The following is a 44,208-nucleotide window of genomic DNA, read 5'->3' as shown; positions in this document are numbered from 1 at the left end:
AGTTAGGTAGTGATGCGCCTACGTTACGTTTCGATATAGGCAGTAAGCCTGCGGCTCCACGCCCGGTTCAGGCGACTCCTGCAATGGCTCCCCCAAGAGTTCAGATGAATACCAGACCGGCTAGGACTGCATTTAATGTGAATATGCCCGAACCGGCTATCATGACGAATCACCGCAGTAATATTAATCCAGCTTATCAGTTTGACAATTTTGTCGAGGGTAAATCGAACCAATTAGGCAAAGCTGCGGCGCAGCAAGTCGCCGAAAATCCTGGTGGTGCTTACAACCCATTATTCCTCTATGGTGGTACCGGTTTAGGTAAGACTCACCTGTTACACGCAGTGGGCAATGCTATCATCAAGAATAATCCCAATGCCAAAGTGGTCTACATGCATTCTGAGCGTTTCGTTCAGGATATGGTGAAAGCCCTGCAGAATAATGCCATCGAAGAGTTCAAACGTTATTACCGTAGTGTCGATGCACTGTTTATCGATGATATTCAATTCTTTGCCAATAAAGACAGATCACAGGAAGAATTCTTCCATACCTTCAATGCGTTATTGGAAGGTAATCATCAGGTGATCTTGACCTCAGATAAATATCCGAAAGAGATCGATGGCGTAGAAGATCGTCTCAAATCTCGTTTCGGTTGGGGCTTGACCGTGGCGATCGAGCCTCCTGAGCTAGAGACTCGTGTGGCGATCCTGATGCGTAAGGCACTGGAGAGTGGCGTCAATCTACCCGATGAAGTCGCTTTCTTCATCGCTAAGCGATTACGTTCCAACGTTCGTGAGCTCGAAGGTGCATTGAATCGAGTCATAGCGAATGCTAATTTTACCGGTCGCCCAATCACTATCGATTTCGTCCGTGAAGCCTTGCGAGATTTGCTGGCGCTGCAGGAAAAATTAGTCACCATAGATAACATTCAGAAGACTGTTGCCGAATATTATAAGATCAAGATGGCCGATATGCTGTCCAAGCGTCGTTCTCGTAGTGTTGCCAGACCTCGTCAGGTGGCTATGGCGCTATCGAAAGAATTAACCAACCAGAGCTTACCTGAGATAGGGGATGCTTTTGGGGGGCGTGACCATACAACTGTTTTGCATGCATGTCGTAGAATTGCACAGTTGCGCGAAGAAAATCATGATATTAAAGAAGATTATGCTAACTTGATCCGTACCTTATCTTCATAAATCTGGGGAATTGAAACTGATGAAATTTTCAATTGATAGGGATGCCCTATTAAAGCCGCTGCAATTAGTTAATGGAGCGGTGGAGAGACGACATAACTTGCCTATTCTGGCAAACCTCTTAGTTGAAGTAAGTGGTCACACACTTAAGATGACAGGTACCGATCTTGAAGTCGAATTAGTCGGTCAGGTTCAGTTAGAAGGTGATGTTGAAGAGGGGCGTACTACCATTCCGGCGAAGAAATTTCTCGATATCGTTAAATCACTCCCAGATCAGGTCGAGATAAAAATTGAGCAACAGGAAAATCGTCTGTTACTCAGATCCGGCCGCAGTCGCTTTACCTTAGCGACACTGCCGGCGGAAGAGTATCCCAATGTAGAGGCTTTCGAGTCTGATATCGAATTTACCATTAAGCAGGGCATACTCAAGTCGCTCATCGATGCGACTCAGTTCTCCATGGCTAACCAGGACGTGCGTTATTACCTTAATGGTCTGCTACTGGAAACCGATGGCAATGTGCTGCGTGCCATCGCTACCGACGGACATCGCTTGGCCTTGAGCCATCGTAAAATTGAGGCTAATCTGCCAAAGAAGCAAGTGATCGTGCCCCGTAAAGGTGTTGTCGAGCTGCAACGTCTGTACGAAGGTGAAGACTTAGATGTGACTATCGCTATCGGTGACAATGCCATACGGGCGACGACATCGAGTGCCGTGTTGACCAGTAAGTTAATCGACGGGCGCTTCCCAGATTACCGTCGAGTCTTGCCAAAGGGTGGCGATAAAATCGTTATTGCCAGTCGCAACCAACTTAAGCAGGCTCTGTTGCGCGCCTCTATCCTGTCGAATGAGAAGTTTCGTGGTGTGCGGGTACAGCTAGAGAATAACCTGCTTAAGATCACCGCGAACAACCCTGAGCAGGAAGAAGCCGAGGAGATCATAGATGTAGAATATGATAACACTCCATTGGAGATAGGCTTCAACGTCAGTTATCTGTTGGATGTGCTCAATAACTTACCCTCAGACGAGGTACGCATCACGCTTATCGATGGTAACTCCAGTGCCTTGATTGAGAATCATATCGAAGAAAATTCTATGTATGTGGTTATGCCGATGAGGCTCTAGTCTTATAAACCCCAATTAATCTTGAAGAGGCTGCTAACGCAGCCTTTTTTGTGGATGACATCCGCGCTTTGATGTGGTCTGTGGATATGCTAATCTTCTTGGCTATTTGAATTTTTCAGCTGATGATTTGCGATGTTTTTATCCGTTAAATTAAGTGCATTTTGTTAGCTTGCCCGAATAAGTGATTAATGAGCCATAAATGAGTCTGACGCGTCTTCATATTGAAACTTTTCGCAATATCGCCTCTGCTCAACTGCTTCCGGGTGAAGGGATCAATCTCATCTATGGCCTTAATGGCAGTGGCAAAACCAGTATTTTAGAGGCTATCTATTTCCTTGGTATGGGCCGCTCCTTTCGCAGTCATCTTTCTCAGCGGGTGATTCAACACTCGGATGATAAGTTAACCTTATTTGCTAACTTAACCGTGCAGGGTAAAGAGAGCAAGATAGGCCTGCGACGATTTCGCAGCGGTGAGACCGAGGTCAAGATTGATGGTGATAAGGTCAAACGTTTATCGACCCTGGCCGAGTTTTTGCCGATACAAGTGATCACTCCCGAGAGCTTTGCCTTGCTGTTTGAAGGGCCTAAGTCGAGGCGTCAGTTTATCGATTGGGGAGCCTTCCATTGTGATGAACGTTTTCATTCGGCTTGGATCAATGTTAAACGAATTTTAAAGCAACGAAATCAGTTGCTTAAAAATGAAGCTAGCTACGCTCAGATTCAATATTGGGATAGAGAGTTAGTGCGTTATTCTGAAGTCGTGACCGATATTAGAACTCAATATGTAAACTCGTTAAATGAGCTACTTAAGGGTATAATCGAAGAGTTTTTACCTCAGGTTGATGTGAAGATTTCTTTTACCCGAGGTTGGGATAGTAAAACAGATTATGCGCAGCTCTTAGAGACGCAATATCCCAGAGACGTATCCAGCGGTAATACCGCTAGCGGTCCCCATAAGGCCGATTTGAGATTACGTGTCGGCACCTTGCCGGTTCAGGATGCTTTATCGCGGGGACAGCTGAAATTGTTAGTCTGTGCACTGCGTATTGCACAGGGGAAGTTACTCAAGCAGCAAATAGATAAGAATAGTATTTATCTGGTGGATGATCTTCCATCGGAATTGGATGCAAAGCACAGGCAATTGTTGCTGCAGCAGTTAACCGATACCGGCGCACAAGTTTTTGTCACCGCTATTGAGCCTGCAGCGATACTAGATTCGTTAAACACGCCACCGAGTAAGGTGTTCCATGTGGAACAGGGGCGTGTAACGGTAATTGAACAACCGATGAGAGAATAATATGTCAGAGAATGTTTACGATTCTTCGAGCATTAAGGTGCTAAAAGGCCTTGATGCAGTACGGAAGAGACCAGGGATGTATATCGGCGATACCGACGACGGTTCTGGTCTACATCACATGGTATTCGAAGTGGTCGATAACTCTATCGATGAAGCTTTAGCCGGCCATTGTAGCGAGATTGTCATCATTATCCATACCGATGGTTCGGTCTCGGTGAAAGATGATGGTCGTGGTATACCCGTTGATATTCACCCGGAAGAGGGTATATCGGCCGCAGAAGTGATCATGACTGTACTCCATGCGGGCGGTAAATTCGACGATAACTCCTATAAAGTCTCCGGTGGTCTCCATGGAGTGGGAGTCTCGGTAGTAAACGCTCTGTCTCAGAAGCTACAGCTGATTATTCGCCGTAATGGTAAGCTCTACGAGCAGTTCTATACCATGGGCGTTCCCGATGCGCCGATCAAAGAGATTGGTGATGCGACCAGTACGGGTACCGAATTAAGATTTTGGCCAAGTCATAAAACCTTCACTAATAATATCGAGTTTCATTTCGATATTCTGGTTAAACGTGTGCGTGAGTTATCATTCCTCAACTCGGGAGTCGGCATTCGCTTGATCGATGAGCGTGATAACCGTGATGAGTTTTTCGAGTATCAAGGTGGCATCAGCGCCTTCGTCGATTACCTCAACATCAACAAGACGCCGGTCAACAAAGACGTGTTCCACTTTATTCATGAGCGCGACGACGGTATCACAGTCGAAGTTGCCATGCAGTGGAACGATGGTTATCAGGAGAACATCTTCTGTTTCACTAACAACATTCCTCAGCGTGATGGTGGTACTCACCTTGCTGGTTTCCGTGGTGCATTGACCCGTAACCTAAACGCTTACATGGAGCGTGAAGGTTATAACAAGAAGGGTAAAACCAGTGCTACCGGCGATGATGCCCGCGAAGGCCTGACTGCGGTTATCTCGGTTAAGGTGCCAGATCCTAAATTCAGTTCTCAGACCAAAGATAAGTTAGTTTCGAGTGAAGTTAAATCGGCGGTTGAGCAGACCATGGGTGAGAAGTTGGGTGACTACCTGATGGAACATCCTACCGAAGCTAGGTTGATCGTTGGTAAGATTATCGACGCGTCTCGTGCGCGTGAAGCGGCGCGTAAAGCCCGTGAGATGACGCGTCGTAAAGGTGCATTAGATTTAGGTGGCCTGCCGGGTAAACTGGCTGATTGTCAGGAAAAAGACCCAGCGCTTTCTGAAATATACATAGTGGAAGGTGACTCTGCTGGCGGTAGCGCCAAGCAGGGGCGTAACCGTAAGAACCAAGCGATTCTGCCACTAAAGGGTAAGATTCTCAATGTTGAGAAGGCTAGATTCGATAAGATGCTCTCTTCGCAGGAAGTCGCGACCCTGATCACCGCACTGGGTTGTGGTATCGGTCCTGATGAATACGATCCAGATAAGACCCGTTACCATAACATCGTCATCATGACCGATGCGGACGTCGATGGATCTCACATTCGAACTCTACTGCTGACCTTCTTCTTCCGTCAGATGCCTGAGCTTATCGAACGTGGCTATATTTACATTGCCCAGCCACCTCTCTATAAGGTGAAGAAAGGCAGACAGGAACAGTATCTGAAAGATGAGCTGGCCTTGACTGAGTTTCTGACCAACTTAGCCCTAGATGGTGGTGAGCTGCATTCTTCTGCCGATGCACCAGCTATCTCAGGTGTACCGTTAGAGAAATTGGTTTATCAGTATCGCGAAATTGAAACCATCTTTGCGCGTTTAGAGCAGCGTTATCCGACTCTGTTGACCGAACGTATGCTTTATCATCCAGCTCTGGATGCAGATATGTTAGCCGATGAGGCTAAGGTTAAGCAGTGGTGTGACGCATTTGTCGCAGATCTAACCGAGAAAGAGTCAGGCGGTGTTATCTATAAAGCCGAGCCGTTTATGGACCCTGAGCGCAAAGTATATCTGCCAAATGTGCACATACGTAAGCACGGTATCGATACTAGCTACTTGTTTACCTACGAGTTCCTCAATTCCAGCGACTATGAGCGTATGACTAAGCTTGCAGAGGCGCTCGAAGGGCTCATAGTTGAAGGCGGTTTCATTAAGCGTGGTGAGCGAATGAAGGAGATTTCTACCTTCGTCGAGGCGCTTAACTGGCTGATGAATGATTCCAGACGTGGTCTCTATATCCAACGTTATAAGGGATTGGGTGAGATGAACCCTGAGCAGCTTTGGGAAACCACCATGGATCCTGAGTCGCGCCGTATGCTAGTAGTGACCATCGAAGATGCTATCGGCGCCGATCAGCTGTTTACCTGTTTGATGGGTGATCAAGTTGAGCCGCGTCGTAAATTTATCGAAGATAATGCGCTGAACGTAGCGAACTTGGATGTCTAAATAGATCTGCTGCGCATCTCTATTGATGCCACTAGGTGGCGGAAAGCGTTAAGTGCTAACATTTAGTGTTCAAAGCAAATAGCTAATGAGAGAAGCCCTGGAGAAATCCGGGGCTTTTTTGTACATGGCAGGAGATGTTCCTACATCTCTGTGCATTCCTATCATCCGTGATAGTCAGAGTGCTTATCCCCGAAGACCATGGATGGTCTAGGAGGGGGTTAATGTCTGGAATGTTTTAAAGAAGCTAACAAGGCCATAGTACTAGCAAGGTTAGGACAGATAACAAGGCATTGAGCCGAAAGATATACGTCATTCCGGCATGCTTGTGGCCGGAATCCAGCTTGAATTTGAGTCGTTATCCCGAACTCGTTTCAGGATCTAGCTTACAACTTAAAACTTACAGCTTCTTTCCTGCCGTGAGCCTTGCACTTATCAGCTTGGCCAAGCTGAGTGCATGCTCATTATCCCCGTGTATACAGATGCTATCGGCCCTGAGTCGCAGCAAGGCTCCATCGAGTGTTGTTAGCGGCTTATTCGCGAGTAACTGCTCAACTTGCTCCATGGCTTGAGCATCCTCCTCTATCACGGCGCCTTGCATCTGCCGGGGTGCCAGACTAGCATTTGCTAAATATCGCCGATCGGCAAAGGCTTCTTCGATAATCGTTAATCCATGTGATTTTGCCTGGTTCACTAGAGGGCTCCCGGCTAAGATCATCAACTTAAGTGTTGGATCTATCCGTTTAATCACATCTATTAAGATACCTCCTAAATGCTCGTTGAACGCAGCCTGATTATAAAGGGCACCATGAGGTTTCACGTGGAACATTTTAGCGCCTAGGGAGTCACAGACGGCTTTTAATGAGTTAATTTGCTGATAGAGTGAGGTTAATAACTCTTGGTCTGAAATCACCATGGGCTGGCGACCAAAATTTTCACCATCGGGGTAGCTGGGGTGAGCGCCAATATGAACCCCTGAGGTTAGCGCGAGCTTCACCGTGGTCTGCATACTCGATTGATCACCAGTATGACCTCCGCAGGCGATATTGGCCGAAGTGATCACTTGCAGTAAGGCTGCATCATTGGCGCCACCTTCACCTAAGTCGGCATTGAGATCTATCGGGTAGCCTTTGGGATTTGATAACATGATTGACCTCAGTTTCACATACTAAGTTATAAGCTGTAAGTGATCAGTTGTAAGCAAGAGCTATTAGCATCAATTGCTCTTTGGAGACGATAAAAATATTGTTGCCATTCATGGTTTGCGTCTTCCACTTGGTTTGGACTCACGTGAATAAATTGTAGCTTTTGTCCAGGCCTTGTCTGCGCTAGTTTCCACAGATCGGCTTCAATCACAGTGGCAATCTTAGGATAACCACCAGTCGTCTGTCCGTCTGCTAGCAAGACTATGGGCTGACCCGATGGCGGAACCTGAATGGTGCCTGGCATAACTGCATGCGAGTTTAAGCTTTGCTCTTGGGCTAATTTTAACGTCTCACCGGATAAACGTGCTCCCATGCGGTTACTGTCGTTAGAGACTTGCCACTGGCTACTCCAGAATACTCTACGTGACTCTTGGGTAAACAGGGCCATCTCGGGTCCGGGCAGGGCGCGTACCTCATTAGAATAATTTCTCTGCACCGCGCCAATTGGCTTAGAAAGCGAGCGTTTATCTCCTAAGGGGATTCGATCCCCGACCTTGAGAACTCTACCTTGGTGACCGCCTAGTTCGGCGGTCATGAGTGTCGATCTAGAGCCTAAACAGATAGGCACATCTATGCCGCCATCTACGGCGAGATAGGCACGCATGCCGGATTTTGGCCCTCTCAGGCAGAGGGTTTCTCCGGCATTAATCTTGCTACGCCAGCCATGCCAGAACTCCCTGGAGCCTATGTTGATCTCATAGTGAGCTCCTGTCAGGCTAAACCAGGCATCACGGTGAAACTTGAGCTCTAATGTTCCTGCCGTGAGTTCGAGGCTTGCGGCATTATCCGGATTAGCGACTAAACGATTGGCAAGTATCAAGGCTTGTCGATCTAAGGCGCCCGAGACTGGTACGCCTATGTGGCGATAGCCTGTGCGTCCTAGATCTTGAACTGTGGTGTGCAAGCCTGGTGTGAGTACCTCTATCATCTTGAGGATTCCTTATGACTGGCTTTAGCTGGCTTTAAAATAGGCTGCTTGGGACTAGATAGGTCTGAAATTACTTGAACTGAAATAGACGGCTCTGAAATCGAGAGTACCGAGACAAACTGTACCCTGTCTCCGGGGGCCAGCAGGGCACCATGCTCAGATGTTGCATCGAATAGCGCCAGAGAACTGCGGCCAATAAGCTGCCAGCCTCCCGGTGACCGAGTCGGGTATATGCCCGTCTGCTCGCCACCGATACCGACAGATCCCGCTGGAATCGATAATCTGGGAGTCGCCAATCTTGGGGTAAAGAGTCGCTCATCCAGCCCATCCAGATAGGGAAAACCGGGCTGAAAACCCAGAAATAGCACATTGTATTGAGTCGAGGTATGTATCGCTATCACCTCTTGCGCAGTGAGCTTGTGGTACTCGGCAACAGCATTAAGATCTGGCCCATATTCCCCACCATATTGGACCGGGATCTGGATGAGCTTACCAGGCTTGTCTTGAGGCCGTTTATTGCTCCAAAGCGTGTTGATTTGCTTGATCCAGAAAGGGATTTTTTTACTGTCTTTGAAAAAAAACGTGAGATTATTATTACCTGGAACAATATCGTCAAAATCACCACTGGCCCTGCATATATCCGCTATGTGCCATATTTGTCTCTGTATCTCCAGCTTGCTGCTCGAGCCTGATAGACCGGCACAATCCAGTACCAGGGCTTTTTCACCGAGGAGGAATAACTTAGGTTGCAGCTCGTCGCTCATGGTGTGTTCTTTATCAATTGTAGTAAAAAATTAGGATAATACTTATCACCTCGTTTGTAACCCGCTAAACTGCACCGATTATTTTCCTCAGCGCTATGATTCAGTTTCTATCCTGGCGCTGCTTTATTATCTCGGTCATACAAATTGGTTAGAAAACTTTTTAATAAGCTGTTTAATATCAGAGATAAAACCTCTATTTCCCAGCCGAAAAGCTTTAGGCAAGACAGCAGTATGCAAGATAAATTAGTCAACGCATCGCCTAAACCACTAGCCCAAGCAGTGACAGAGGAAGTGCTCATCTCTGACTCGGTTGATCTTGCTGCGCTGTTTTATAGTCTACTTTTTCCGACAAGATCCAATGACACCGGCGGAGTCGCTAATAATTTAGAGAGAGCGGTGATAGGTGATGTAGAACATGCGCTGATGTCACCTCAAGATATAGCCGACAAGGTACTTAAGCTCCCCACGAGAATGGCAGAGCTAAATAAGCGCTTGAGCGACGACAGTGTCGAGATTAAGCAACTGATACAGCTTATTCAGCAGGATCCTGTGTTGAGTGTCGACTTGTTGAAACTGTGTAATTCACCGGCTTTCAGACGAGGTGATAATGAAGTGGCGAGCCTACAACAGGCCTTCGTCCAATTGGGAAGAGAGCAGCTCAAACGCTATGTGACTACTTGTTTGGTTCGAGAGATGATAGCCATTAAGCCTATCTATTATCGACGCTTCGGTGTGCAAATCTGGCGACACAGTTTACAGGTGGCCTTTCTGTCCACTCGGATCTCCACTGAACTATCGGTAGAAGAGCAAGAAACGGCATTCATGTTAGGTTTGATCCATGATGTAGGCAAAATCGCCATCTTTAAGATGCTGTTGGATGCATTTCAGTTAGCCGACCCCGGTGAAATGCCTAACTCTTGGCTATTCAGGCAGGTGATGACCACTAAATCCCTCACTCTGAGTGCGTTATTGGCTAGATGCTGGCTGTTACCCTCTAGTTTAGAGTCATCGCTCATACAATTAGCTAATACCAGTACTAAGCCCACCGAGGTTCTTGCTAGTGTGATATGGAGGGCTAATCTTATCAGCGAATGCTCGATGTTATATCAGGCTAAGAAGCTAGATGAAGCTTGTCTGGCACGCTTATTAATCGATGCAGATCTAAGCCGGGATGAGTTTGAGGTTTTACACGAGCAGCTGAAAGAGATTTAAAAGCAGGCAATAAATGCTGCTTATACTTATCCCCTCTTACACCATCCATGGTGTCCGGGGATAAGTATTTCCCTATACAAATCTCCTCTTACACCATCCATGGTGTCCGGGGATAAGTATTTCCCTATACAAAAGCCCCAGATTTCTCTGAGGCTTCTTTAGTTCCTAGGTTCTAGGAACTTAAACCTTCTTATTGCAGCAAAGATATATCCGCTACATGGAGGAACTGCTCGCGTAGGCTTGAAAGCAGGGCTAAACGGTTGTTTTTCAATGCTTCGTCATCGACCATGACCATGACTTCTTCGAAGAAAACATCCACGCTTTCACGTAGGTCAGCCAGAAGTGCCAGTGCTTCCTGATAGTTTGCCGAGGCAAATAGAGGGGCCAGTTTAGGTTGAAGCTCATTGAGCTTCTGTGCCAGTGCCTTCTCTGCGGTTTCAGTCAATAAACTCGCATCGATACTTGCCGGAATATCACCTTTAACCTTAGCCAGAATATTAGACACGCGTTTGTTAGCGGCGGCCAATGCCAAAGCCTGCTCCAGAGTCCTGAAGTGAGCCACGGCCTTGATGCGGCTATCGAAGTCGGCTGGTGAAGTTGGATGACGAGCCAGTACGGCTAAAATCACGTCGACGCTAACGCCTTGATCTTGATACCAGGCACGGAAACGGCCCATGAAGAACTCGAGTACCTGCTCGGCAGTTGTGTCATTGCTTAAGTTACTGCCATGTAGTGCCTGTGCTTTAGCGATAAGGTCAACCAGATCCAGCGGCAGATTATTCTCGACACAGATACGTAAGATACCGATAGCAGCGCGGCGCAGTGCGAATGGATCGGCGGCCCCCTTAGGTGCCAGACCGATACCGAAGATACCTACCAGAGTATCCAGCTTCTCAGCCAGAGCCACACAGACAGAGATGGCTGCTGTAGGAACAGTATCGCCGGAAAACTTAGGCTTGTATTGCTCTTGCAGAGCCAGAGCAACGGCTTCAGTCTCACCATTGAGGCGTGCGTAATGCATGCCCATGGTGCCTTGAAGGTCGGTGAATTCCATGACCATGTTGGTCATCAGATCTGACTTAGACAGCAGGCCTGCACGAGATGCTTCCTCGGCATTTGCATCTATGCTGCTAGCGATGAAGCCAGCCATTGCAGAGATGCGTTCGACACGTTGCTTAATCGTTCCCAGTTGCTTCTGGAACACCACGCTTTCCAGACTCGGTAGGCGGTCTTCCAATGTCTGTTTCTTATCGTTTTCGAAGAAGAACTCGGCATCGGCAAGGCGTGGACGTACCACTTTCTCGTTACCCGAAATGATCACCTGAGGATCTTTAGACACTATGTTAGTGACGAAGATGAAGTTAGCGAGTAGTTGACCCGTTTGGTCGAATACCGGGAAGTACTTCTGATCGCCTTTCATGGTGTAAACCAAGGCTTCGGACGGTACATTGAGAAATTTCTCTTCGAAACTAGCGGTTAATACCACTGGCCATTCCACCAGAGAGCAGACCTCTTCCAGCAGTTCGTCTTCCAGATCGGCAATGCCGCCAAGCTTAGCCGCAGCAGCTTCTGCATCTGTCTTGATGATTGCCTTGCGGGCCTCGTAGTCGGCGAGTACCTTGCCTTTTTCTTTCAGAGCTGACAGGTAGTTATCGGCGTGATCTAATTCGAAGCTGGCTTGACCCATGAAGCGATGACCACGAATGACGCGATCTGATTTTATGCCCAGTAGCTCACCGGCAACGATTTCACTGCCAAGTAGCATAGTCACCGTATGAACGGGGCGGATAAATTGCGTCTTGTTGCTGCCCCAGCGCATTGGCTTAGGGAACGGTAACTTATCTAGTGCACGTTGGGCCATCGCCGAGATCAGGCTCTTAGTCTCTACGCCGACAATTTTTGCCTGATGCAGTAACCATTCGCCTTTATCCGTTTTCAGACGGCCGGCTTCTTCGACTGTGATGCCATTGCCACGGGCCCAGCCCATGGCGGCTTTAGTCGGATTGCCATCGGCATCGAAGGCCTGAGCCACTGCCGGGCCTCGTTTTTCGACCACCTTGTCAGCCTGAGCTAAAACAAGTTGGTTGACGCAGATTGCTAAGCGGCGTGGCGTTGCATGCCATACCGCAGACTCGAAGCTAAGCTCAGATTTCTTTAGCTCAGCGGTAAAGTTGCTCAGGAAAGACTCTGCCAGTTTGCGCAGGGATTTCGGTGGCAGCTCTTCTGTGCCTACTTCAATCAGTAAGTTTTCAACATTCATTTGTTATTCCTCTACTTACACATTGGGAAGCCGAGAGCTTCACGCGCTTGATAGTAAGACTCTGCAACACCTTTAGCCATAGTGCGAACACGTAAGATATAACGTTGGCGTTCAGTAACCGAGATAGCATGGCGCGCATCAAGCAGGTTAAAAGCATGAGAGGCTTTCATGACTTGCTCGTAGGCTGGCAGTGGCAGCGGCTTTTTAAGTGTTAGTAGATGCTGGCAAGCTTGCTCACAATCATCAAAATTTCTGAATAACACTTCAACATTAGCGTGTTCAAAGTTATAAGCTGACTGTTCAACTTCGTTCTGGTGGAAAATATCACCATACAGAACTTTGCCCAGGGGGCCATCAGTCCAGACCAGATCATAGACGCTGTCAACTTCCTGGATATACATGGCCAGACGTTCCAGACCGTAAGTGATCTCACCGGTTACCGGACTACATTCGATACCGCCAACCTGTTGAAAATAAGTGAATTGAGACACTTCCATGCCGTTCAACCAGACTTCCCAACCCAGACCCCAGGCACCTAATGTAGGTGATTCCCAGTTGTCTTCTACGAAGCGTACATCATGAACGCCCATGTCTACACCTACAGCTTCCAATGAGCCCAGATATAATTCTTGAATGTTATCCGGAGACGGCTTTAACACTACCTGAAACTGATAATATTGCTGTAGACGGTTAGGGTTATCACCATAACGGCCATCAGTTGGGCGGCGACATGGCTGCACATAGGCACAGTTCATCGGCTCTGGGCCTAATGAACGTAGGAAAGTTTGTGGGTGGAATGTACCGGCGCCAACCTCCATATCGAGAGGTTGAACGATGGCGCAACCTTGCTGCGCCCAGTACTCCTGCAGGGTCATAATGAAACCCTGGAATGTCTTTACGTCATGTTTCGTCGTCATGTCTACTGTCTACGCCGTCAGGATGATACCAACACCTTGTCTAGTTGCTTATTTAGCCGCTAGAGCTAGCTTGGAAATAAAAAATGGTTTCGATTATACCTTGTAGAAATAGGCATATGTAGGTTATTTTTTATCTCCTAAAGGAAATAAACATAAAAATTATATTTAGGGAATGGGCCTATGGACAAGAAGCGCTGCGGCTGGGTTGGGGATGATCAAGTTTACCTGGACTATCATGATTACGTCTGGGGCCGACCCGTGTATGGCAGCCAGGAGCTTTTCGCCAAGCTCTGCCTCGATGGTCAGCAGGCGGGACTTTCCTGGATCACCATTCTCAAGAAACAAAAAAACTATGAAGCGGCATTTGCCAACTTCGATCCTGCTGTGATTGCTAAATTTGATGCTGCCAAGGTCGAGGAGTTACTTCAAGATAAAGGCATAGTCAGAAATCGTCTCAAGGTTAACTCCATCATCAAGAATGCTCGTGCTTACATGGCCAACTTTTCTGACACCAAGGGCGAACAGGGCAATGATTTTTCTGAATTTCTCTGGAGCTTCGTTGGTGGCAGCCCGATAGTGAACCATTTTGAAGCTATGGAAGAGATCCCCGTGAAGACTAGCGAGTCTGAAGCCATGTCTAACGCATTGAAAAAAATGGGTTTTAACTTCGTCGGGCCGACAATCTGTTATGCGTTTATGCAGGCGGTAGGCATGTTCAATGATCATGCAACATATTGTTTTTGTTATGATAAATGTAATAAAGAAGGATCGAGTTCCTAAGGGGTTAGGTTTTAGGAGAAGGAAGAGCAAGGGAAAAGCCAAGACGACGGCGCATCTGTGGACGTTCGTTTCACTCTCTGGAAATAAAAGTTCCTAGGGGCTAGGTTTTTGGAGAAGGAAGAGCAGGGGAAAAGCCAAGACGATGGCTGCGCCTGTTCGATGTTCGTTGCACTCTCTGGTAAAAGAAAACTTCCTAGGAACTAGAGCCTAGGTTCTAGAAACTAAAAAAAGAGTGTTCCACGTGGAACACTCTTTTTATTTTCAGACTTTATTTATGTTGTTCTCTTACATCGCGAAGCGATATTAAATTATTTTTTAGCTTTTTCACTTAAAAAATAATTTTCCTGAAATTAAAATCTGGCAGCAAAGTTAGCCAGATTTTAAAGTTCAAAACAGAGATTAGAGTTCAAAAAAGAAAGGTTTTCTCTGCTTGCCTCTATTTTTAGATCCACCGTTTAGCTGGTTCATGGTTTCGGCGTTGTAGAGTTTGCCGTTGACCATGGTATAAGTAACGCGATCTGTGACTCGAATATCCTCTAGTGGATCACCATCGATGACGATCAAATCGGCGAGCTTACCTTGCTTGATTGAACCAAGCTGATGATCCATGCCGAAGTGTTTGGCCGGATTTATTGTTGCCGTCTTGAGCACTTCGAGATTACTCATGCCACCTTGGGCAAACATCCACATTTCCCAATGAGCCGCTAAACCTTCCCGTTGACCATGGGCACCTATATTGGGTTTAACACCCAAATCATTCATCTCATTGGCGACTCGAGCAACATTGAAATGGTTGTAATGTTCATCCGGTGCAGTAGTGCGTCGCATGGATCTGGCATTTAAGATATCGCTGGGTACATACATGGACAGTCTTGGATGAGCCCATACATCTGTCTTATCGTACCAATAGTTTTCACCCGATATACCGCCATAGGCGACGACCAGAGTCGGGGTGTAACCGACTTCAGTCTGACTCCAGAGTTGCTTTATGTCGTTGTAGATAGAGGCCGCTGGTAATGAATGTTCGATACCAGTATGGCCATCGACAATCATGGTCAGGTTATGTTGTAGCAAACTGCCACCTTCAGGCACCACCATCATCTCGAGTTCACGAGCGGCAGCTATGATTTGTTGGCGCTGATTACGACGTGGTTGGTTATAACTCTTCACACTGAATGCGCCAACTTTCTTCAGACGTAGCAGGTGAAATTTAGCATCCTCCAGTGAATCGATATGAGATGTGTAGCCGGGACCATTGGCTCCATAGAGAATGGTTCCTGTCGAGAAGATACGTGGGCCGACAATATTACCCGCTTTCTGTTGCTCGGAAGCGGCGAATATCTCTGTGGTATCGTTAGACGGATCATGGATAGCCGTGACACCCAGAGACAAGTTAGAGTAGAGTTCCCAGTTTTGCTGAGGGATAATTTCATCTTCACCCTGTGCGCCATGTGCATGAGCATCGAATAATCCCGGCATCAGGGTCTTGCCCTTGATGTCTATGACAGTCGCTTCACTAGGGATCTGCGTCGATGCGTCACCGACAGAGATAATCTTATTATCCTTGACGATCACCACACCATTCTCAATCACCTTATCATCTTCCATGGTGATGATCTTGCCACCGACGAAGGCAATTGTTCCACGTGGAACATCGGCCTTCTGAGCGAATCCCAGATCGGTGATCTTAGGTTCGACCTTAGCTATATCTGAGCTAGCTTGCTCATCACCGTTAGTTTTACGCTGACCTTTATACTCTATATCTACTGGCATCTGATACAGCTCTGGGCCCAAGGTCCAGTAGAGTTGATCGCTGTTACCGTTCCAGCTAATACTCTCACCGGCACGCACGCTTAACTGGCTTACAGGCAAGTTACTCGCCTTGGGGCCTATCTCTATGGTCTCGCCGTGTTTAGCGAATGGGGTAACCCAGACCTTGAAGCGTTCGGCGAAAGCGAGCTGCTTGCCATCGGGAGATATGCGAAATTCTGTACCTAGCTTACTGGTGTAGTGAACTCGCTTCTGGAAGCCATCTAGGTTTATTGAGGCGAACTCTGGAGTCTCGCCTTGATCCATAAAGTAGACACGCTGGGAGTCGGCACCAAACTGTGGCTGATAACCATCTGGCGTGATTCGGGTATTTTGTTTGCCTTTGATATCTACCTTATACAGTCCAGTATCCTGGGACCAGGTTTTCGGGGTGATATAACCGCCTTTAGTTTTACGGTAAACCACGAAGGAACCATCGGGTGAGAAGGTGGGTTCTACATATTTCCCCGGCTCCTTGGTCAAAGTTTTAATGCGTTTATTCCTGACCCTGATAACTTTAACTGTACCTTGGTCCTGATCATCCCAGGTGGTAAACACGATACTTCTGCTGTCACGAGACCACTGGGGATATAGCTCCCTCAGATCTGCATCAAGATTAGTGAGGCGGCTGTGCTTGTCAGACTTATTAGATAAACTTTTAACCCACAGCTTACCCAGGGCTTCATAAACGACTTTGTTACCATCGGGTGAAACCTGAGCCATACGCAGCATCTTGACGTCGAACACATCCTTATCAAGGTCTTGCTCGAACCGTACCGCAGGTTGAACTGTCAATTCGGTCTTGACCGAGAAGGGGATCTGTTTAACTGATTTGGACTCAACATCCAGTTTGTTAATTTTACCGCCAGCCCAGAAGACTATCTCTTGGTTGTCGGCGGTCCAACTCATGGTCGGATAGACACCGTGAATGGCCCAGGTCTCTTGCATGTCTCTGTCTAGCTTGCCGTATAGCTTCTCTTTCTTGCCTGATTTGAGGTCGAGCAGGTACAGAGAAGACTGAAATCCGTCTCGTTTGATATAGGCTAGCTTAGTTCCATCCGGACTAGGGGTCGGCCTTATGGCGCCACCTGTGCCCTCGACTAATACCTCTATGTCACCAGTTTCGGTATCGTAGCGTTTGATCTTATAGATACCCTTGACCGAGTCTTTCGAGTAATGGAATGTCTTACCCGGAGTGGCATCTTGGCTAAAGTAGATGTAGCGTCCATCCGGTGAGTAGGCGGGTTCGCCCAGGTCTTTCTCTTCGTTAGGACGCTCGGTGAGTTTAATGCCTTCGCCGCCTGCCACATGATATAGCCAGACTTCTCCGGCACCTAGACTACGAGAACCTGTGTAGTGCTTACGTGCGACCAAGTATTGTGAATCCGGACTCCAGGCTGGGCTATTGAGCAGACGGAATGTTTCGTCGGTTACGGCTCTTGGATTGCTGCCATCGGCATCCATGATCCAAATATTGTCGCCACCATTCTCATCCGAGGTGAAGGCGATATACTTGCCGTCCGGGCTGTATGTTGGCTGCATCTGCCAGGCTATGCCTTTAGCAAGTACTTTGGCTTCACCGCCTTGCATGGGGATTTGGTAGATATCACCCAGCATGTCGAACACGATAGTTTTACCGTTTGGGCTGACACTGATATTCATCCAGGTGCCTTCGGATACATCAATCTTAACCTGTTCGAATGGCGCATTAGCCGGCGCATTTACCTGCCACTTAGGTTCTTTGTCTGAGGTCGATTCGCTCGCCATTATTGGCAAACTTAAGCTAAGTGCGATTGCAGCACATAGCGGGGTGAACGTATGTTTTATCATTTTAATCCCTGATTTATTCTTCTTATCTAAAAACTGTTGGCAATAATTATTCTTTGTTGATTGTGCCAGTCTTTTTGTTAAAGCGAGCCGAGTTGTTATTTTTGTGATGCTTGTGTTTTTATGCTGGATACAAGTTAATTTCACCTGTCTTTTATCGCATATTTAAGGGACTGATAAAACCAATATCGTGTAGTAAATTGTGAATTTTGACTGGATTCAAGGCTTACTCTATGTAGAGTCTTATAGATATATTTTGAGGCGGGTGTTCAGATCGTTTTTTGGAGCTAGTTTATAGATGAGTTTAGTTTGTGGGCTTGCTGTCAGTTATAAAGTGATTATGAAGACAGAGACATAGAAAGAATCAGAATAGTAGAGCCAAGCTAACTCGATGGACTGAGTTAAGCCTGTCATCGAGTCTGCTTAAGTTCAAAGCCCTTTCTGAATTAGATACAGATAAGGCGTCTTATCTGTGCTACTCGAGAGTAGCTTATGATCCATGAACTCACAGAAGCTGGGAATATCGCGTGTAGTGGCTGGATCATCTGCGATGATCAGCAGGGTCTCGCCGGCTTCCATTTTACGTACTGATTTACGCACCATCATAACGGGCTCAGGACATCGTAGCCCGATAGCATCAAGCTGATGGTCGGCCTGGTTCATGCCATCGATAATCGTATCACTCACTCGGTCGCTCATAATTCCTCAACCATATATCTGCCATCAAACCTACTGCGGATCAGAGGTGAGGCGTGCTTGTAAAGAGTGACTAATATTACTCCAGCAAAAAGCTTTATCCAAGCTCTGAGGGGGATTTTGTCAGATTAGACTAACTCGTGAGGGGTGATACTTGTGCCCTAGTCACCAGTTGTAGCTGCTCTGGCGCTAGTTCAATATCTAATCCTCGCTGACCGCCGCTGACATATATTTGTGGGTGATTCTCTGCACTGATGTCTATGTAAGTCTTTAGGGCTTTCTTCTGGGCGATTGGACTGACAGCTCCCAACTTATAACCCGTGGATCTTTGCACATCATCGGCATTGGCCATAGCGGCTTTTTTCGCTTTCGCTGCCTTGGCTATGAGTTTCATACTGAGTTTGGCGGCGACGGGGATAATGGCAACCACCAACTGCTTGCCATCGAGTTGCACGACCAAGGTTTTAAATACCTGTTCAAGTTGCAAACCTAATTTTTCTGCTGCCTCTAACCCATAGGAGTCACAACCCGGTTCATGGTGATATTCATGAATGGTGAAGTCTATGTTAGCTTTCTTTAATGCATTAATTGCTGGCGTCATGCTCTTTTCTGCTCTTCGCAAACTTGCTCATTCACCTTTAATTTCATCACCAGCACTTTCACTCCGTGATAGGTCAGCTGTTCGACGGCTTTCCAGCCCACCTGCTTATCTTTGAGTTTGTCTTCCAGGGCCTGAGTCGATCGGCTGGAGTCATCGGCCTCCTTGTTCAAAGTAGCAGTGCCCCATTCATCGTTATACCATTTGGCTAGTTGCGGAATAGCCTCGGGCTTATCTGCCAGTAATACCAGTTCCATCTCTTGATTCCAAAGTTGTTTGAGGAGGACTAGTTTTGCCATATTTTGCTTCATTGTTCAAGGGGAAGTCGATCTGTTTGCGGGAGGGTTTTCAGGAGCTTGCAGTGTAGATGTTCCATGTGGAACAAAAAAACCTAAGCAAAATACACTTAGGTTTTTTAAAGGTTAACTTCGTTAACAAGTTTTATCTGATGGTAACTCTAAGGTCTTTCGAATATCGTTGCGATACCTTGACCTAAACCGATACACATGGTTGCCAGACCATATTTTGCATCTTTACTTTCCATCAAGTTGATAAGGGTTGTAGAGATACGAGTACCTGAGCAACCCAATGGGTGACCTAGGGCGATAGCGCCGCCATTGAGGTTAACCTTCTCATCGACCACGTCCATCAGACCTAATTCTTTCACACAAGGCAGAGACTGGGCGGCGAAGGCTTCGTTGAGTTCGATAACATCGATATCCTCGATAGTCAGGCCAGCGCGTTCCAGTGCTTTCTTAGTCGCCGGAACCGGACCGTAACCCATGATGGCAGCATCACAACCGGCGACAGCCATTGAGCGGATACGGGCACGTATTGGTAAGCCTAAAGACTTGGCTTTCTCTTCTTCCATAACCAACATGGCTGAAGCGCCATCGGACAGGGCTGAAGATGTCCCCGCTGTTACGGTACCATTGACTGGATCGAAAGTGGGTCTAAGTCCTGATAGAGATTCCATGGTCGTTTCGGGGCGGATAACTTCGTCATGCTCAACCATGATCAAGGCACCATTGGCATCATGACCTTCGATTGGGTGGATCTCATTGGCGAAGCGACCTTCGACTGTGGCTGCATGAGCACGTTTATGTGAACGTACGGCAAATTCATCTTGCTGCTCACGTGTGATGCCGTGCATCTTACCTAGCATCTCAGCCGTTAGGCCCATCATGCCCGATGCCTTAGCGACATTATTGGCAAGACCGGGGTGGAAGTCGACACCATGATTCATCGGCACATGACCCATGTGTTCGACACCACCGACGATGAACGTATCACCTTGGCCTGTCATGATAGCGCGCGCGGCTTGGTGCAGGGCATCCATCGATGAACCACATAGACGGTTAACGGTCACGCCGCCAATCTGCTTAGGCAGACCCGCAAGCAGTGATGCGTTACGGGCGATATTGAAGCCTTGCTCCAGAGTCTGCTGCACACAGCCCCAGATCACGTCTTCAATGGTATTAGGATCCAGTTTAGGGTTACGTTCAACCAGGGCCTTCATTAGTTCAGCAGAGAGTGTCTCTGCGCGTACATTCCTAAATACTCCAGCCTTAGAGCGGCCCATGGGAGTACGGATGCAATCTACGATAACTGCTTGTTTCATTATTTTATTCCTTGCCACTTATTTAGACTGGTAGTAGCTGCCATTGTTTGCGGCAAGTTCACGCATGGCATCTGTTACTTGATATAGGCCACCTAAGTGAGCATATTTATCGGCAAGAGCGACGAAGTTTGCCACGCCCATGGTCTCTATGTAACGGAATACACCGCCTCGGAATGGCGGGAAACCTAGACCGTAAACCAGACCCATATCCGCTTCAGCAGGTGAAGCTATAATGCCTTCCTCGAGACAACGCACAGTTTCTATGATCATAGGGATCATAGTGCGGGCGATGATCACATCGGACTCGAATTGCTTAAGCTCGCCGAATTCGGCACCTAGCAGTTCATAGCTAATGGCATCGACATCTTTCTTCGGCTTGCCACGACGGTCGACCGAGTAAGCATAGAAACCTTTGCTATTCTTCTGACCGAAGCGTTGTGCCTCAAACATGATATCGATAGCATCTTTGCCTTCTTTCGCCATGCGATCAGGGAAGCCTTCAGCCATTACAGCCTGTGCGTGATGACCCGTATCTAAGCCGACAACATCGAGCAGGTATGCCGGCCCCATTGGCCAACCGAACTGCTTCTCCATCACCTTATCGATTGCGGCGAAATCACCGCCATCGGCGAGTAGGCCACTGAAGCCGGCGAAGTAAGGGAACAGCACACGGTTAATGAAGAAACCCGGACAATCATTGACTACGATAGGTGTCTTACCCATCTTGCTGGCGTACGCAACTACAGTCGCAATTGTCTCTTCCGAGCTATGCTCACCACGAATAATTTCAACCAATGGCATCTTATGTACCGGGTTGAAGAAGTGCATGCCACAGAAACGTTCAGGCTTCTTCAGGGCCTTCGCCAGTAGGTTGATCGAGATGGTCGAGGTATTCGAGGTGATGATGGCGTCGTCGGCAACGTGCTGCTCAACTTCGGCCAGTACCATAGCCTTGACCTTAGGGTGTTCGACAACGGCTTCGACGACTAGGTCGACATCTTTGACCGGGGCATAGTCCAGAGTCGCAGTGATGTTGTTAAGCACCTTGGCCATCTTCTCTGGTGTGGAACGACCACGTTTAATCTGCGCTGCAAGCAGCTTAGAGGCTTCACCCAGACCTAACTCCAGAGCTGGCTGTGTAATATCTTTCATGACGATAGGAGTGCCCTTGCTGGCGCTCTGGTAGGCGATGCCGCCACCCATGATGCCTGCACCCAGTACGGCGGCTGTGTCTACTTTCTTAGCCAGTTTACCGGCCTTTTTCGCCTTGCCTTTGACTAACTGGTCATTGAGGAAGATACCGATCAATGCCTGAGCCACGTCTGTTTTGGCTAGCTTAACAAAAGCTTGATGCTCTATCTTAAGGGCTTCATCTCGCTTAAGGTTTGCGGCTTGCTCTATGACGCTGATGGCTGTCATAGGTGCTGGATAATGCTTGCCTGCTATCTTGAAAACCATGCCTTTCGCCGTGGCGAATGACATCATAGCTTCTAGCTTAGGCAGTGTTAGTGGTGCCTGCTTGCGAGCGCGGCGACTCTGCCAATCGAGTTTTTCTGCGACGGCATCCTTGATCATCTGAATCGCTGCAGCTTGTAAATTCTCTGGTGCAACGATCGCGTCGATAGCGCCGACTTTAAGTGCCGCTTCCGGACGTTGGTCTTTACCGCTAGTGATCCACTCGAGGGCGTTGTCTGCACCGATTATACGTGGCAGGCGAACCGTACCACCAAAACCAGGAACCAGTCCTAGCTTAGACTCGGGTAATCCCACTCTTGCCGTCGTATCGGCAATACGGAAATCGGTTGCTAGTACGGTTTCGAAACCGCCACCTAGTGCAAAGCCGTTGATGGCTGAGATAGTTGGAAAGGGAAGATCTTCTAACTTATTGAATACGACGTTCGCTTCTGCTATCCAAGGGAGTAGCACGCTATCGTCTTGAGCGAACAAGCCTAAGAATTCAGTGATGTCGGCGCCAACGATGAAGGCGCTTTTAGCTGAAGTCAGGACTAAAGCTTGGATGTCTGAATTTTGCTTGATTGCATCGAGTGCAGCGTTAAGAGAGTCAATCGTTTCTCTATCTAGCTTGTTGACTGAACCCGGTGCGTTAAAGCATAGCCGAGCGATATTATCTTCAAGTAACTCAACCTGAATCGTAGGACTTTGGTAGATCATTGCTTGCTTCCTTTTGCGTGATACCCGTCTTAACTAGGGGTTATTATTATATCTCAGCGCAGGTCATCATCTGACCAGTTGCTACTCAGTGTGCGACGAATTTAGAAAAATTACAACACCCAATTTAAACACCTGTTTGATTGTTGCTTTGGTGGAGGTCTTTTTAAGCTTTATGTTAGACTGTTTTCAGATGCTGAATTAGTAATAAGAACAACTAACAACAGGAAGTCACTCATGGATCAGCTCGCTAGCCATTATCTTGCTCACATCACCGAACTGAACCGTCGTGTGGCGGACATAGTTACCCAGGAAAATTTAGCTGGCCTGGTGTTCCATTCAGGTCAGCCTCATCGCCAGTTTTTAGACGATATGGATTACCCTTTTAAGGTCAATCCGCACTTTAAAGCCTGGTTACCTATCTTGGATAATCCTCACTCTTGGTTGTTAGTCAATGGCCGGGATAAGCCGCAATTGATCTTCTTTCGTCCGGTAGATTTCTGGCACAAGGTTGCCGATGTTCCCGATACATTCTGGAGCGAGCATGTTGAAATAAAGCTGCTGACTAAAGCCGATAAAGTTGCTGAGTTACTGCCAAAAGATATCGCCAACTGGGCCTATATAGGGGAACACTTAGATGTTGCCGAGGTGCTTGGCTTTAAGAGTCGAAATCCAGATGCGGTGCTGAGTTACCTTCATTACCATAGAGCGACCAAGACCCAATATGAGCTCGAGTGCATGCGACGCTCTAACGAGATAGCCGTACAAGGCCACGTAGCGGCTAAAAAGGCCTTCTATAATGGTGGCAGTGAGTTTGAGATCCAGCAGGAATACCTGACAGCTTCTTGTCAGGGCGAGAACGAGGTTCCCTATGGCAATATCATCGCGCTTAACCGCAATGCTTCGATTCTGCATTACACTAAACTTGAACATGCGAGTCCTCATTCGAGAAAATCATTTCTTATCGATGCTGGGGCAAATTTCTCTGGTTATGCCGCGGATATTACCCGCACTTATGCCTTCGAGAAAAATATCTTCAGTGACTTGATTGAGGCGATGAACAAGGCGCAGCTCGAGCTTGTCGATATGATGAGGCCGGGAGTTAAATATGTTGATTTGCATATTGAGACCCATAAGAAAATTGCCCGGATCATGTTAGATTTTAATATGGCCAGAGGAGATGTCGATAGCTTAGTCGAGCAGGGGATCACCAGAGTCTTCTTCCCCCATGGACTTGGTCATATGTTAGGGCTACAAGTCCACGATATGGGTGGCTATCTTCATGACGAGCGAGGCACTCATATTGCCGCACCAGATGCGCATCCCTTCCTGCGCTGCACCCGTACCTTAGCGGTGAATCAAGTGCTGACAATCGAGCCGGGGATCTACATCATCGACTCTCTACTGGACGGCTTGAAGCAAGATAAACGTCAGGCACAGATCAACTGGAACACCATAGAGCAGTTACGTCCATTCGGCGGCATTCGTATCGAAGATAATGTCATAGTTCATGCCGATAGAAATGAGAACATGACTCGCGATTGCGGTTTAGGCTAATGATTGATAGTTATCAGATCCCATCTGCTGACTTAGTAATAGAAGAGGAGATAAAGCATAGCCGCTTTATCTCTTTTCTTTTTCATTGTCAGTCTGGCGAAGAGTTGAAGTGTGCGCTTACTAATATCAAGGGTGAATATCCAGGGGCTAGCCATTATTGCTATGCGTTCGTGAATGCGGCACCTGATAACAGCATGGCTATTGGTTCCAGTGATGATGGAGAGCCAGCCGGAAGTGCCGGGCGTCCCATGCTAGCCACGTTACAGGGATCTGGTGTGGGTGAGATAGGCGCCATTGTGGTGCGTTACTTCGGTGGTACTAAGCTCGGAGTGGGTGGTTTAGTCAGGGCCTATAGTTCGGGTATCAGACAAGGCCTGACTCAGTTACAAACTGAGCTTAAACAGATCCGTTATCCGGGTTTATTGGAATGTGATTATGGCCAGCTTCAGGATGTGGAGTATCTGCTTAAGCAGAGTGACGGGGTGATATCGGACAGATCCTTTACCGATAAGGTGCTGGTGACCTTTGAGCTTCCTAAGCGGTATCGAGACCAACTCAATACTGATTTGGCCACCATGAGTCAGGGAAAGCTCAAAGCGAACTTTGAGCTGGAGTGACTCTCACTTAAGAGGTTTATACCAAAAGGTATTAATCATGAGTGAGCACTATGATTTGTCCCTGTGCTGAGTTATCGAAATGTGCGAAAATAACAAAAGGTGCGTTTTTCTTCGCTCTCATCTTATGGGGAGCGAGTTTCGCTAATGAATAATAGATAGGCCTAGATGCAATATAGAACGATTATAAGAATAACGGGTTTGCTAGTGGGCTTGTTTTCCCTGTCTCTGCTCCCGCCAGCTCTGGTGGCGGTGATCTATAAAGATGGAGGCGGTACCGCATTTATTCAGGCGTTTGTATTGAGTCTATTTCTCGGTTTCATGCTCTGGTATCCCAATCGAAGACACAAGAAAGATCTTCGCACCCGTGAAGGCTTCCTCTTAGTGGTGCTTTTTTGGGGAGTGCTGGGTTCCATCGGTGCGGTGCCGTTTATTTTTTCTAGCCAGCCGGACTTATCTATTACTGACAGCTTCTTCGAGTCTTTCTCGGCCCTAACTACCACAGGTGCCACTGTGATTGTTGGCTTAGATTCTCTACCCAAAGCCATACTCTTTTACCGACATCTGCTGCAATGGCTGGGTGGCATGGGGATTATTGTCTTGGCCGTTGCCATTCTACCTGTACTTGGTATCGGGGGAATGCAGCTCTATCGCGCCGAGATGCCCGGGCCGGTGAAAGACAGTAAGATGACCCCCAGGATAGCCGAGACTGCCAAGGCTTTATGGTATATCTATTTCTTACTGACTGTCGCCTGTGCCTTCTCTTACTGGGTGGCGGGAATGAATGTTTTCGATGCTATCTGTCACTCTTTCTCTACTATCGCCATCGGCGGATTCTCAACCTATGATGCCAGTATCGGCCATTTCGATAGCACGGCAATTAACATGGTCTGTGTGGTCTTTCTCTTGATAGCTGCGCTCAACTTCAGCCTTCACTTTGCTGCTTTCACCCGTCGCGGTATTAACCTTAGGGTCTACTTCAAGGATGCCGAGTTTAAGGTGCTTATTATCGTGCAACTTGTGTTGACCGCGATCTGCTTCGCGACTCTCTATCACTCGGGGATCTATGATTCACCGGAAGAGGCCTTCGATTATGCCCTATTTCAGGCGGTGTCAATTTCGACAACGGCAGGATTCGGCACAGAGAGCTTCCACATGTGGCCGCTGTTTCTGCCTATGTTACTCATCTTCTCGAGCTTTATTGGCGGCTGTGGCGGTTCGACTGCCGGCGGTATCAAGGTAATGCGGATGATCTTGCTACTCAAGCAGGGCTCCCGTGAACTTAAACGTCTGGTACATCCCAGAGCCATGTTCTCGATTAGGATCGGCAATAAAGTCTTACCCGAGCGCGTCATCGATGCGGTATGGGGGTTTTTCTCTGCTTACGCCCTGGTTTTTGTTATCTGTATGCTGGCATTGATGGCAATGGGGATGGATAATATCACCGCCTTTAGCGCCACCGCGGCTTGCTTGAATAACTTAGGCCCTGGGTTAGGAGAGGTTGCCAGCAACTATGCCAGCATCAATGATGGTTCTAAGTGGATACTCTTGCTGGCCATGTTATTTGGCAGACTCGAAGTGTTTACGCTTCTGGTGCTGTTTACGCCTACTTTTTGGCGAAATTAGAGGCGATTTAGACTTTTACCTTATAGCATTATTGGCAGTATTTTTATTTAATCAATATAGATAACTTAGAGAGAGCCCAGTCAGTGGCGCTTATATTTCTACCTTCATTATTCAGGAAACCTGATGAGCAATACGTTAATTATCTACTCCACCGTCGATGGCCAAACAAAAGTAATCTGTGAGTTTGTGCAGGGGATTAGCGAAGGTGCGGGTGATAGTGTGACTTTAGCTTCGCTGGAAGATGCTCAAGGTTTAAACCTCTCTTACTTCGATAAGATCTTGATAGGTGCCAGTATCCGTTATGGTAAGCATAGGCCGGATCTGTATCAGTATATCAACCGTCACCAAGCCGTGCTCAATGCTAAGAAAAATGCCTTCTTTAGTGTGAATGTGGTTGCCAGAAAGCCGGAGAAGAACACTCCGGAAACCAATCCCTATATGAAGAAGTTTCTAGCGCTTTCATTATGGAAACCGCAGCAGCTAGGCGTCTTCGCCGGTAAGATCGATTACCCTAAATACCGCTTCTTCGATAAGACCATGATACGTTTTATCATGTGGATGACTAAGGGGCCGACGGATACGTCTGAAGCCTACGAGTTCACTGACTGGGAGCAAGTAGAAGAGTTCGCCAAGGCTTTCACCGACAGATAGACTTAGCTGTTAACAATAAGCAGTAGATGACCAAGGGGTCGTCAATGGATACGTCTGGAACCTACGAGTTATGCACAAAACTGCTTATGCATGATCGAGATGATTTCAGTGACCTGTTCATTCTTGAGTGAGTAATACACCACTTGGGAACTCTTACGTGTAGATACCAGATCTTGAACTCTTAAAACGGCAAGGTGCTGAGACAGGGCAGATTGGCTCAGCGGGACGGTCTCATTGAGTTGAGTTACACTCAATTCATTATCCAGTATTAGGCACAAGATCATCAATCGATTCGGATTGGCAATCGCTTTTAACCACTTAGCCGCATTCTCAGCGTTGGTCACCATGGCATTTACATCGATATTATTTTGCATACCTATACTCACTTCACTCTTGGATTAGTTTATTCTAATTGAGCCGTTTAGCTAAGGCAATGATACTAACTTGGCTACAGATCTCAATTTTGACTTCTATTTATATGAGCTAGCGCTAATTTGTGATCAATTCCTGTGTTTATAAAATGACTTGCTGCAACAATAAGCGCTGAAAATAGTTTTGAATTGGACATATCGATGAAGTCAGTACTGGTACTTTACTACTCCAGAGGTGGTCATACCGCCAGGATCAGCCGCGCCGTCGCCGAACAAATTGAAAGCAGCGGCAACCGATGCACTGTGATGCATATCAGTGAAGCGACGAAAAGTGGCCTGGATTGGTCGCAATATGATTGTGTCGCCTTAGGTGCCTGCGTACTCTATGGCAGCTATGATAAATCGGTATTCGCCTTTGCCTCTGAGCATCAAGCAGCCTTGGATAGTCTTCCCAACAGCTTCTATAGTGTCAACGTCGTTGCTCGTAAACCCGAGAAGCGCATCCCGGAGAATAACAAGTATCTGCAGAAGTTCATCGAGCTTTCTCCTTGGAAACCCAAGGACGTTAAAGTGATCGCCGGCAAGGTTGATTACCCCTCATGGCGCTGGTGGGACAGACTCGCCATTCAGATGATCATGAAGATGACAGACGGCCCAACCGATCCCAAATCAGTCATAGACTACACCGACTGGGATGACGTTAAAGTCTATGCCGATCATTTGGTTAGTTTGGCTAAATAACCTTTAGCTTTGTTTTCTTGTTAGTGCTGGATTCAAGTAATAAGTGCAACACCCTGTCCCATATAGACCTCAAATGGAGTGAGGCCACCTAATACTTTTCTTGGCGTGAAATTAAGTAGCAAGATCCTTCTTTCAATTTCATCATCTGTCAGTTTGCCCATATCGAATTTTTTTGGCCAAAAACGCCTGATCCGACCATTGGTATTCTCATTGGTTCCTCGTTGCCAACTGGCATAAGGCTTGGCAAAGTACATATCTGCACCTATTGCCTTGGACACTCGAACGTGACCTGCAAATTCACCGCCATTATCTAACGTCACTGTCTTTACCGTGTGAGCGGTTTTCAGCAGAGCAATCATTGCATCGCCAACTTCTTCTTTCGTTTTGCTAAATACACGTTTGGCTAGCGTAAAGCGGCTTGTGCGATCGACGAGTGTCACAAGGTGGGCACTCTGCCCGTGTACCGTGTCTCCTTCCCAATCACCTAATCGCGTCCGCGCATCCACAATATCAGGCCGCTCTGTAATATCGACTCGATCATGAATTAGCCTAACTCCCGCTTTTTTATTACGTTTCCCACCCTTCCACCGTGTTTTACCAAACCTGGGCAGCTGACGGTACAGGTGACCACCTTGCAACCTATTCTCTTCAATACGTCGGTAGATCGTCGTATGGCTAAGCGTCTCTGTGACTTTACTTTCAACCGTCATTCGCAGACTAACAGTCTCTGGAGACCAGCCTAAAATGACGGAGCCACGGATGATGTCATCTGTGTGGCTATGACGTTTGTTCGCTTTTAAGGATGTTCGTTTCCGTATATCACTCAGCGGGTGAGCCTCAGCACCTGAGTATCCATTAGGGGGTGAATTTCTATTCAGCTCCCGACTAACAGTGCTGTAATGTACCCCGATCTCTTTGGCAATGCCTCTCAGTCCCATCCCTGTTTTACGAAGGGCTGAAATCTGGTATCGTGGCTCTTGAGTTAGCTGTCGGTACTGTTCGTTGAGTTTATTCATAACGGACTTAATTTTTGTGTGAGAGCTTAGATTGTGCCTTCAGCTGGCTCACTATTCAAATTTCAGCCTGTTGCACTTATTGTATTACTCCAGCGTTGGCCTTCGAATGAAGGCTGATTACATTTTTTTATTTTGGCTTCATTTGCTAATAGGTAGTTACTTTTCGTCATTCCGGTAGATCTTTTGAGCCGGAATCCAGTGCCTTTGGTATTTGAATGTGTAATTGAAGATCAAACCTTCATTGTAATCTAACGCCTGTCCGGCGAGGGTTGTGCACTCTTTATTTTGACAAGGTTCTGCGAGGCGCCGGCTCTTGATTTCATAAGAGTCTTCCATGTGGGCTCTGCGTTTTCAAACAACTTCCATGTTTAAATGCCAGTTCGACATCCTGTCTCTCGTTCGAAGAGTTTCATTTCATGAAACCTCACCCTGAAACCGAAGCCATGCTTACCAGAAAATAATCAAATACCAAAACCTGTCTAATGAACCCAATCTCAAAAGATATTTGAAACTGGCTATCAGGCAAGTAAGCCAAATAAACATCGACATAAATACTTCGAACTAGTATTTCCAAAAGCCTGGGTGGAACAGCACTGCAACCGTCAGTATCTCCAAGCGTCCTAACAGCATTCCGATTGCCAGTGCCCACTTAGCCACGTCGGGCAAGCTAGAGAAATTACCCGCTGGACCGATAATATGGCCAAGACCTGGACCTACGTTGGTCACTGCTGTTATAGCGCCGGTGAAACTGGTGGTCGGATCGAGTCCCGTCATGACTAATATGACCGAAAGCGCGATTATCACGAACATGAACAGCAAGATAAAGGTCACCAGGGAGCGGACGATATCATCGCCTATAGGACGGTTGTTATAGCGTTCTTTGAATACTCCGTTAGGGTGGAATTGTTGCTTGAGTTGTTCTCGCATGATGGCGATGGCTATCTGAAAGCGGAATATCTTGATGCCACCAGAGGTCGAGCCTGAGCAGCTACCGGCGAACATTAAGAACAGGAAGATGACATTGGCAAGCGCGCCCCAGGCGGTGTAATCCGTTAAGCCGTAACCGGTAGTGGTGACCACTGAGACTACGTTGAAGCTGGCTAGACGTATGGCATCTATGGGGGGGATCTCGCGACTGCTCCAGAGCCAGAATGCCAGGCAAGATGACACCGTAAAGATGAATAGCAGGAAGCCTTTCACCTGGGCGTCATTCCATACTAATAAAGATCTCTGCTGAATACAGTTGACGAACATCAGCATCGGCAAGCCGCCGGCGGCCATAAAGACGATGGCGACCCAATGGGCATTATCAGAGAAAGCTGCCATGGAACTATCGGAAGTGGAGTAGCCGCCTGTCGAGAGGGTGGTCATGGCATGGTTGATCGCCTCAAACCAGCTCATACCCGCCATATGGTAGGCGAACCCACAGAGTACCGTGAGTAAGATATAGATGTAGAAAAGGTGCTTGGCCATGTCTTGGGTACGGGGGATCGCCTTGTCACTCCAGTCGGAGGATTCGGTTCTAAACAGCCGCATACCACCGACATTTAGAAAAGGTAGTACCGCCACGGCCATCACGATAAAGCCAATACCACCTAGCCATTGTAATAGAGAGCGCCAGATCAATATGCTGTGATCCATAGTGTCCAAGCCTGACAATACTGTCGAACCTGTGGTGGTGATCCCCGACATAGTCTCGAAGAAGGCGTCGGTATAGTTGATGCCGTGATAGAGGGTGAACGGCATGGCGGCGAAAATACTGACTATTAGCCAAGTCAGGCTGGTCAGTAGGAATAAGTCGCGAATATTTAGATTGAGCTGCTTACTTTTTCCCTGGTGCATGCAAGTGGTGGCCGCCGTGGCAGTGACCAGAGATGAGATCATGAAGGCACCAACGGTTTCTTCACTATAGAGCAGGGCGAAGAGCAAGGGGATAAACATAAATACCGTCAGGGTCGACAGAAATATGCCTAAAATAAACAGCAGTGGCCGAAAGTTCAGCATGAGTCAATCCTTTGAAAAACAAACGAGCGGCCAGCCTCTATCATTCTCAGTAAAGCCGAGTTAACAGCTAAGCCGCTATTCAAACGTGTCTGATGGGAAATATTAAAAGAAGAAAGCACTCGGCTGGAAAAGCTTCTCAACTTCGCCGATAAACTTCTTGTTTACCAAGAAGAGAATGACATGGTCGCCTTGCTCTATCACTGTTTTGTCATGAGCCATCAACACCTCTTCATCCCGCACTATGGCACCGATAGTGGTACCCGGTGGTAACTTAATATCGCCTATCTTCTTACCTATAACTTTAGAGGTCTTGGAGTCGCCGTGAGCTATGGCTTCAATGGCCTCTGCGGCCCCGCGGCGCAGGGAGTAGACGTTACAGATATCGCCCTGACGTATATGGGTCAAGAGTGCAGATATGGTGGCTTGCTGAGGAGAAATGGCAATATCGATATTGGCTTCCTGCACGATATCGACATAAGCCTCGCGCTGGATCAGTACCATCACTTTCTTGGCACCCATGCGCTTAGCGAGAAGTGCGGCCATGATGTTGGCTTCATCGTCATTGGTGACGGCGATAAACACATCGGTCTGATCGATATTCTCTTCGAGCAGGAGCTCCTGATCTGAGGCATCACCACAAAATACTGTGGTATTTTCCAATCGCTCAGAAAGTTCCTCGGCGCGCTCTTGTCTATGCTCGATAAGCTTAACCGAGTGATTGCGCTGTAGTTGTTTGGCGAGTCCCATGCCGATATTGCCACCACCGACGATCATGATATTTCGGTAGGTGTTATCGAGCTTTTGCATCTCACTCATTACTGCGCGGACATGGCGACTATCGGCAAGGAAGAAGACTTCGTCATCGGCTTCGATGATCGTGGTACCGCATGGCATGATTGGACGGCCTTGCCTGAAGATGGCCGCGACTCGGGTATCGATATTTGGCATATGTTCACGCAAGGTCGCGAGGGCATTACCCACCAAGGGGCCACCATAATAGGCTTTTACCGCGACTAGGCTGAGACGCCCCTCGGCAAATTCTAATACCTGTAAGGCGCCGGGATATTCCACCAAGCGGCGAATGTAGGAGGTCACTAACTGTTCTGGGGCGATAAGTTCATCGATAATGAAACCACCACGAGTTCGATTATCATTAAGCTTGGTTTCACTGTTAAAAAATAATTTGTCTTTAAGCGCTAAGTATTGCTCTGAACGGATCCTGGCTATCTTAGTCGGTGTTCCAAACAGGGTGTAAGCGATCTGACAGGCCGCCATATTACATTCATCGCTGTTGGTCACGGCGATGAGCATATCGGCATCTTCGGCGCCCGCCTCCTTGAGCACATCCGGGTGAGCACCATGACCGTGTACGACGCGCAGATCGTATTTATCCTGTAATGAACGCAAGCGGGTCTTGTCTAAATCGACGACTGTGATGTCATTATTCTCACCAACTAAGTTTTCAGCCAGTGTGCCACCGACCTGACCGGCACCCAAAATGATAATCTTCATGGCCTTGCTTTATCCCTTTACTAGGCGAGCGTAATAGAATCCGTCCATATTCTCTGTTCCTGGGGTGATTTGCCAGCCGATATCGTCGGGATTTGGCTGCTCACTGATAGGAAAGAGAGTGGCATCATCGGCTCTTGCTAAGAATGAGCGGATCTGCTGTTCATTCTCTTGTGGGAGAATCGAGCAGGTTGCATACAGGAGTGTGCCACCGGGCTTAAGCCACTGCCAGCAATGATCTAAAATTTTACTCTGCAGTGAGGCTAGCTCATCAATATCGGTCTGTTTTCTTAGCCATTTAATATCCGGGTGGCGACGTATCACGCCAGTTGCCGAACAGGGGGCGTCGAGTAAGATACGATCGAACTTGTCACCTTGCCACCAGGAATCGATATCGGCTGCATCTCCATGAACTAGCTTGGCCTTAAGTGATAGGCGATCCAGATTTTGTTGCACACGCTCGAGACGTTTCTCATCGAAATCGACGGCGACCAGTTCGATATTGGCCAGCTCTAATAGATGGCAAGTCTTGCCACCGGGAGCAGCACAAGCATCGAGTATCAGCTCACCATCTTTAGGGGCCAGTAACGTGGCAGCCCACTGAGCCGCACCATCCTGAACCGAGGCGGCGCCTTGCTCAAAACCTGGCAGTTGCGCTACGTCGCGAGGGCTCTCGAGTAAGATAGCATCGCTGCTCTTGCCTGCAGAAGCCGGGATGTCTATTTCCGCTAAGGCGGCAAGATACTCATCCCGAGTCTGTGACTGTTTATTATTGCGCAGCCACATTGGTGGACGCTGGTGGCTCTGTTCGATAACCTCTTGCCAGTTTTCAGGGTAAGCGGCTTTAAGGCGCTTAACAATCCAGGCTGGGGTGTTGAAGGCTAAGGTGTCGTTATCAGTCGGCAGAGGCTTTTCTTGACGCTGAATGTTACGCAATACACCATTAACCACTTTCACTAGGCCTTCAAACTTAAGCTGTCTACAGGCTTCAGCAGTTTCTGAAATCGCTGCATGGCTGGGAATTCGGGTAAAGTAGAGTTGATAGCAACCTATAAGCAGCAGTTGGTGAACGATTCGCTGCTTACCTTTTAATGGTTTGCTCATGCAGTCGCTGACCAACTTATCCAGCTGGGGCAGGTGGCGCATCACGCCGTAGCTAAGCTCTGCAAGTAGGGCTTTATCTTTGCCACTCTCTAGGTGCTGCTGTTGATCGGGAAGAGCGACGGATAACGAGGTACCTTTCTCAAGCACCTGAAATGCGACTCTTGCCGCCAGTGCGCGCAAATTCATTAGCTAGCCTCTTTGTTTTTTAAGCGTGTGCCTGGAGTAAACCAATCACCGCGAGAATTAAGGATGTCGCCGACACTCAGTGGCTTCTTACCCGGTAACTGCATGTTCTGCAGACTCAGCACCCCTTCACCTGTCGCTATCTCTATGCCGTTCTTATCGGCTGAGATGATGGTGCCTGCCGGTGCATCGCTAATCGATTCACTCACCTTAGCCTGTCTGACCTTGATACTGGCATCATTGTGACTGAAGTGGCTGATAGGCCAAGGATTAAAGGCGCGTATTTCGCGCCAAAGCTGCAGTGCCGATTTATTCCAATCCAGCTCAGCTTCTTCTTTACTCAGCTTTTTGGCGTAGTTCGCCAGAGTTTCATCTTGCTTCTCTGCCTTGAGTTCACCATTTGCCAGACCGGCTAATGCTTGAATAAGTGCATCCGGTCCTTGTAGTGCCAATTTGTCATAGAGGCTCCCTGAGGTGTCATCATCTTCGATAGTCAGCTGAGTCTTGAGAAGCATATCACCGGTATCCAGACCTAAGTCCATCTGCATTATGGTGATACCTGTTTCTTTATCACCGGCCCAGAGTGCTCTTTGTATCGGTGCCGCACCGCGCCAGCGGGGAAGGATTGAGCCGTGTACATTGATACAGCCTAGTCTTGGGGTATCCAAAACCACTTGAGGCAAGATTAAACCGTAGGCGACGACAACCATAAGGTCGGCATTTAAGCCGCTTAATTCCTGCTGGGCCGCTTCATCACGTAAGGACTTAGGCTGGTAAATAGGAATGTTATGCTCCAGCGCCAAGGTTTTTACCGGACTCGCCTGTAATTTTTTTCCTCTTCCTGCGGGGCGATCAGGCTGAGAATAGACACCAATAACATGATGTTCAGAGTCTATCAGGGCTTGCAGGTGGCGAGCGGCGAAGTCCGGAGTACCGGCAAAAACGATATTTAATGGTTTCAAGATAAGGCTATCCCTGTTTTGCTTCTAGTCGTGCGGCTTTTTCCAGCTTTTGCTTGATGCGCTGACGCTTTAGGGGCGACAGGTAATCGACAAATAACTTGCCTTTGAGGTGATCCAGTTCGTGCTGTAAACAGATGGCGAATAAGCCATCAGCATCGAGAGTGAACTCAATACCGTCTCGATCAAGAGCCTTGATGGTGACATGTTCGGCGCGCTCGATGTCGGCATAGAACCCAGGTACAGAAAGACAGCCCTCTTCGTTGGAAAAGTGGCCGCTGCTGGCAACAATTTCCAAGTTTATGAAGACTTTTGGTCTTTCTTCTTCATCTTGAAGATCCATGATAATCAATTGCCTGTGGTAATCGACCTGGGTTGCGGCTAGGCCAACTCCCTTGTCTTCGTACATGGTTTCGAACATATTATTGATTTGAGTTTGCAAGCCAGTGTTAAACTCTGTAACCGGCTTGGCAAGCGTGCGTAATCTTTCATCGGGAAAACGTAAAATTTTTAGTAAACTCATACTTAAACTCTTAACAAGTCTGTCAAATCTTTATCAGTTGGTTATACTGACTTTAGCTAATGGGTCAATTTTAATCCTTAGTGGCAATCAATAACAGCAAAAGCTCTCTATATCACCAAACTAGTTTTATCTTTCGAGTGCTTCCTGCAAGGGATAGTTTGTCATATAGAGAACAAACAGCGTGGGAACCCCGATGAAACGATTAATTTTACTCGGTTTAATTTTATTAAATTGCTCTTTTGTGTTCGCCGATACCCTGACATTGAAATCAGGGCACCCCGACTCTTATGTGGTGGAGAAGGGAGATACCCTCTGGGATATCTCTGCATATTTCCTAAAAGATCCTTGGCGCTGGCCTAAGCTTTGGGGGGACAACCCTCAAATCGCTAACCCCCATCTCATCTATCCTGGTGACAGGCTGACATTAGTCTTCATCGACGGTGAACCTAGACTGGTCGTAAAACCTTATATTCGTAAGTCTCCTCAAGGCAGAATCATGCCTAAAGATAGTGCTATCCCTGCCATTGATCTTGCGTTAGTCAGGCCATATCTAGTTCAGAACAGGGTAGTTGATAGTGACTGGTTCGAAACTCAGCCTATGGTGTTAGGCGGTGAGAGTGAATCTAGGCATCATATCGTTGGCGATGTGATTTATATTCAAGCCGAACTTACCATGGGTGATAAATTCGGTGCCTATGAGCGAGGTCGTGATTTTGTCAGCAACAATGGGGACGATCTTGGCGTCGAGGTGATATTAACCGCCAGTGGTCGTGTCATCGAGTCCGGTCCTGTCTCTAAAATTAAGTTATTGAGTAATTTTCGTGAAACAGTTGCGGGCAGTCGAGTGATGCCAATCGAAGATGACTCATTAATGTCCGCTTATTTTATGCCTCGAGCCGCCGAGCTTTCATCTCCTGCATCCGTGCTAGCCTCTGAGAAATATCTGCGTGAGATGGGGAAACTCGATGTTGTTTATATCGATAAAGGCAGCGAGGATGGTGTCGAATCCGGTCATGTTTTCTCTATCTATAGAGATGGCTTAGATATCGTTATTAATGGTGATGGTCAGCCTGTAATACCTACAGGGCGAAGTACATACGAGACTATGTTGTCGAGTGTGTCTTCCACTAACTCTATCAAGATGCCGGATATCTATCGAGGCAAGTTGATGGTGTTCAAGGTGTTCGGCAAGACCAGCATGGGACTCATCATGGTTAACGAGAGGCCCGTCAGAGTCGAAGATAAGCTAGTAACACCCGATGCTCTCCTTATTAGTGAATAAAGAGTTAGGGAATAACTAGGCGGTGAATAAAGCTTAGAGTTGGACACATAAACTGATTGGCAGCCGAAGGGATATCTGTTGATTCTGGTTATAATTTTACTAATTACCAATATTGAGGTGAAGGAATTACCGATAAACTGGTCGACTGGCTGGTTGTTAGTGCTGTATCCGGGCTAGGACCCGCCCGGATCCAACAACTGCTCAACTACATGGATGTAGAGGAACTCAGACAGATGTTAGAGCATGAACCCGATGCTCTTCCGCTGCCTGAGAGTCTACTCAAGTGTTCGCTCACTCCCGACTTTTCTCGTGTAGAGTCGGCACTGTCATGGCAACAAGCTGCCGATAATCATTATATATTGACCTTAGACGATCCCGACTACCCTTATCTTCTCAAGCAGATAATCGATCCGCCCACTATCATATTCGTCAAAGGGGAGCTACATGCGTTGAAGTTTCCTGCTATTGCGATTGTTGGTAGCAGAGCCGCGTCACAAACAGGGCTGCAGATAGCCTATCGGTTGGCTGCTGAGATAACAGGTTTAGGTTTTGCTGTAGTGAGTGGTATGGCCGTAGGCATCGATGGCTCGGCTCATCAAGCATGTATCGATAATGAAGGAAGAACTTTGGCAGTGTTGGGGACGGGAACCGATGTGATCTATCCTCGCAGACACAGGGCTATCTATGAAAAAATTCAGCACCATGGAGCCATAGTCAGTGAGTTTTGGCCCGGTACGAAACCTTTCGCCGGTAATTTTCCGAAACGTAACAGGATAATCAGCGGTCTATCTTTAGGTACCTTAGTGGTAGAAGCCTGCAGAAAAAGCGGTTCACTCATTACCGCTAAACTGGCATTGGAACAAGGGCGTGAGGTGTTCGCGGTTCCTGGTAATATCCTCGCCGGTCAGAGTCAAGGTTGCCATGACCTTCTCAAAGACGGCGCAAAGCTTGTGGAGAATGCGGCCGATATAATAGAAGAAGTTACCGCTTTATCGGATTTTCACCTTGAAGAACTGAGAAGACGTCACTATATAGAGGAGGTTAAGGCCGTTAATTTGCCATTTGCCTCACTGTTAGCTAGTGTAGGATATGAGACCACCACAATAGATGATGTGGTTGAGCATAGTGGAAAGGCCATAGATTTAGTATTAGAGCAAATGCTTGAACTTGAATTACAAGGTTGGGTCGCTGTAGTGCCCGGTGGTTATATAAGACTAAAGAGGAGCTAGCCATGTTTGATATCCTCATGTATCTATTTGAAAACTATGTTCATAGTGAAGTAGAGTTTTTAGTGGATGAAGATGAGCTTACACAAGAGCTCACCCGTGCTGGTTTTCATCAGTCCGAGATAATTAAAGCCATCTCTTGGCTTGAACATTTAGCCGAGCTACAGGAAGGGGATACGCCTTATCTGTGTGATCATGCTCAACATTCATTCAGAATTTATACTCAGGATGAGATGGATAAGCTAGATGTCGAGTGTAGAGGTTTTCTTCTATTTCTAGAGCAGATAAAAGTATTAAGCGTTATAATCCGCGAGATGGTCATAGACCGTGTAATGGAACTTGATGAGCCGATGTTAATATTGGAAGATCTCAAGTGGGTCGTGCTTATGGTGTTATTTAATGTGCCAGGTAATGAGTCTGCTTATGAAAAAATGGAAGATCTTATCTTCGAGCAGCATGACGGTCGATTGCATTCCTAGTTATATCAGCACTCATTATTTCTGCACTTAATGTGATAAAAAAAAGGAGGCCTAGCCTCCTTTTTTGATTAGTAATGCCTGTGAGCATCATCCTTGAACAGGTGTGCCGGGGTCTAAGTCGCTAAAGGCTCTTAGATAGTAGAGTAGGCAGAGCTATCGCAAGAGCCAAAACTGACTTGCGCAGCATAATATTCATTCCATTGTATTTTTTGCATACTATATACTTGTGTTGTTTCTAGCTATAAACCTAGTGATAATTAATCTCCTAAGATATTTCCCTGTGTTGGCTTTGCTTGGTAAAATGGCTGATAGCCGATTTAACCGAGAACCCCATGTCTAAAATTGATGATCAACTGTTTAGTTCCCATGAACATGCCTTAGAGAAAGAGTATGAACTCTGCCCTAAGTGCGGCAGTGAGCTATCGGTTCGGCATAGTAAACATGGCGGTTTCATTGGGTGTAATAGTTATCCTGTATGTGATTATACTCGGCCGTTAGTACAACATGAGTCTATTGAAACTCAAGCCATCCCTGATTCAGAATGCCCCGAGTGTGGCCATGAACTGGCGGTAAAGTCTGGACGATTTGGCATTTTTATTGGCTGTACAAATTACCCCGATTGTAAGCATATTGAAAAGCATGATAAGGAAGAACCTGAAGATCAGATTGCTTGCCCAAGTTGTAAAACCGGGAAGATTGAGCATAGAACCAGTCGGTTTGGTAAAAGTTTTTATGCCTGCAGCGGTTACCCTAAGTGTAAGTTTTTAGTGAACTATCGACCCGTAGCCGAAGCCTGTCCCGAGTGTGGTTTCGGCATCCTGATAGTGAGGAAAGGTGCCGCTGGGTCTCGCTTAGAGTGTCCGAAGAAGACATGCAAGTATAAAAGAGCAGTCTAAATTATTGAATTTGATTGAAGGTAACGATACATGTTGCAGTTAGACCCATCAGAAATTTCTGAGCTGATTGAAAATGGAGGCGTGATCGCCTATCCAACCGAGGCTGTGTATGGCTTAGGCTGTGATCCTGATAATGATGTAGCGATAGAGAAGTTACTCGGCTTGAAACAGCGTCCTTGGCAGAAGGGATTGATCTTAGTCGCCAGCGATTATTCTCAGCTCGCACCCTATCTCGATGACACTCAGTTGACGACAAAACAGCTTGAGTCAGTGTTTTCTAAATGGCCCGGTCCTTTCACCTTTATTATGCCTATAAGATCCGATATTTCTAAGCTACTCTGTGGCAGCTTTAATTCATTGGCGGTTAGGGTTTCCGCCCATCCAGGAATACAAGCTATCTGCAATAATCTGGGTAAACCTCTGGTGTCTACCAGTGCAAATATTACCGGTCAACAACCCGCAATGAGTTTGGATGAAGTGACCGCACAATTTGAAGGTGTGATAGCAGGCACTGCCACTGGAGAGTTAGGCTTAGATGCAAATCCTTCGACGATTATCGACGCCCTCAGCGGCAAGGTCTTACGCTAAACACTTAAAAATACGCTATATAAGTGCCAGCTTGTAAATATAAAAAAAAGGAATCTATATGTCAGTACCTGACATCCGTGCAGTAAAATCATTTTTACTCGCCCTGCAGCAGCAAATCTGTGAAGGTCTGGAACAGCTCGATGGCAAGGGAGAGTTTAAGGCTGACTCCTGGGAGCGAGAAGAAGGTGGTGGAGGCACGAGTCGGGTATTAACCAAAGGTGCCGTATTCGAGCAAGCCGGTGTTAATTTTTCCCATGTGACAGGTGCTTCAATGCCGGCATCGGCAACGGCTCATCGCCCGGAGCTTGCGGGCCGTAGCTTCGAGGCTATGGGGGTGTCACTGGTCATCCATCCTCATAACCCCTATATTCCGACGACTCATGCGAACGTGCGTTTCTTCATTGCATCTAAAGAGGGAGCCGATCCGGTTTGGTGGTTTGGCGGGGGATTCGATCTGACTCCTTATTACCCATTTGAGGAAGATGTCATTGAGTGGCATCAAGATGCCAAGTCTTTCTGTGACCCATTCGGTGATGAGGTTTACCCTAAATATAAGCAGTGGTGTGATGAATACTTCTATTTGCCCCATAGAGATGAGACTCGCGGTGTCGGTGGGCTCTTTTTTGATGATCTTAACCAAGAAGGTTTCGATACTAGCTTCGAATTTATGCAAGCGGTAGGTACTGGCTTCTTGACCTCCTATGCCCCAATCGTTAATCGTCGTAAAGATACTGAATATGGTGAGAAGGAACGCGACTTCCAACTTTACCGTCGTGGGCGCTATGTCGAATTCAACCTAGTGTATGACAGAGGTACCTTGTTCGGACTGCAAACTGGTGGCAGAACCGAGTCTATATTGATGTCGATGCCACCCTTGGTTCGTTGGGAGTATATGTACACACCAGAAGCTGGATCGCCCGAAGCTTTACTGTATACAGACTTTCTTAAACCGAGAGACTGGTTGGGTTTGAATAAGTAAAGTTATGCTTGATTGAATTGCTGGTGGCGTAGGCATTAACTGCAACATATGTCGATGCCACATTCCCGACATTCTGGTCCGTTGGGAGTATATGTACACACCAGAAGCTTTGGTTTAATCAGGTTGCATCCGACTTTGGAGATAAACGATGACTGACAGATATGCCGTTTTTGGAAACCCGATAGCACACAGTAAATCTCCATTTATACATGGTTTATTTGCCGAAGAGACGGAGCAAGTATTAGAGTATGAGGCCTTGCTGGCCCCGATCGATGGTTTCGAAAAGAGCTTGTCGGAGTTTTGGCTTAATAAGGGCAAGGGAGCCAATGTTACCGTCCCCTTTAAAGAGCAGGCATTTAAATTATGCGATGAGTTGAGTGAATTGGCATCGTTGGCGGGAGCGGTTAATACCTTAACCTTATTAGAGAACGGCGATATTCGTGGTGACAATACCGATGGTTTAGGTCTGGTCGCCGATCTGCAACATAACTTTGGTAGCTTAGTCGGAAAACGAGTGCTGCTCTTGGGGGCCGGTGGGGCTGCAAGGGGCTGCATTCTGCCTCTGTTAAATGCCGAGATTGCCGAGCTCTGTATCCACAATAGAACTCATGAGAAAGCGGAAGTGCTGGCGGAGCTGTTTGCCGAATACGGAAACACCAGAGCCATAGCGACTAATGAACTGACTGCTTCATTCGATATAATCATTAATTCTACTTCTTCAAGCTTATCAGGTGATGTTCCACAGATCCCCGAGTCAGTCATAGATGCAGCAACAAAGTGCTACGACATGATGTATAGCAAGCAGATGACTTCGTTTAATTCTTGGGCCTCATCCTTGGGAGCGAGTGCTGTGGTCGATGGCTTAGGCATGCTAGTAGGGCAGGCTGCTAAAAGTTTTGAATTATGGCGTGGTGTTAGGCCCAAGGTGACAACAGCTTTAGATGCATTAAGAATAAAGTTGGATGCAGAATGAATCAGAGTGTTTTATTTCCGGACTTACAAGATTGGGATGATAATAAGCAGCAGGTTATTTTTCCGGCTCAGGTTCAGGGAGCTAATATACAATGTCGAATAAGCCTATCAAGATTAACTAAGCTGCATGGTGAGGCGTTGACAGGGGAAGCCGAAGTGCTTGCTGCCTTCGAAGCATGCCGTTTCGATATCGAAGATCACGTTGAAGAGCTCATCGAACAGGAGATGTTCGATGAGGATGGGGCTGTGAGTTGGCGCTAATCGCCTTCACATTGTTAAAGACTTGCCTTTAACTAGACTGGAGTGACTATTTCTTTATCTAAATACTCATTCTTGAGTCGAACATAATTATCGGCTGACTGTGGTAGAAATTGAAGTTCTGCTTCGGTCAGCGCGCGGACCTGTTTTGCCGGGCTACCTACATATAAGTGGCCACTCTTTAGTACCTTCCCTGGCGGAACTAAAGAACCCGCGCCTAAGATCACATCATCTTCTAATATTGCACCGTCCAGGATAATGGCTCCCATACCGACTAAGATACGATTGCCAACGCTGCAACCATGGAGCATAGCTTTATGTCCTATGGTGACGTCATCGCCTATTAATAGAGGATGGCCGTCAGGATTAGATGGAGACTTGCGCGTGACATGAAGAATTGCCCCGTCTTGTACATTGGTCCTCTTACCAATTCTCATGTGGTTCACATCACCGCGTGCGGCAACTAAAGGCCAAATACTAGAATCAGTATCTAAAAATATGTCGCCAACGAGTACACAGGCATCATCTAGGTATACAGAATCATCGAATTGAGGACTTACCCCTTTATAGGCTCTTAATGAAACAGGCACGGAAACTCCTTAAATATAGGTATGAAGCGTAATACCGGCATTATAATGCTTAAAAAGTAGGAGATCAGGCCAAATAACATTCAAACGAATAAGAAAAGAGAATTAACTCACTATTAGCCCTTGCGCTCTGGGCTGACGCCCCTATAATGCGCATCCACTGACACGGCAAACCAGTCTTCTTAAACGAAGTTGAAACGCAGTCAGGGCAACAAGTAAGCTTGTTTTTTCTTCGTTTTAAACGATTGAAATTAAATTTTAAAAAGCCCTTGACGCCAACAATTGGGAGTGTAGAATACGCATCCCTAGCCAAGGCGGAACGCCTTGGGAAGTAAGTAAAAGCCTGCGACCTAGCGTCTAACGGCGGTGCTACCAAGCACCAGCTCTTTAACAATACGAAACAAGAAATCTGTGTGGACACTCACAGGTGTTGAGTTATTCGAAATTACCTCTCACGAGGTAATCAAAAAATTTACTCAATGAACTACTGAGTGACCATAGCGACTTTGGTGTCTACTTTATTACTCTCACGAGCAAGCAAAGTAAATTCAAAGAAGCAAAATATGTAAGCTTCATTAACTTTCGGGTTAGTGAAAAACAGTTTTTTTGTTTTCACTTTTTAAAAAGTGAAGGCAAAAGTTTCATTGAGCCGATGTCATCATCGAAAGAGGATGCATCAAAAGAACTTTAATTGAAGAGTTTGATCATGGCTCAGATTGAACGCTGGCGGCAGGCCTAACACATGCAAGTCGAGCGGAAACAGGAAGGTGCTTGCACCTTTGCTGTCGAGCGGCGGACGGGTGAGTAATGCCTAGGGAACTGCCCAGTCGAGGGGGATAACAGTTGGAAACGACTGCTAATACCGCATACGCCCTACGGGGGAAAGGAGGGGACGCGCTTTTCGAAGTACGCCTTTCGCGATTGGATGTACCTAGGTGGGATTAGCTAGTTGGTAAGGTAATGGCTTACCAAGGCGACGATCCCTAGCTGGTCTGAGAGGATGATCAGCCACACTGGAACTGAGACACGGTCCAGACTCCTACGGGAGGCAGCAGTGGGGAATATTGCACAATGGGCGCAAGCCTGATGCAGCCATGCCGCGTGTGTGAAGAAGCCTTCGGGTTGTAAAGCACTTTCAGCGAGGAGGAAAGGTTGTAGTTTAATAAACTGTAGCTGTGACGTTACTCGCAGAAGAAGCACCGGCTAACTTCGTGCCAGCAGCCGCGGTAATACGAGGGGTGCAAGCGTTAATCGGAATTACTGGGCGT

General features: G+C 47.2%; 38 protein-coding genes and 1 rRNA gene. 20 read left to right on the top strand and 19 right to left on the bottom strand.

What is annotated here, in order from left to right:
- From dnaA to gyrB, 4 genes are all read left to right on the top strand, one after another.
- On the top strand, positions 1–1,193 hold a 1,193-nt coding region (dnaA, locus tag KT99_RS15125), incomplete at its 5' end, for a chromosomal replication initiator protein DnaA (RefSeq protein ID WP_005501671.1).
- 19 nt (positions 1,194–1,212) lie between these two features.
- Positions 1,213–2,313 (top strand): DNA polymerase III subunit beta, encoded by a 1,101-nt coding sequence (gene dnaN, locus KT99_RS15120; RefSeq protein WP_005501670.1) that lies wholly within the window; start codon positions 1,213–1,215, stop codon positions 2,311–2,313.
- Positions 2,314–2,512: 199 nt separating this feature from the next.
- A complete protein-coding gene (gene recF / locus KT99_RS15115; RefSeq protein WP_005501669.1) occupies positions 2,513–3,610 on the top strand; it encodes a DNA replication/repair protein RecF in 1,098 nt (365 codons plus the stop codon).
- Between the two features lies 1 nt (position 3,611).
- Entirely contained in the window at positions 3,612–6,032 is a 2,421-nt protein-coding gene (gyrB, locus tag KT99_RS15110) for a DNA topoisomerase (ATP-hydrolyzing) subunit B (protein WP_040572065.1), read from the top strand.
- A gap of 397 nt (positions 6,033–6,429) precedes the next feature.
- Here the strand turns inward: gyrB and pxpA are convergent, their stop codons facing one another.
- From pxpA to pxpB, 3 genes are read right to left on the bottom strand one after another with little or no spacing between them, the layout of a single operon-like run.
- Complete coding sequence (gene pxpA, locus KT99_RS15105) at positions 6,430–7,176, bottom strand: 5-oxoprolinase subunit PxpA (protein WP_005501661.1); 747 nt, start codon at positions 7,174–7,176, stop codon at positions 6,430–6,432.
- A gap of 26 nt (positions 7,177–7,202) precedes the next feature.
- Positions 7,203–8,162 carry a biotin-dependent carboxyltransferase family protein gene (locus tag KT99_RS15100; RefSeq protein WP_005501659.1) on the bottom strand — a complete coding sequence of 320 codons (960 nt, stop codon included), beginning with the start codon at positions 8,160–8,162 and terminating at the stop codon, positions 7,203–7,205.
- On the bottom strand, positions 8,159–8,926 hold the full coding sequence (gene pxpB, locus KT99_RS15095) for a 5-oxoprolinase subunit PxpB (RefSeq protein WP_005501657.1): 768 nt from the start codon (positions 8,924–8,926) through the stop codon (positions 8,159–8,161). Before pxpB ends, KT99_RS15100 begins: the two co-directional genes overlap by 4 nt.
- Before the next feature lie 144 nt (positions 8,927–9,070).
- Between pxpB and KT99_RS15090 the strand changes: the two genes are divergently transcribed.
- Positions 9,071–10,138: an HDOD domain-containing protein gene (locus tag KT99_RS15090; protein WP_005501651.1), complete on the top strand. Its 1,068-nt coding sequence runs from the start codon at positions 9,071–9,073 to the stop codon at positions 10,136–10,138.
- 190 nt (positions 10,139–10,328) lie between these two features.
- Here the strand turns inward: KT99_RS15090 and glyS are convergent, their stop codons facing one another.
- Positions 10,329–12,398 (bottom strand): glycine--tRNA ligase subunit beta, encoded by a 2,070-nt coding sequence (glyS, locus tag KT99_RS15085; RefSeq protein ID WP_005501649.1) that lies wholly within the window; start codon positions 12,396–12,398, stop codon positions 10,329–10,331.
- An 11-nt stretch (positions 12,399–12,409) separates the two neighbouring features.
- Positions 12,410–13,315, bottom strand: a complete 906-nt coding sequence (gene glyQ, locus KT99_RS15080; RefSeq protein WP_040572064.1) for a glycine--tRNA ligase subunit alpha — start codon at positions 13,313–13,315, stop codon at positions 12,410–12,412.
- A gap of 180 nt (positions 13,316–13,495) precedes the next feature.
- On the opposite strand from glyQ, the gene KT99_RS15075 reads away from it, so the two are divergent.
- Positions 13,496–14,095: a DNA-3-methyladenine glycosylase I gene (locus KT99_RS15075; RefSeq protein WP_005501645.1), complete on the top strand. Its 600-nt coding sequence runs from the start codon at positions 13,496–13,498 to the stop codon at positions 14,093–14,095.
- Positions 14,096–14,494: 399 nt separating this feature from the next.
- On the opposite strand, the gene KT99_RS15070 is transcribed toward KT99_RS15075, so the two are convergent.
- The 6 genes from KT99_RS15070 to fadB form a co-directional block, all read right to left on the bottom strand.
- A complete protein-coding gene (locus KT99_RS15070) occupies positions 14,495–17,734 on the bottom strand; it encodes an amidohydrolase family protein (protein WP_040572063.1) in 3,240 nt (1,079 codons plus the stop codon).
- 426 nt (positions 17,735–18,160) lie between these two features.
- Entirely contained in the window at positions 18,161–18,394 is a 234-nt protein-coding gene (gene tusA / locus KT99_RS15065) for a sulfurtransferase TusA (protein ID WP_086017601.1), read from the bottom strand.
- A 166-nt stretch (positions 18,395–18,560) separates the two neighbouring features.
- A complete protein-coding gene (gene ybaK / locus KT99_RS15060; protein ID WP_005501640.1) occupies positions 18,561–19,028 on the bottom strand; it encodes a Cys-tRNA(Pro) deacylase in 468 nt (155 codons plus the stop codon).
- The gene (locus tag KT99_RS15055) at positions 19,025–19,324 is read right to left on the bottom strand and encodes a hypothetical protein (RefSeq protein WP_232504309.1); all 300 of its coding nucleotides are present in this window, start codon (positions 19,322–19,324) and stop codon (positions 19,025–19,027) included. Before KT99_RS15055 ends, ybaK begins: the two co-directional genes overlap by 4 nt.
- 158 nt (positions 19,325–19,482) lie before the next feature.
- Positions 19,483–20,646 (bottom strand): acetyl-CoA C-acyltransferase FadA, encoded by a 1,164-nt coding sequence (fadA, locus tag KT99_RS15050; protein WP_005501632.1) that lies wholly within the window; start codon positions 20,644–20,646, stop codon positions 19,483–19,485.
- Positions 20,647–20,664: 18 nt separating this feature from the next.
- Entirely contained in the window at positions 20,665–22,818 is a 2,154-nt protein-coding gene (gene fadB, locus KT99_RS15045) for a fatty acid oxidation complex subunit alpha FadB (RefSeq protein ID WP_005501631.1), read from the bottom strand.
- Between the two features lie 234 nt (positions 22,819–23,052).
- On the opposite strand from fadB, the gene pepQ reads away from it, so the two are divergent.
- From pepQ to hemG (KT99_RS15025), 4 genes are all read left to right on the top strand, one after another.
- Entirely contained in the window at positions 23,053–24,372 is a 1,320-nt protein-coding gene (gene pepQ / locus KT99_RS15040) for a Xaa-Pro dipeptidase (protein ID WP_005501630.1), read from the top strand.
- Positions 24,372–24,989, top strand: a complete 618-nt coding sequence (locus tag KT99_RS15035; protein ID WP_005501629.1) for a YigZ family protein — start codon at positions 24,372–24,374, stop codon at positions 24,987–24,989. The genes pepQ and KT99_RS15035 overlap by 1 nt, the downstream gene beginning before the upstream one ends.
- Before the next feature lie 165 nt (positions 24,990–25,154).
- Positions 25,155–26,612 (top strand): TrkH family potassium uptake protein, encoded by a 1,458-nt coding sequence (locus tag KT99_RS15030; protein WP_040572061.1) that lies wholly within the window; start codon positions 25,155–25,157, stop codon positions 26,610–26,612.
- A 123-nt stretch (positions 26,613–26,735) separates the two neighbouring features.
- Complete coding sequence (hemG, locus tag KT99_RS15025) at positions 26,736–27,263, top strand: menaquinone-dependent protoporphyrinogen IX dehydrogenase (RefSeq protein ID WP_005501625.1); 528 nt, start codon at positions 26,736–26,738, stop codon at positions 27,261–27,263.
- Positions 27,264–27,331: 68 nt separating this feature from the next.
- Here hemG (KT99_RS15025) and KT99_RS15020 read toward each other — a convergent pair whose 3' ends face one another.
- Positions 27,332–27,637, bottom strand: a complete 306-nt coding sequence (locus KT99_RS15020) for an ArsR/SmtB family transcription factor (RefSeq protein ID WP_005501623.1) — start codon at positions 27,635–27,637, stop codon at positions 27,332–27,334.
- 198 nt (positions 27,638–27,835) lie between these two features.
- Here KT99_RS15020 and hemG (KT99_RS15015) point away from each other — a divergent pair, with 198 nt between their 5' ends.
- Positions 27,836–28,375, top strand: coding sequence for a menaquinone-dependent protoporphyrinogen IX dehydrogenase (gene hemG / locus KT99_RS15015; protein WP_005501621.1), 540 nt, complete (start codon positions 27,836–27,838; stop codon positions 28,373–28,375).
- A 32-nt stretch (positions 28,376–28,407) separates the two neighbouring features.
- Here the strand turns inward: hemG (KT99_RS15015) and KT99_RS15010 are convergent, their stop codons facing one another.
- From KT99_RS15010 to def, 6 genes are all read right to left on the bottom strand, one after another.
- The gene (locus tag KT99_RS15010; protein ID WP_005501619.1) at positions 28,408–29,391 is read right to left on the bottom strand and encodes an IS30 family transposase; all 984 of its coding nucleotides are present in this window, start codon (positions 29,389–29,391) and stop codon (positions 28,408–28,410) included.
- A 561-nt stretch (positions 29,392–29,952) separates the two neighbouring features.
- Positions 29,953–31,395, bottom strand: coding sequence for a TrkH family potassium uptake protein (locus KT99_RS15000; RefSeq protein ID WP_005501615.1), 1,443 nt, complete (start codon positions 31,393–31,395; stop codon positions 29,953–29,955).
- Positions 31,396–31,497: 102 nt separating this feature from the next.
- A complete protein-coding gene (trkA, locus tag KT99_RS14995) occupies positions 31,498–32,907 on the bottom strand; it encodes a Trk system potassium transporter TrkA (RefSeq protein ID WP_005501613.1) in 1,410 nt (469 codons plus the stop codon).
- Between the two features lie 9 nt (positions 32,908–32,916).
- Positions 32,917–34,194, bottom strand: a complete 1,278-nt coding sequence (gene rsmB / locus KT99_RS14990) for a 16S rRNA (cytosine(967)-C(5))-methyltransferase RsmB (RefSeq protein WP_005501611.1) — start codon at positions 34,192–34,194, stop codon at positions 32,917–32,919.
- Complete coding sequence (gene fmt / locus KT99_RS14985) at positions 34,194–35,153, bottom strand: methionyl-tRNA formyltransferase (protein WP_005501608.1); 960 nt, start codon at positions 35,151–35,153, stop codon at positions 34,194–34,196. The genes rsmB and fmt overlap by 1 nt, the downstream gene beginning before the upstream one ends.
- 7 nt (positions 35,154–35,160) lie before the next feature.
- On the bottom strand, positions 35,161–35,673 hold the full coding sequence (gene def, locus KT99_RS14980; protein ID WP_005501607.1) for a peptide deformylase: 513 nt from the start codon (positions 35,671–35,673) through the stop codon (positions 35,161–35,163).
- Between the two features lie 181 nt (positions 35,674–35,854).
- Here def and KT99_RS14975 point away from each other — a divergent pair, with 181 nt between their 5' ends.
- The 8 genes from KT99_RS14975 to KT99_RS14940 all read left to right on the top strand — a co-directional run bounded on the left by KT99_RS14975 (position 35,855) and on the right by KT99_RS14940 (position 42,356).
- Complete coding sequence (locus KT99_RS14975; RefSeq protein WP_086017600.1) at positions 35,855–36,955, top strand: LysM peptidoglycan-binding domain-containing protein; 1,101 nt, start codon at positions 35,855–35,857, stop codon at positions 36,953–36,955.
- 209 nt (positions 36,956–37,164) lie between these two features.
- Positions 37,165–38,184 (top strand): DNA-processing protein DprA, encoded by a 1,020-nt coding sequence (gene dprA, locus KT99_RS14970; protein ID WP_005501603.1) that lies wholly within the window; start codon positions 37,165–37,167, stop codon positions 38,182–38,184.
- 2 nt (positions 38,185–38,186) lie between these two features.
- Complete coding sequence (locus tag KT99_RS14965) at positions 38,187–38,660, top strand: DUF494 family protein (RefSeq protein ID WP_005501602.1); 474 nt, start codon at positions 38,187–38,189, stop codon at positions 38,658–38,660.
- Between the two features lie 332 nt (positions 38,661–38,992).
- On the top strand, positions 38,993–39,556 hold the full coding sequence (locus KT99_RS14960; protein ID WP_005501600.1) for a DNA topoisomerase family protein: 564 nt from the start codon (positions 38,993–38,995) through the stop codon (positions 39,554–39,556).
- Between the two features lie 30 nt (positions 39,557–39,586).
- Complete coding sequence (locus KT99_RS14955; protein WP_005501598.1) at positions 39,587–40,144, top strand: L-threonylcarbamoyladenylate synthase; 558 nt, start codon at positions 39,587–39,589, stop codon at positions 40,142–40,144.
- A 58-nt stretch (positions 40,145–40,202) separates the two neighbouring features.
- The gene (hemF, locus tag KT99_RS14950; RefSeq protein WP_005501596.1) at positions 40,203–41,123 is read left to right on the top strand and encodes an oxygen-dependent coproporphyrinogen oxidase; all 921 of its coding nucleotides are present in this window, start codon (positions 40,203–40,205) and stop codon (positions 41,121–41,123) included.
- A 148-nt stretch (positions 41,124–41,271) separates the two neighbouring features.
- Complete coding sequence (gene aroE, locus KT99_RS14945; RefSeq protein WP_005501594.1) at positions 41,272–42,096, top strand: shikimate dehydrogenase; 825 nt, start codon at positions 41,272–41,274, stop codon at positions 42,094–42,096.
- Complete coding sequence (locus tag KT99_RS14940) at positions 42,093–42,356, top strand: DUF1488 domain-containing protein (RefSeq protein WP_005501591.1); 264 nt, start codon at positions 42,093–42,095, stop codon at positions 42,354–42,356. The genes aroE and KT99_RS14940 overlap by 4 nt, the downstream gene beginning before the upstream one ends.
- Before the next feature lie 32 nt (positions 42,357–42,388).
- On the opposite strand, the gene KT99_RS14935 is transcribed toward KT99_RS14940, so the two are convergent.
- Positions 42,389–42,943, bottom strand: a complete 555-nt coding sequence (locus tag KT99_RS14935; RefSeq protein WP_005501589.1) for a gamma carbonic anhydrase family protein — start codon at positions 42,941–42,943, stop codon at positions 42,389–42,391.
- Positions 42,944–43,628: 685 nt separating this feature from the next.
- Here KT99_RS14935 and KT99_RS14930 point away from each other — a divergent pair.
- Positions 43,629–44,208, top strand: a 16S ribosomal RNA gene (locus KT99_RS14930); the annotation flags it as partial.

It is taken from the genome of Shewanella benthica KT99, assembly GCF_000172075.1.
Classification (GTDB): Bacteria; Pseudomonadota; Gammaproteobacteria; order Enterobacterales; family Shewanellaceae; genus Shewanella; species Shewanella benthica_A.
This window is presented reverse-complemented; position numbering and strand designations above follow the sequence as displayed.

What these genes read in the sequence shown, in the direction of transcription:
- dnaN (WP_005501670.1), top strand. Translation starts at nt 1,213, where the DNA reads ATGAAATTTTCAATTGATAGGGATGCCCTATTAAAGCCGCTGCAATTA.
- recF (WP_005501669.1), top strand. Translation starts at nt 2,513, where the DNA reads ATGAGTCTGACGCGTCTTCATATTGAAACTTTTCGCAATATCGCCTCT.
- gyrB (WP_040572065.1), top strand. Translation starts at nt 3,612, where the DNA reads ATGTCAGAGAATGTTTACGATTCTTCGAGCATTAAGGTGCTAAAAGGC.
- pxpA (WP_005501661.1), bottom strand. Translation starts at nt 7,176, where the DNA reads ATGTTATCAAATCCCAAAGGCTACCCGATAGATCTCAATGCCGACTTA.
- KT99_RS15100 (WP_005501659.1), bottom strand. Translation starts at nt 8,162, where the DNA reads ATGATAGAGGTACTCACACCAGGCTTGCACACCACAGTTCAAGATCTA.
- pxpB (WP_005501657.1), bottom strand. Translation starts at nt 8,926, where the DNA reads ATGAGCGACGAGCTGCAACCTAAGTTATTCCTCCTCGGTGAAAAAGCC.
- glyS (WP_005501649.1), bottom strand. Translation starts at nt 12,398, where the DNA reads ATGAATGTTGAAAACTTACTGATTGAAGTAGGCACAGAAGAGCTGCCA.
- glyQ (WP_040572064.1), bottom strand. Translation starts at nt 13,315, where the DNA reads ATGACGACGAAACATGACGTAAAGACATTCCAGGGTTTCATTATGACC.
- KT99_RS15075 (WP_005501645.1), top strand. Translation starts at nt 13,496, where the DNA reads ATGGACAAGAAGCGCTGCGGCTGGGTTGGGGATGATCAAGTTTACCTG.
- KT99_RS15070 (WP_040572063.1), bottom strand. Translation starts at nt 17,734, where the DNA reads ATGATAAAACATACGTTCACCCCGCTATGTGCTGCAATCGCACTTAGC.
- tusA (WP_086017601.1), bottom strand. Translation starts at nt 18,394, where the DNA reads ATGAACCAGGCCGACCATCAGCTTGATGCTATCGGGCTACGATGTCCT.
- ybaK (WP_005501640.1), bottom strand. Translation starts at nt 19,028, where the DNA reads ATGACGCCAGCAATTAATGCATTAAAGAAAGCTAACATAGACTTCACC.
- KT99_RS15055 (WP_232504309.1), bottom strand. Translation starts at nt 19,324, where the DNA reads ATGGCAAAACTAGTCCTCCTCAAACAACTTTGGAATCAAGAGATGGAA.
- fadA (WP_005501632.1), bottom strand. Translation starts at nt 20,646, where the DNA reads ATGAAACAAGCAGTTATCGTAGATTGCATCCGTACTCCCATGGGCCGC.
- fadB (WP_005501631.1), bottom strand. Translation starts at nt 22,818, where the DNA reads ATGATCTACCAAAGTCCTACGATTCAGGTTGAGTTACTTGAAGATAAT.
- pepQ (WP_005501630.1), top strand. Translation starts at nt 23,053, where the DNA reads ATGGATCAGCTCGCTAGCCATTATCTTGCTCACATCACCGAACTGAAC.
- KT99_RS15035 (WP_005501629.1), top strand. Translation starts at nt 24,372, where the DNA reads ATGATTGATAGTTATCAGATCCCATCTGCTGACTTAGTAATAGAAGAG.
- KT99_RS15030 (WP_040572061.1), top strand. Translation starts at nt 25,155, where the DNA reads ATGCAATATAGAACGATTATAAGAATAACGGGTTTGCTAGTGGGCTTG.
- hemG (WP_005501625.1), top strand. Translation starts at nt 26,736, where the DNA reads ATGAGCAATACGTTAATTATCTACTCCACCGTCGATGGCCAAACAAAA.
- KT99_RS15020 (WP_005501623.1), bottom strand. Translation starts at nt 27,637, where the DNA reads ATGCAAAATAATATCGATGTAAATGCCATGGTGACCAACGCTGAGAAT.
- hemG (WP_005501621.1), top strand. Translation starts at nt 27,836, where the DNA reads ATGAAGTCAGTACTGGTACTTTACTACTCCAGAGGTGGTCATACCGCC.
- KT99_RS15010 (WP_005501619.1), bottom strand. Translation starts at nt 29,391, where the DNA reads ATGAATAAACTCAACGAACAGTACCGACAGCTAACTCAAGAGCCACGA.
- KT99_RS15000 (WP_005501615.1), bottom strand. Translation starts at nt 31,395, where the DNA reads ATGCTGAACTTTCGGCCACTGCTGTTTATTTTAGGCATATTTCTGTCG.
- trkA (WP_005501613.1), bottom strand. Translation starts at nt 32,907, where the DNA reads ATGAAGATTATCATTTTGGGTGCCGGTCAGGTCGGTGGCACACTGGCT.
- rsmB (WP_005501611.1), bottom strand. Translation starts at nt 34,194, where the DNA reads ATGAATTTGCGCGCACTGGCGGCAAGAGTCGCATTTCAGGTGCTTGAG.
- def (WP_005501607.1), bottom strand. Translation starts at nt 35,673, where the DNA reads ATGAGTTTACTAAAAATTTTACGTTTTCCCGATGAAAGATTACGCACG.
- dprA (WP_005501603.1), top strand. Translation starts at nt 37,165, where the DNA reads ATGGATGTAGAGGAACTCAGACAGATGTTAGAGCATGAACCCGATGCT.
- KT99_RS14965 (WP_005501602.1), top strand. Translation starts at nt 38,187, where the DNA reads ATGTTTGATATCCTCATGTATCTATTTGAAAACTATGTTCATAGTGAA.
- KT99_RS14960 (WP_005501600.1), top strand. Translation starts at nt 38,993, where the DNA reads ATGTCTAAAATTGATGATCAACTGTTTAGTTCCCATGAACATGCCTTA.
- KT99_RS14955 (WP_005501598.1), top strand. Translation starts at nt 39,587, where the DNA reads ATGTTGCAGTTAGACCCATCAGAAATTTCTGAGCTGATTGAAAATGGA.
- hemF (WP_005501596.1), top strand. Translation starts at nt 40,203, where the DNA reads ATGTCAGTACCTGACATCCGTGCAGTAAAATCATTTTTACTCGCCCTG.
- aroE (WP_005501594.1), top strand. Translation starts at nt 41,272, where the DNA reads ATGACTGACAGATATGCCGTTTTTGGAAACCCGATAGCACACAGTAAA.
- KT99_RS14940 (WP_005501591.1), top strand. Translation starts at nt 42,093, where the DNA reads ATGAATCAGAGTGTTTTATTTCCGGACTTACAAGATTGGGATGATAAT.